The following is a 57,671-nucleotide window of genomic DNA, read 5'->3' on the forward strand; positions in this document are numbered from 1 at the left end:
AGGAGGGTTTGCGTTTTGCGATTCGTGAAGGTGGGCGTACTGTCGGCGCAGGCGTCGTCACCAAAATCCTAGACTAAAACCCTGGGTTAATCCTGGGATCTTAAAGTGCCCGGGGGAACGCACGGGCGTAGCTCAATTGGCAGAGCAGCGGTCTCCAAAACCGCAGGCTGCAGGTTCGAGTCCTGCCGCCCGTGCTACAGAAATGAAGGGCGAACGCGGCGTTCGCCCTTCTCGTTTGTCCAGTGCAAGCCAGCAGGCCGCGTTTTATGATGGCTAAAATTCGTGCATACCTGCAAGAAGTGGGTCGGGAAATGCAAAAGGTCAACTGGCCTACGCGTCAGGAACTGGTGAACAATACCGTCTTGACGCTTATTGCTTCTGTGCTGGTGGCCTTGTTCATTTTCTTGGCCGATCGGTTGATTGCTACAGTGCTAGAATTCATCTATTCCCTATAGGCGCAGCGCACGCAACAAGAGCTATGGCGGAAGAGAAACATCAAGACAGGGTGCGCAAGTGGTATGTGCTGCGCACGTTTTCTGGGCACGAAAAGAAAGTTAAACAGTACCTGGAGCGAGAAATTGAACGCTTGGGCCTAAAGGATCGGGTAGGCGAAATTCTGATTCCTACCGAAACTGTCTTTGAGCTTCGGGGAGGGAAAAAACGCACGCGGGAAAAAACCTTTTTCCCAGGTTACGTTCTCATTGAAGCCGCGCTTGACCAAGAGTTGCAAATGCTGATTTCCAATATGCCCTCGGTGGTGGGATTTTTGGGCGCGGGCAATCAGCCAACGCCATTACGGCCAGAGGAAGTGCGGCGCATTTTAGGTAAGGTGGACGAAGCGCGGGAGCTGGGAGAACAGCCCGAAATTCCCTTTAAGCCAGGTGACCCCGTGCGTATCATCGAGGGGCCATTTAACAATTTCACAGGCGTGGTTGAAGAAGTCTATCCCGACAAGCTCAAGCTTAAGGTCATGGTGTCGATTTTTGGGCGCAAGACGCCTCTGGAAGTCGACTACCTGCAGGTAGAACGCGAAGCGTAGCCTTTTGTGAAAAACAGACGCGTTCGTGCATTCTGCGAAACCTTCCCAATGCCATAAAATAGAAGCGACTTCCGTAACGACGGTATGGGTCAAGCGGGAGCCTGCTTCATCAGGCGATTGGACCGCAAGGAGGAACCATGGCGAAGAAGGTCGAAAAACAGATCAAATTGCAGATTAAGGGGGGACAAGCGACCCCAGCACCCCCCATTGGTCCAGCCTTGGGCCAAGCGGGTGTGAACATCATGGAGTTTTGTAAGCAGTTTAACGCTGCTACCCAAGATCGCATGGGGGTGGTGCTGCCTGTGGTCATTACGGTATATACCGATAAGTCCTTCACCTTTGTGGTTAAAAGCCCCCCAGCAGCTGAGTTGTTGAAACAAGTAGCTAAAATTGAAAAGGGCGCTGCGGATCCCTTGCGTCAGAAGGTGGGGAAGGTAACGTGGGAGGACTGCTTGGCGATTGCACGCCAGAAGATGGCCGACCTGAATGCCTACGACCTTGAAAAAGCTGCATCGATGATTGCAGGAACAGCCCGTTCGATGGGCATCGTGGTCGAAGGTAAACCAGAACACCTATAAAAATGCACCCGTTGCGGGAGCCTGCACCTGCAGGCGACACTACCGCTAAACCTCCTAAGAGGCTATGCCTAAGCGTGGAAAACGATATCTAAAGGCCCTTGAAATTGTGCAGCAAGCAGGGGGTGGGCCTTTTACGCTGGAAGAAGCTGCAGAACTGGTTAAAAAAACGGCCCTGGCTAAGTTTAACGAATCGGTTGATATGGACGTGCGGCTGGGGGTTGACCCTCGGCATGCCGACCAGATGGTGCGTGGCACTGTGGCTTTACCCCATGGTACGGGGAAACAAGTGCGCGTATTGGTATTGGCCGATGAGGGTCGTTGGAAAGAAGCGGAAGCTGCAGGCGCCGATTACGTGGGACTTGACCAGTACATCGAGCAGATTCAAAATGGCTGGCTGGAGTTTGATGTTGTGATTGCCACACCTCAGGTGATGAGTAAGATTGGTCGCCTGGGGCGCATCTTGGGTCCACGTGGACTGATGCCCAATCCAAAGAGCGGTACGGTAACCGAAGACGTGGCTGAAGCTGTACGACAGGTTAAGGCAGGACGCATCGATTTCCGCGTTGACAAGACTGGGAATCTCCACGTATCTATTGGCAAGGCTTCGTTCTCGAGCCAGCAGATTCGCGAGAATGCCGAGGCGTTTTTGCGCGAAGTGTTGCGCCTGCGACCACCCAGTGTCAAAGGCACCTATGTGCGCTCGATCACGCTCTCGACCACGATGGGGCCAGCAGTGCCTGTAGATCGTAGTGTGGTGCATACGCTGCGCTAAGCGAATTTAGATCTGGAGCTTGAAAAGCCATGCCACTGACAAAAGCACAAAAAGCGGCTGTTCTGGAAGAGCTCAGCGAAAAGCTGGCTGCAACGCCAGCCATTTACTTGACCTATTATAGCGGGTTGAATGTGGCGCAGCTTTCGAAACTGCGGCGCCGCTTTCGTGAGGAGGGGGTGGAATTTAAGGTGGTTAAAAACACGCTGTTGCGCATTGCAATGGAGCAGCGGGGGGGGTATGAGGCGCTTTTGCCGCTCCTGAATGGGCCAACAGCCGTTGCGTTTAGCCACGAGCCAGCAGCCCCAGCGCGCGTGCTGAAGAAATTTTTGGCGGAAGAAGGGGTTGAGCTACCGCGGCTAAAGGGTGCCTTTATCGATGGCGCAGTCTATGGGGCCGACGCGCTGGAAACGCTGGCTTCACTTAAGTCGAAAGATGAGTTGATTGCCGACATTATCGGGCTGGTGCTCTCGCCTGCCCGTAATGTGGTCGGTGCGCTTCAAGGCCCAGGCCAGCAACTGGCCGCCTTGGTAAAAGCCATTGCAGAAAAAGCGGAAGCATAATAACCATCCTTAATCAGCAGCGCAGCCTATAGAGGCGAAGACCGCTGCAGGAAACCTCGGAGGAACCATGGCAGACCTGAAAGCACTCGCAGAACAACTGGTTAACCTGACCATCAAAGAGGCCAACGAATTGGCCAAAATTCTGGAAGAAGAATACGGCATCAAGCCAGCAGCTGCTGCAGTGGCCGTGGCTGCTGCTGCACCGGCTGGAGGAGATGGGGCCGCAGCCGTAGAGGAAAAAACCGCGTTTGACGTCATTCTTAAGTCGGCCGGTGCCAACAAGATTGCGGTGATTAAAGAGGTGCGCGCCATTACGGGTCTTGGCCTAAAAGAAGCCAAAGATCTGGTCGATAGTGCACCCAAGCCAGTTAAGGAGGGGGTTAGCAAAGAAGAAGCAGAGCAGATTAAGGCAAAGCTGCAGGAAGCCGGAGCTGAAGTGGAAATTAAGTGATCGGGAACCTGCTGTTGATCTTTGCATTTTGTATCTTTAGCGCACACGACGGAGTGGTAAGCCGACATCCGCAATGGCGGGGTCGGCTTACCCTGCTTATACCTTCCTTAAAAGAAACCCTGTGTGTGCTCCTGCGTTAGCATGCATCAACCCACCTCTACAACGGTTAGCTGCACAAGCCATTCGGCTTTCGTGATCACGGCAACGCGTCACTCAACCATTGAAGTTACACGCGCTTATGTCTGAGCGTAACGGCCAGGTGGGCACGAACGAACGGATTTCGTTTGCCCGCACGCAGACAGTTTTGGACTACCCTGACCTGCTGGAAATCCAGCTTAAGTCGTTTAAGGAGTTTGTGCAAGACGACGTCCCTCCTGAAGAGCGGGAAGACATCGGCTTGCAGGCGGTCTTTAAGGAGCACTTTCCCATAACCGACAGCCGCGAGCGTTACATTCTGGAGTTTTTATACTATACGCTCGACACCCCTAAGCATTCGGTTGAAGAGTGTTTGGCCCAGGGGCTGACCTATTCGGTACCGCTGAAGGCCAAGCTGCGACTGTCAATCCTGGAAGACGAGGACGAAGAGGAAGCGAACGAGGCGATCGAGCAGGAGGTCTATTTGGGCAACCTGCCCTATATGACCGAGCGCGGCACGTTTATCGTGAATGGTGCCGAGCGCGTCATTGTCTCGCAGCTCCACCGGAGTCCGGGGGTCTTCTTTGGCCAGAGCATTCATCCCAATGGGACCGAACTTTACTCAGCCCGTGTCATTCCGCTGCGCGGCTCGTGGATCGAATTTTCCACCGATGTGGCCAACGTCATGTGGGCCTATATCGACCGGAAGAAAAAGCTTCCGGTCACTACGCTGCTGCGCGCACTGGGCTTTTCTTCAGACGAAGAGATCATTCGGCTTTTTGAGCTGGCCGATGAGGTGGACGTATCAAGCAAAGAGGCCTTTAGGCAGCACGTAGGCCGCAAGCTGGCTTCGTCCATTACGCTGGAGCGCATCATCGAAATTGTCGATGAAGATACGGGCGAGGTAGTTGAAGAAAAGCGCGAGCGCGAAGTGCTCTTTCCAGCCGACCACGAGTTGGAAGAAGCGGATTTTGAACGGCTGCAGGAAGCGGGGATTACCCGTATCTTTTTGCTGAAGCAAGAAGATATTGAAGAAGCGCTTAATAAAAGCACGCTGCTCAATACCCTCCGTCGGGATCCGACGCACTCAGAAACGGAAGCCTTGGAGTACCTGTATTTCCAGCTCCGGGGTACTGAGGCTCCTGATCTTGAAAGCGCCCGTGCATTGCTCGATCGGTTGTTTTTCAACGAAAAACGCTATGACCTGGGTGCTGTGGGCCGCTACCGGCTCAACAAGCGGTTGCGTATCGATGTGCCCATGGATGTCCTCACACTGACCAAAGAGGACATCGTGGCCATTATTCGCGAGCTTATCCTGCTGCAGAATGGCCAAAGCACCTTGGATGATATCGATCACCTGGGCAACCGCCGTGTCCGTACCGTCGGCGAACAGCTTGCGGCGCAGTTCTCCCTGGGCTTGGCCCGTATGGCGCGTACGATCAAAGAGCGGATGAATTTGCGGGATGCGGAAAGTTTTACGCCCCAAGATTTGGTCAATGCCCGGACCATTGCCAGTGTGATCAACACATTCTTTGGCACCAACCAGCTTAGCCAATTCATGGACCAAACCAACCCGTTGGCTGAGCTGACGCACAAGCGGCGGGTATCGGCGCTAGGTCCGGGCGGTCTAACGCGCGAGCGGGCGGGCTTTGAAGTACGCGACGTGCATTACACGCACTATGGTCGCCTGTGCCCCATCGAAACGCCCGAAGGGCCGAACATCGGGTTGATCTCTTCGCTAACGGTGCACGCCCGCATTAATGAGTTTGGCTTTATCGAAACGCCCTACCGGGTCGTGCGCAACGGCAAGGTAACCAACGAGATCGTCTATCTGACGGCCGAGGAAGAAGACAATGCGGTCATTGCACAGGCCAACGCGCCCATCGACGAGGAAGGCAACTTTCTCAACGAGTTCGTCAAATGTCGCTACCGGGGAGACTTCCCGCTCATGCGGCCGGAGCAGATCCAGTACATGGACGTGGCGCCTAACCAGATTGTCTCGCCTTCGGCGAGCTTGATTCCGTTCCTGGAGCATGACGATGCCAACCGTGCCCTCATGGGCTCAAACATGCAACGCCAGGCCGTACCCCTCTTGCGACCTGAAGCACCGATTGTCGGGACAGGCATGGAGGCGCGCATTGCGCGGGACTCCCGAGCCGTGCTGGTGGCTGAAGGTCCAGGTGTGGTTGAGTACGTCGATGCGGAACGCATTGTGATTCGCTACGACCAGGACCCCGAAGATGCTGAGGTGAGCTTTGAAGCACCTGTCAAGGAATACCGGCTCATCAAATTCCGCCGCACCAATCAGGACACGTGCATCAACATGCGGCCGATTGTCAAAGTCGGCCAGCGCGTGGAAAAGGGCACGGTCCTAAACGATGGCTTTTCTACCGAAAAAGGCGAGCTGGCCCTTGGCAAAAACGTGCTGGTCGCCTTTATGCCTTGGCGCGGCTATAACTTCGAAGACGCCATCGTGATTTCCGAGCGCCTGGTGGCGGAAGACGTCTTCACTTCGATCCATATCGAAGAGTTTGAGTGCCAGGTGCGGGATACCAAGCGCGGTCAAGAAGAGCTGACGCGGGAGATCCCCAACGTCTCTGAAGAAGCCACCAAAGACCTAGACGAGCGGGGCATCATCCGCGTGGGGGCCGAGGTGAAGGCCGGCGATATTCTGGTAGGTAAGGTAACCCCTAAAGGGGAGACCGAACCTACCCCTGAGGAAAAACTGCTGCGGGCGATTTTCGGGGATAAAGCGGGTGATGTCAAGGATGCCTCGCTGAAGGCGCCGCCAGGCATGAAGGGCGTCGTTATTGATACCAAGCTCTTTAGCCGGCGTAAGCTGGACGCAGCCTCGAAAAAGCGGGAGCAGCAGCGCCTCAACGAGATTGAGGAAAACCTGCAGCGCCAACTGGCAGAGCTGGACCGGAAGTTCTGGGAGAAGTTCTTCCACCTGGTCGAGGGCCAGCGCTCGGTTGGCGTAGAGACACGCGAAGGCAACCTGATTTTAGCCGAGGGCTTACCTTTTAGACGCGAAGCTTTTGAAAAGATTTCCCCCTTAAGCTTAAATCCCTCGTTGCCGTTTACGCCGGACGAAACGATCAACCGCAAGCTGCAAAAGCTGCTGCGCAACTACGAGGAAATGCACCGGCGCATTACAGGCGAGGCGAAGCGGCTTAAGCACCAGCTGCAAATGGGGGATGAGCTGCCACCTGGTGTCGTGCAGCTGGCGAAGGTCTACATTGCGCGCAAGCGCAAAATCCAGGTGGGCGATAAAATGGCCGGTCGGCACGGCAACAAAGGGGTTGTTGCTAAGATCGTTCCGGTCGAAGACATGCCTTTCCTGGAAGACGGTACGCCAGTTGACATTGTGCTGAACCCGCTGGGCGTTCCGTCGCGAATGAACCTGGGGCAGATTTATGAAACGCTGCTGGGTTGGGCAGGGAAGATCTTGGGCCGCAAGTTCGCTTCGCCGGTGTTTGACGGAGCTTCGCTTGAAGAGATCAAGGCGTTGCTGCGTGAGGCTGGGCTACCGGAAGATGGGCGGGTGCAGCTCTACGATGGCCGCACGGGTGAGCCGCTGGATCAGAAGACGACCGTGGGGTACATCTACATGATGAAGCTGAGCCACCTGGTTGAAGACAAGATCCACGCCCGCTCCATTGGACCCTACAGCCTCATTACCCAACAGCCGTTGGGAGGAAAGGCACACTTTGGCGGTCAGCGCCTGGGCGAAATGGAAGTATGGGCCCTCTACGCCTATGGCGCCGCCCATACGCTCCAGGAAATGCTGACCTACAAGTCGGACGATGTGCAGGGCCGCTCAAAGGCCTACGAAGCCATCGTCAAAGGGGAAAACATGCCCGAGCCTGGCATCCCAGAAAGCTTCAACGTTTTGGTTCGGGAGCTGCAGGGCTTGGGCCTAGAGGTGCGGCTCGACTAAAGCTGACCGTCGCCTGCACAGGATTTAAACCTTCGATGCACGCTATGCTTCAAGGGAAGACGCTAAAGATCAAGCGTGACTTCAACAGCATCACGCTTAGCCTGGCTTCTCCAGAAAGCATCCTCGAGCGTTCCTACGGCGAGGTGCTCAAGCCCGAAACGATCAACTACCGGTCGTTTAAGCCAGAGAAAGACGGGCTGTTTTGCGAAAAAATCTTCGGACCGGTCAAAGACTACGAATGCCATTGCGGCAAGTATAAGCGCATCCGCTACCGGGGTATCGTGTGCGACCGCTGCGGCGTAGAAGTCACCGAAAAGAAAGTGCGCCGCGAGCGGATGGGCCACATCACGCTGGCTGTCCCTGTAGTGCACATCTGGTACTTCAAGACCGTTCCGAACAAGATCGGCAACCTGCTTGGGCTGAAGTCCAAAGACCTGGAAAAGGTTATCTACTACGAAAACTACATTGTCATTCAGCCAGGATGCGCCGAAAAGCTGGGTGTTGAGAAAAACCAGCTGCTCACCGAAGAGGAGTACTACGAACTCCTCTACCAGATTCGGGAAGACAACAATCGCCTCGACGACGACAATCCTGAAAAGTTTATTGCCAAAATTGGTGGTGAAGCAATTGAGTTGATGCTCAAGCGGCTCGACTTGGACGAGCTTTCCAAGGAGCTGCGTTTCCAAATCAAGACCGAAACAAGTCAGCAGCGTAAAGAAGAGGCGCTCAAGCGGTTGCAAGTGGTCGAGGCCTTTCGCGAGGCTAACCGAAAGCTGGAAAACCGGCCCGAATGGATGGTGATGCGGGTCATTCCCGTTATTCCTCCTGAGCTGCGACCGCTGGTGCCGCTCGAAGGGGGGCGCTTTGCTACCAGCGACCTAAACGACCTCTACCGGCGCGTGATCATTCGGAATAATCGCCTTAAGCGGCTGATCGATATTCGCGCTCCTGAGGTCATCCTGCGCAATGAAAAGCGTATGCTGCAGGAGGCGGTCGACTCGCTGTTTGACAACTCGCGCAAAGCCAATGCCGTGCGCAGCGACTCGAACCGGGCGCTCAAGTCGCTGTCGGACATGCTTAAAGGTAAGCAGGGGCGCTTCCGCCAGAACCTGCTGGGTAAGCGGGTCGACTACTCGGGTCGCTCGGTCATTGTGGTGGGCCCTGAACTTGAGTTGCATCAGTGCGGCCTGCCCAAAGAAATGGCCGTTGAGCTCTTTAAGCCCTTCATTATTCGCAAGCTGATCGAACGGGGCATTGTGCGTACGGTCAAAAGCGCCAAGCGCGTAGTGGACCGCCGCACCGACGATGTATGGGACATCCTAGAAAAGGTTATTCAAGGGCGTCCCGTATTGCTCAACCGTGCACCTACGCTGCACCGCTTGGGCATTCAGGCTTTCCAACCGGTGCTGACGGAGGCAAAGGCAATTCAGCTGCATCCCCTGGTTTGCACGGCCTTTAACGCCGACTTCGACGGCGACCAGATGGCCGTGCATGTGCCCCTGTCGCACGAAGCCTGCTTGGAAAGCATGATTCTGATGCTTTCCAGCCATAACATTCTCAGCCCAGCCAATGGCGAGCCTATTGCGGTGCCTACGCAGGACATGGTGCTGGGGCTCTATTACATGACCAAGGCGAAAACGGGCGACAAAGGCGAGGGGATGCGCTTTGCCAGCACCGAAGAGGTGCGGCAGGCCTACGACCAAGGCGTGGTAGGTCTGCATGCGCGCATTAAAGTGCGCCTGAAAGATGGGCAGATGATCGACACGACGGTTGGGCGCGTGCTCTTTAACGAAGTGGTGCCCGACGAAGTGGGCTTCATCAACGAAGTGCTCACCAAAAAGAACCTGCGTACGATTATTGCGCGCGTGCTGAAGGCCACGGGTTATCCACGCGCTGCCCGCTTCCTGGACGACATCAAAAATCTGGGCTTTGAACAGGCCACAAAAGCAGGCTTGACGTTCTCGCTTGAAGACATCATCATCCCGGAAGCGAAAAAGACCTTGATTGCTGAGGCAGAGCAGGCTGTGGCTCGGGCGCGCCAGAACTATGAAATGGGCGTCATTACCGATAACGAGCGCTATAACCAGGTCATCGACATCTGGACGCGCACGAACAACCGGCTGTCGGAGATTCTTTTTGAGACGCTGAAAAACGACCAGGAAGGCTTCAACGCCATCTTCATGATGGCTGACTCTGGCGCGCGTGGTTCAAAGGAGCAGATCCGGCAGCTCGGTGGCATGCGTGGCTTGATGGCTAAGCCCCAAAAAAGCATGGTTGGCTCGGCGGGCGAAATTATCGAGAACCCAATCATCTCTAACTTCAAAGAAGGGCTCTCCGTGCTCGAATATTTCATTTCGACGCACGGTGCCCGTAAGGGTTTGGCCGATACGGCGCTTAAGACGGCCGACGCAGGGTACCTAACACGCCGTCTGGTAGATGTGGCGCAGGACGTGACCGTAACCATGTACGACTGCGGCACGCTGCGTGGCATCAAAATCGGAGCGCTTAAGGACAACGAAGAGATTGTTGAGCCGCTGGCCGATCGTATTCTGGGGCGCGTGTCGCTTTACGACGTCTATGATCCGCTCACGGGTGAGCTGATCGTGGCAGCCAATGAGCTCATCGACGAAGAAAAGGCGCAACGCATTGCCGAAACCTCAATCGAAGAGGTTGAGATTCGTTCGGTGCTGACCTGTGAGGCGCGGCGTGGCGTGTGCGCGTTGTGCTACGGCCGCAACCTGGCTACAGGACGCCTCGTAGAGGTCGGCGAAGCCGTGGGCGTAGTGGCAGCCCAGTCGATCGGTGAGCCAGGCACGCAGCTTACACTGCGAACCTTCCACGTTGGCGGTACGGCTGCACGCATCGAGGCGGAAAGCACCCTCAATGCCAAGTTTGCTGGCCGCGTCGCCTTTGAGAACCTGCGGGTGGTGACCTATGAAGCAGAGGAAGGCCCCAAAGAAGTGGTGCTTTCGCGCCAGGGCATGATCAAGATTCTCGACCCACAAGAAGAAGGACGGGAACTCTGGCGTGCCAATGTGCCCTATGGCGCAGAGCTTGTGGTGCAGGAAGGTGACTTGGTTGAAAAAGGCCAAGTGCTGGTCACGTGGGACCCCTACAATAGCGTCATTCTGACAGAAGTCGGCGGCACGGTCCGCTACCAAGACATCGTCGAAGGCGTCACGTATCGCGAGGAAGCCGACGAGCAGACCGGCTACCGTGAAAAAGTGATCATTGAAAGCCGTGACCGCTCGCTGACGCCAGCAATCCTGATTGAGCTGCCTGACGGGACGCTTCGCGAGTATGCCTTACCGGTGCGTTCCCGCATCCAAGTAGATGAAGGCGACACCGTGCAGCCAGGTCAGGTTTTGGCTAAGCTGCCACGCCAGACCGTCAAGACCCGTGACATTACAGGCGGTTTGCCGCGCGTCATCGAGCTGTTCGAGGCACGCACACCTTCGGATCCTGCCATCGTGTCGGAAATCGAAGGTTATGTAGAATACGGTGCCCGTAAGCGCGGCGCCCAAGAAGTGATTGTTACCAGCCCGGATGGCACCGAGTCGCGGAGCTACTTGATCCCGCTCAGCAAGTACATCCTGGTTCATCCTGGTGACTACGTGCAAGCGGGTCAGCAGCTCTCCGATGGACAAGTCGCCCCGCAGGACATTCTGCGTATCCTAGGTCCACGTAAGGTGCAGGAATACCTGGTCAATGAGATCCAGGAAGTCTATCGCCTGCAAGGCGTGTCGATCAACGACAAGCACATTGAGGTGATTGTGCGCCAAATGATGCAAAAGGTGCGCGTCACCGATCCAGGCGATACAAACCTGCTCGAAGGGGACCTGATCGACCGCGTCACGCTCGAGGAGCTCAACGAAAAACTCTACGACCGTTTTGTTGTGGTCGATCCTGGCGACTCGGGCCTCAAAGCAGGCGACATCATCGACCGGCGACGCCTGCGGGAACTGAACTCTGAGATGAAGCGGCGCGACCTGCGGCCTGTTGAGGTGCGGGAAGCCCAACCCGCGGTGACCGAACCAATCCTGCTGGGGATTACGCAGGCAGCGCTCTCGACCGAATCGTTTATCTCTGCTGCCTCTTTCCAAGAAACCACGAAAGTGCTCACCGACGCAGCCGTTGCGGCTAAGACCGACTACCTCTATGGCCTGAAAGAGAACGTCATCGTGGGCCATCTCATTCCGGCCGGTACCGGTCAGCGTCGCTTCCAGCACCTGGTGGTGGGGTCGCGCAAGGAACTCGAAGCGCTGCAGGCCGCAGTCAGCGAGACCGTAGCTGGCAACGGCGCCACCGAATCGGTCGAAGCCCCCTGAGCCTACACGGCTTGATTCCCCCAAGCAGCCCTGGTGGCCTTAGGTCATCAGGGCTGCTTTTTTTCAAAGCAGCAGGGCACAAACCGTCGCTTTGGGCTTATGCGTATCATCCATCCAACGTAATGCCTTAGCAGCGATGGCTAACCGGTTGCAATTTGCCAAAAGCCCCTACCTACTGCAGCACAAAGATAATCCCGTGGACTGGTGGCCTTGGTGCGAGGAAGCTTTCGCAAAAGCCCGTGCCGAAGATAAACCGGTGTTCCTTTCTATCGGTTATGCTGCCTGCCATTGGTGCCATGTGATGGCGCACGAGTCGTTCGAAGATCCCGAAGTAGCCCGACTGCTCAACGAAGCGTTTATTAACGTCAAGGTGGATCGGGAAGAGCGGCCAGATATCGACCAGCTTTACATGACGGTCTGCCAGATGGTCACGGGCCATGGCGGCTGGCCGCTTACCGTGATCCTGACGCCCGATAAAGAGCCCTTCTTTGCAGCCACGTATATCCCCAAAAAGGGACGCTACGGTCGCCCTGGATTGCTAGAGCTTATTCCGCGCATTCAGGAAGCCTGGAAGCACCATCGGGAGGAAATTCTGGCCTCTGCCAAGCGCCTCACGGGGCGACTGGAAAAAGTGATGACCTTCGAGGCGCCTGGACAGGTGATCGATGCGGAATGGTTGGAAATTGCCTATCGGCGGCTGGTTGATCTGTACGACGCGCGCTATGGCGGCTTTAGCCATGCTCCTAAATTTCCTACAGCCCACACACTCCTGTTTCTGCTGCGCTACTGGCATCGCAGCCGTGAGCCACATGCCTTAGCGATGGTCGAGCACACGCTCACACAAATGCGCCAGGGGGGCATCTACGACCAGGTAGGTTTTGGCTTTCACCGCTATGCCATCGACGAGCGCTGGGTGCTGCCCCATTTTGAAAAGATGCTTTATGACCAGGCGCTCCTGACACTGGCCTACCTCGAAGCCTATCAAGCCACGGGCAAGCCCTTGTACCTGCAAACGGCCCGCGAAGTGCTCGCCTATGTCCTGCGTGACCTCCGCGCTCCAGAAGGTGCTTTTTATGCTTCTGAAGATGCCGATAGCGAGGGCCTCGAAGGTCGATTCTACACCTGGACCGTCGAGGAAATCCGCGAAGCTATTGAAGATCCAGACTTAGCTGCGCTTGTGCTCGAGGCCTATAACGTGCAGCCTGAAGGCAACTATGAAGATGAAGCTACAGGGGAACGGACAGGAAAGAACATCTTGCACTGGGAGCGCTCACCAGAAGCATTGGCGGCTGCCCATGGGCTAACGCCGGAAGCGCTCGCCGCAAAGCTGGAACAGGCCCGGCAACGTTTGTTCCTTTACCGCGCGCAGCGCGTGCGACCAGGCCGAGATGAGAAAATCTTGACCGACTGGAATGGACTGATGATTGCTGCCTTGGCACGGGCTGCGCAAATAAGTGGCGAACCGGTTTATGCCCAAGCGGCGCAGCAAGCGATGGCCTTTATGGAACGCGCCCTATTTACCTCCGAAGGGCGGTTGCTGCACTGCTACCGCGAGGGCGAAGCTCGCATTCAGGGTTTCTTAGACGACTATGCCTATCTGACTTGGGGGTTGCTGGAACTTTATGAGGCTACGTTCAATGAGGCCTACCTTGAAAAAGCGCTCGCCCTGACAGATCTCATGCTTACCTACTTCTGGGATGAACGAGGCGCGTTCTACTTTACGGCCGAAGACAGCGAGCCGCTCATTGTGCGACCGCGCGAAGCCTTTGACAATGCTTTGCCTTCAGGCAACGCTGTTGCATTGATGAACCTGGTGCGCCTTTTCCACATGACCGGCCGCACAGACTATGCCGAGCGGGCCGAAGCGCTGATTCGCTTCTTTTCCGGCCCAGTAAAGCAGCAGCCCCCAATCTTTACCGGCATGCTGCTCGGCATTGATTTGTACTTTGGGCCAACCTATGCACTGGTGCTGGTCGGCGCACCAGAAGATCCACAGCTTCAGGCAATGCAGTGCGAGGTGCAGCGGCGCTATTTACCCCGCAAGGTCATGCTGCTTAAACGACCTGGTGAGGCTGGAGAACGCTTAGCTCGGCTTGCGCCGTTTGTGGCGACCCAAACGGCGCGCAACGGCCGTCCAACGGCTTATCTGTGCTATGATTACCAATGCGCCGAACCTGTGACAACGCCCGAGGCTTTGGCTCAGCAGCTTGATCAACTGGCCGTAGTTGCTTAGAACATTATGGCGTGGATACGCAACGGTTCGCTGAAAGGCAAAGTGCTCTTCATTACAGGAGCCTCGCGCGGCATTGGCCAAGCCATTGCGTTGCGTGCCGCACGTGACGGTGCCCGCATTGTTATTGCTGCCAAAACCACCGAGCCCCATCCGAAGCTGCCTGGCACCATCTACACAGCGGCCGAAGCCGTACGCGCTGCTGGAGGTGAAGCTTTGCCCCTTGCCGTTGACGTCCGCTTTGAGGACCAAATTCAACATGCCGTGGCCCAGGCTGTCGAGCACTTTGGCGGCATCGATATCCTGGTCTGTAATGCCAGCGCAATTTACCTAGCGGGCACGTTGGAAACGCCGATGAAGCGTTTTGACCTCATGCACCAAGTGAACGTTCGGGCGACATTTGCCTGCGCTCAGGCCTGCCTACCGCATCTGATGAAGGCAGCAAATCCACATATCCTGGTACTTTCTCCGCCGCTGAAGCTGGATCCGCACTGGTTGGCTCCACACCTGGCCTATACGCTTTCAAAGTACGGCATGTCGCTGTGTGTGCTGGGACTGGCCGAAGAGTTTCGAAAAGACAGCGTAGCTGTCAATGCCCTCTGGCCGCGCACTACGATTGCTACCGCAGCGGTGCAGAACCTACTCGGCGGCGAAGCAATGGTCCGCCGCTCCCGTAAGCCGGAAATTGTGGCCGATGCTGCACACGCCGTGCTCACCCAGCCCAGTCGCCAGTGCACCGGACAGTTCTTCATCGACGAAGAGGTGCTCCGCCAGATCGGGGTGACCGATTTTACGCACTATGCGGTAGACCCTTCGGTAGAGCTGGCATCTGATCTTTTTGTGTAAATCGTCGCCAGGAGGGTCTGAATAGGTTTGCATGAAGCTGAACAAGTGTTTATTTTATGGTGAAACCTGTGTAAAGGAATCGCTTTTTTGGGGCAGTTATGCGGATTTACCGTAGCCCATTCCCAGAAGTAACGATTCCGGCGTGCTCACTACCAGAACTGGTCTTTCAGCAGGTATTGCGCTATGCCGATAAGCCCGCTTTGATCGATGGGCCTACGGGGCGCAGCCTCACCTACGGGCAGCTTTATCGACAAGCCCATGCATTTGCCGCCGGTCTGGCAGCACGAGGCTTTCGCAAAGGCGATGTATTGGCCCTCTACAGCCCCAACTTACCAGAATATGCTGTCGTTTTTTATGGGGTGGCGCTGGCTGGTGGCATAACGACGACGGTAAATCCCTTATACACCGTCGACGAGCTAGCCTATCAGCTGGCCGACTCGGGCGCCCGCTTGCTGGTTACTGTGCCACCCTTGTTAGCAACGGCACAGGCCGCTGCCGCGCGCACGGGTGTGCAAGAAGTGATGGTTATTGGGCAGGGGGAAGGGGCTACGCCTTTGGCCGAGGTGCTTCAGTCGGAAGCTGAGCCCTACGTCGTGACAATTGATCCCTCCACCGATCTTGTGGCCTTACCCTATTCAAGTGGCACAACCGGCCGGCCAAAGGGCGTCATGCTAACCCATGCGAACTTAGTGGCCAATGTGGTGCAGACGTTGGCTGCCGAGCAGTTTGCGCCGGACGAAGTGCTTATTGGCATTTTACCATTTTATCACATCTATGGCATGACCGTCATTTTAAGCATGGCGCTTTATGCAGGCACGACCGTGGTCACCATGCCCCGCTTTGACTTAGAGCAATTTTTAACGTTGCTCGAACGGCATGCCATTACGACAGCTTTCTTGGTGCCGCCGATTATTCTGGCGTTGGCAAAGCATCCTTTGGTCGATCGCTACAACCTCTCTAAGCTACGCTACGTCAACTCAGGTGCAGCCCCGCTACCTGAGCCTGTAGCTCGGCAATGTGCCGATCGGCTTGGCGTTGTGGTGCGGCAAGGCTATGGGCTGACCGAAACCAGTCCGGTCACGCATTTTACTCCCCGAGGTTATGCCATTAAGCTGACCTCCGTGGGCGTGGCCGTGCCCAACACGGAGTTTCGCATTGTCGATGTAGCCACCCGAGAAGATGTGCCTGAGCAAGAAGCGGGGGAATTGTGGATCCGTGGGCCGCAGGTGATGAAAGGGTACTGGAAAAATCCACAGGCTACACGTGACGTGCTCGATGAAGAAGGTTGGTTGCACACAGGTGACGTGGCTCGTGTGGATGCCGAAGGGTATGTGTACATTGTCGATCGCGTTAAAGAGCTGATCAAGTACAAAGGCTATCAGGTGGCGCCGGCCGAGCTAGAAGAAATACTGCAGGGGCACCCGGCCGTTGCGGATGTAGCTGTCATCCCAAGTCCCGACGAAGAGGCCGGAGAAGTTCCAAAGGCTTTTGTGGTGCTTAAGCCCGGCATGCAAGCTTCAGCCGAAGAATTGATGGCTTATGTTGCAGCGCGCGTGGCACCGTATAAAAAAATTCGGCGCATAGCGTTTGTCGAGCAGATTCCCAAGACCCTTTCAGGCAAAATCTTGCGTCGAGAGCTCATTGCACGTGAGCGAGGTTCGGCCTGATCTGCTTTAGCCTCAAAAGCAAGGGTTGGTATTGAGATGAACACTGTTAACCTACTACGGCATACTCCTATGAAACACGTGCTGCTAAGCTTGGCCTTGCTGGCCGGAAGCGCTAGGGTTGCCGTAGCGCAGCCCAGCGCGGTGCTTTCTGGTCGCATTACCGACGCTGTAACGGGCGATCCATTGCCTGGGGCAAATGTCCTGCTGTTCCGTGCTGGAGAAACGACAGCATTTCGCGGGGCAGCTACCGACATCAACGGCGTCTATCGATTGGAAAACCTCCCTGGGGGTGCTTACCAGCTGGTAGTTCGTTTTGTGGGCTACGAAGACGCGCAAAGGTCGCTTACCCTGAGCGCGGGTACTGCCACTACTATAGACATTGCGCTAATGCCCACTGAACTGGGATTAAACCCCGTGGTGGTGACTGCTTCCCGGCGTCAGGAAAAAGCGCTGGAGTCGCCTGCTTCAATTTCGGTGATTGACGCACGGGCCTTAGAGCAAACCGCCACGCATGCTACGGCTGCAACGTTGCGCTACACGCCGGGGGTTGACGTTTCTCAGTCGAGCCTTAACCGCTTTCAAGTTTCGCTACGTGGGTTCAATACTGTTTTTGTGGCCAAAACCTATACCTTGGTAGACTACCGCCAGGCCACCACGCCTAGCTTGGCCATCAACGAGTTTTCGTCAATGCCTATTGCACCCATCGACCTGGCCCGCATTGAGGTTGTTCGTGGCCCGAATTCCGCGCTTTACGGGGCTGGGGTAGAGCAGGGGGTTATCCACTTTATTACCAAAGATCCACTGACGTATCCTGGTACAACCGTGATGCTTGGCGGTGGAGAGCGTTCCATCTTGCAAGGAGCCCTGCGTCATGCTGGTATAGTCAACAACCGTTTGGGCTACAAGGTGGTGGGGTACTATAGCCGTGGTGAAGACTGGCATATGAACCCCAACGATCCCCACGATCGCCAAATGCTGGATGCGATCCATCCGCAATGGGGTGGGCGTGATTATGAGACCTGGCAAGGCTACGTTTATAGTACACTACAGTACCGCTGGGGGCCGCAGACCATCCTGACGGCCAGTGGGGGCTACGCATCGATCAAGCAGATGGTGCTGGCCAATACCGGAGAAAACGCCGTAGATAATTTTGCCAACTACTATGCGCAGCTTCGACTGCAAGCGGGCGATTTTTTCGGGCAAGTGTTCTACACGCTCAATGATGCCGGCAATACGCATTTTGTGCGTACACCGGTTCGTGTGGTTGAAGACTCCTACCTGATGGCTGCTCAGGCGCAGTACAGCTTTGGCCTGCTGGAAGATCGCCAAAGCTTTATTGTGGGCGCCGACTATCGCCGCACCGTACCGCGCACTGGAGGGACCATTCATGGTCGCTTTGAGGGACGTGATGAAACAAACGAGATCGGGGCCTACGTGCAGTCGGAAACGCGCCTGGTGGAACCGCTCGACGTGGTGCTTGCCGGACGCTTAGACTACGACGACGTGATCGAAAAATTGCAGTTTTCGCCACGTGTGGCTTTGGTCTTTAAGCCTTCTCCTACCCATAGCTTCCGTACGACCTACAACCGGGCATTTACTACGCCACCGGGCGTAAACCTCTTTTTAGACCTGTTTATCGAAGACCGCGGACCGTTCGGCATCCGAGGCGTTGGGGCTGTTGATGGATGGACCTTCCCCACCCAGCCGCAAACGTCCAGCTTCATTCCGGGCATTCGCGCTTGGCCAGGGGTGGGGATTCCGTTAGGTGTTGCCTACCAGGCCGTTACTGCTGGACTGGCAGCGCAGGGCGTGTTCCCCGGGTCGTTCATCGCCTTCCTACAAAGCAAAGCCAGCCAAATTCAAGGCTTTTCGAATGGTTTGATGGTAAGCCCAGCTGGTCAAGTTCTGACGAGCCTAGAAAACGTGCCTGCTGCAAAACAAACCATCACCAATGCTTATGAACTGGGCTATAAGGGCCTGTTTGCCGACCAGCTGCTTGTTACCATTGACGTGTACTATACCCAGAAGAAAAACTTTATCAGCGAGCTGCAGCCGTTTACACCCCTAGTTGTGGCTCCTGGAGTAGCCAGCGATTTGGCCACGGCAGTGGCGCAGGCTTTTACCGATGAAGAGCTGGCTCCCTACGGACTTAACCGACAGACGCTGGCTGGCATCTATCAGCAGGCAGCTTCGCGTTTGGCCAGCAACCCCGTTGGACTCATTGAGCCGACGGAAAACTTTGACCCCAATCGCAAGCCCGAACTGCTGCTTTCCTACGTGAATTTTGGCAACGTAGACTACTATGGGGCGGATGTGGCTTTGCAATGGACACCCAACCCGCGCTGGGCAGCGTTCGCGAATTTCTCCTGGATAAGCGACAACTTCTTTGATGATGAAGAGCTTGGTGAGCCCGGGACGGGCCGCGAGATTGCGATGAACGCGCCGCGTTACAAAGCCGGGGGTGGCGCAGAATACAGAGATCCGTCTGGCTTTTCTATTAGCCTGTCCGGACGGTACGTCGATGGATTTGAGGTGCGCTCGGGGATTTTTACGGGTACCATCGACAGCTACTTCTTGCTTGATTTAGGGCTGGGCTATGACCTACGCCGCTTAATTCCCGGCCTGCGCATTGATGTGTTGGCCCAGAACGTGCTGAACAATCGTCACCGCGAGTACATCGGAGCGCCAAAAATGGGACGCTTGGTGACAACACGCTTGACGTATTCGGTGCGCTAAGCCACGATCGGGTTGCCGGCCCTTTTAAGGCCGGCAACCCGGCTTTTACTGAAAGAAACCCTAAAATCTTCCAAGAAAGAACTATGCCCAAGTATAACAGCATCCCTGAAGTGATCGCTTCTTACAAAGAGCGATTTTTGCCGGATCAAGCCGCCGGTATCGAGGGTGTCGTGCAGCTTAACCTCACGGGTGAGGGTGGCGGTGCCTACTACCTTGTAGTGAAAAACGGTACTTTAGAAATCCATGAAGGCACCCATGAAAATCCTACCGTCACCGTCACAACCTCGGCCGAGAATTGGCTTAAGCTTAATAACGGCGAAGCTAACCCCATGGCCCTCATGATGATGGGCAAACTGAAAGTAAGTGGGTCCCTCCCAATGGCCACCAAATTTCAGTCTATGTTCCGTATGGGCTAGCTTACGTTGCTGCCTTACGGGTCGAAATGCCTAGGGCACGGTAGAGCGGGCAAGTGCCTACAAAACCCGTGACAAGGAAAATCAGGGCAATAAGGCCTAAAATGAGGGCTGCAGCCCCGCTGATTTGTCCGGTTACGTAAAGCGCACCGATCACCAAAGCCAGAACAATACGGATCACACGATCCGCGGAATGCATGTTTTTACGCATAGCGTTGTTTCATTTTAGCCTGTAATAACAGCATGAATCAACCGGCATAGCTACAAAGGGTGCCGCTAGCAGAGAGGCCGTAACGTAAAAAAAACGTAACGATTAGCGTGGTAAATAAAATCTGGGAAGCTTTGCGTCTGAGAAGCGTTTCTTTGAGCTTAAAGAAGCCTGTGTGAAGCATGTTCATGCATAACGCAACGAGCGACAAGCTGGCTGTTCCGGTTTCCCAATTACGTCGGCAGACTACGGAAGGCATCAAAGCGCACCTGGCGGTAGGTCCGTTGTTACTTACGCAGCGGGGTAAAGTAGTGGCCGTACTCCTAGATCCAGCCCTGTGGTGCCGGCTGCTGCAGGCACGCGACGCCGCGTAGCTTTGGGCTACAGGTGCCGCTCGGCATGATAGGAAGAGCGCACGAGCGGTCCACTTTCGACGTGGCCGATGCCTTTGGCTTCGCCGACTTCTTTATACCAACGGAAAACCTCGGGGTGCACAAACTCCTCGACGGGGAGGTGTAGGCGTGTAGGCTGCAGATACTGGCCGATGGTCATCACGTCCAGCTGGATGCGGACGCAGTCGTCCATCACGGCTAGAACCTCTTCTTGGGTTTCGCCTAGGCCTACCATGATGCCTGTTTTGGTGCGAAGACCGGCTTGTTTGGCCCGCCAGAGGACCTCTAAGGAGCGTTCATAGCGTGCTTGCGGCCGCACGCGTCGATACAACCGGGGAACGGTTTCTAGGTTGTGGCTGAGGATTTCGGGCCGCTCGTCGAGCACCAGTTGCAGTGCATCCCAGTTGCCCTGAAAGTCTGGGATGAGTACCTCAATGGTTACGCCTGGATTGAGCGCGCGGATTTGACGAATGGTTTCGGCAAAGAGGGCTGCACCCCCATCTTTTTGGTCATCGCGGTCAACCGAAGTGACGACGGCATGTTGAATGCCCATAAGGCGCACGGCCTCTGCTACGCGGCGGGGTTCGTCGGGATCGATCGGGTCTGGGCGACCTGTCTTTACGGCGCAAAAGCCGCAAGAGCGCGTGCAAACGTTGCCTAGGATCATGAAGGTAGCCGTGCCGGCCGTCCAGCACTCCCCCATGTTGGGGCAGCGGGCGCTCTGGCAGACGGTGTGCAGCTGATGGGTTTCGACAATATCGAGCACACGGCGATAGGTGGGGCCATACGGCAATTTGGCACGTAGCCAAGCGGGCCTCCGACCGCGTTCGTTGGCAACAGGTGGTGGATCGATGACCGGAAGTTCAAAAAATCCTCCATCGCCTTCTGGAAACAGCGGTTCTTTGGGTACGCGCTGCAATTCAATTTCACCAGGACGAAACCGGCGCGTTGTGCTTGGATGGTGTTCAGCCATGGAAAATTCTACGTTGAACAGCAAGACATGGAGAACCACTGAAAAGACGCTACCTGATTCGGCCAGGAATGATCCCGCACTGTTTGCTTTTGCTGCGCTTTGCGGATCTTTCAAGGTTTTGTCGCGGGACGTTCCCGCCCGAAGTTAAAGGATTTTGTATCTTGAACTTTCCCGAAGTCGAAAGCTCAACGCTGGAAAAGCGCACATGATGACCTCGCTTACCGTGCAACAGGTTACGCCGGAAATGGTACGACCAATTCTGGCGCGCCATCTGCTGACCGATGGACTGCCAATTGTGCTTGACTTGGAGCGCAGCCAAGGGGTGCGCCTCTACGATCAGCTCACGGGCCGGGAGCTGATCGACTTTTTTGGCTTTTTTGCCTCGAGCGCTGTGGGTATGAACCATCCTAAAATGTTGAACGATGCTGCGTTTCGGAAGCGCTTGATGGAGGCCGCGCTCAACAAGGTGACCAATTCGGATATCTACACGGTGCACATGGCCCGATTTGTCCAGACCTTCGAGCGCGTCGGCATCCCGGAGTATTTGCCGTATGCCTTCTTTATTGACGGAGGTGCGTTGGCTGTTGAAAATGCCCTAAAGGCTGCCTTTGACTGGAAAGTCCGTAAAAACTTTCGTAAGGGCTACCGGCGTGAGGTGGGCCATCGGGTGCTGCACTTTGATCAGGCCTTTCACGGACGGACGGGCTATACGCTTTCGCTGACCAATACGTTTGATCCACGCAAGACGCAGTATTTTCCTAAGTTCGATTGGCCGCGCGTGATCAATCCGAAGTTAACCTTCCCCTTAACCGAAGAAAACCTAGAGCGCACGCAGCAGCTTGAGGCACTTGCCCTGCGCCAGGCGAAGCAATACTTCTACGAGTACAAAGACGACATTGCCTGCATCATCATCGAACCCATCCAGGCCGAAGGAGGCGACAATCACTTCCGGCCCGAGTTTCTGCAGGCGTTGCGAACGCTGGCCGACGAAAACGACGCGCTGCTCATTTTTGACGAAGTGCAGACTGGGGTGGGCATTACTGGTGCTTTTTGGGCGCACCAAGCGCTAGGCGTCCAGCCCGACTTGATAGCGTTTGGTAAGAAAACACAGGTGTGTGGCATCCTGGCCAGCCGCCGTCTTGACGAAGTGGAAGACAATGTGTTTCATGTCCCTAGTCGCCTGAACTCGACCTGGGGCGGCAATTTGGCCGACATGGTGCGTTTTGACCGCATTCTAGAAATTATAGAGGAAGATCACTTGGTAGCCCATGCTGCTCAGGTAGGGGCCTATTTGCTCCAGCGGCTTGAAGAGATGGCCCAAACGCTACCGTTCATGAGCAACGTGCGCGGCCGCGGCTTAATGTGCGCCTTCGATCTGCCTACGACGGCCTTTCGGGATGCTGTCCGGCAGCAGAGCCTGGAGGAAGGAGTGATTGTTTTAGGATGTGGTGAACGCTCGATTCGGTTCCGTCCGCCGCTGATCATCACTGAGGAAGAGATCGACGAAGGGCTCCGAAGGTTGCGGCGTGCATTGGAGCGCGTGGCGCACCTGCAGCCTTGGTCAAAGTAAGCCTTTGCCTATCCGAAGCCCACGCGCTGCCATGTTTGACCCGGAGCCCTTTGCTTCAACGCGGTTTGTGCTGCTGGCTGCAGTGATGCTGGCAGTGCTTTTTGGCGTGGCAGCATTGATGGGCGAGTTGGCCATCACAGGCCGGCTGCAGGTGACAGGCGACGTGGTACTGCTCAGCGTATTGGCTTTTGTAGGCGTTTTGGGGGTAGCAGCGCTGATGCGCAGGAAGTTGTAGCACAGGGTATAGCGACTTTGATGGCTGCACGTTATACTTCTTCTCAAGGTAAGCCCTTACATCCGAGCAAACCTGCCATGAGATCGATTTTTTGTCTGGTGTTACCCCTAAGTTTGTTTGCGTTTCTGGGATGTGTTGAGCATCCCGTACGTGAAGCCTCTAGGGTTCCTTCAGGGGTAGGTAAACCAGAGTGGATTGCTGATGCGGTAATCTACGAAGTTTTTGTGCCCGATTTCTCTCCAGAAGGGACGTTTCAGGGAGTGATCAAGCGGTTAGATTCGCTGCAGGCGCTGGGCGTTACCACACTTTGGCTCATGCCCATTCATCCGGTTGGGAAAAAGCGGGCAAAGACCGACATTGGGCCGCTGGGGTCGCCCTACGCTGTGCGCGACTACTATGCTGTTAACCCCGATTATGGGACGGCCGAGGATTTTCGGGCGCTGGTCGATTCGGTACATGCGCGCGGCATGTATATCATTATCGACCTGGTGGCCAACCATACGGCTTGGGATCATCCTTGGGTAACCGAGCATCCAGACTGGTACACGCCAGGCCCAATCGATGGTTTTACCTATCCCGTGCTTAATGGGGATACCACAGATTGGACCGACGTGGTCGACTTAAACTACGACAATCCTGCGCTTCGGCAGGCGATGATCGATGTGATGCAGTACTGGGTACGGGAGTTTGACATCGATGGCTATCGGTGCGACGTGGCGCATGGCGTGCCGCTGGATTTCTGGCGAGCAGCGATCGATTCGGTAGAAAAGATTAAGCCGGTTTTAATGCTTGCGGAGGCGGCCGAGCCTGAAATGCACCTGGCTGGGTTTGACCTAACGTACGCTTGGCCGTTTTATCATCAGCTAAAGGAAGTCTTTCGGGGCGCGCCGCTGCGCACGCTGGTGCGCCAGGTGGATTCAACACTGGCGTTGTTGCCGCCTGGAGCGCGCCGGTTACGTTTTACCACGAATCATGACGAAACCATGTGGGATGCGCCGCCACCCGTACTCTTTGGGGGGCAAGAAGGTGCTATGGCAGCCTTTGTCTTGGCCACATCGATGCCTGGTGTGCCGTTGCTTTACAACGGACAAGAGCTGGGCACCAGCACGCGCGTGTCGTTTTTTGCCCGCACGCCTTATCGCTGGGATGCGCCTGAAAGTCCAGCCACGTATGCTTTCTACCGGCGCTATGTACGCTTTTATCGGGAGAGTCAGGCCTTGCGGCGTGGGACGCTGACGGTGTTGAATCCAGAAGCCGATCATGTGCTGCTTTATCTGCGCGCTGCAGCAGGCGATACGTTACTGCTAGCCGTTAATGTGCGTAACCGGCCTGAAACGGTCACGTTGCCTGCGCGTATAGCTCGGCAGCGTTGGGTAGAGGTGTTTAGGTCCGATACGCTAGCGGCTGACCGGTTAGAGTTGCCGCCTTACGCGCATCGCATTTATCGACCTGTACACTGAGTCCATGCGTACTGTTGAAACTTCGCTTCGCCTAGAGGCTCGTGTAGAAGGACGCGTTCAAGGCGTGGGTTTTCGGCAGTTTGTGCGGCACCATGCCCGTCGCTTAGGTCTTACGGGATGGGTACGCAATGAGCCCGATGGCGCAGTCTATCTGGTAGCCGAAGGCCCCCGAGAAGCCCTAGAAACCCTTTTACACCTGTTGGCCCAAGGGCCCCCAGCCGCCCGGGTAGACCGGGTAGTGCCGCATTGGCTGCCAGCAGAAGGCAATCTTGAGGAATTTTCAATTCGGTGGTGGTAGTGAAAAAAGATAAACCGGTTGTTTTTGGTAGCGTAGCGTGCTACTTTAAAAGAGCTGCCAAGCTTCGGTACGTTCGTTCAACCAAAACCTAAGGCTGCCATGGAAAACAAACGCGTCACGCGTCGGGATTTCTTGGCGCGTATAGGGGCGCTAGGGCTGGTCGGACTTGGGGGCAGTGCCCTGCTGAGTGCCTGCGGCGGTCAGCAGCAGCAACCAGCACACCAGGGAATGTCTGGTGCTACAGCAGAGTTTTCTTGCACAGACGTGTCGGGCCTGACGCCTGAAGAGATCCAGATGCGGGAAAGCCTGCAGTACACAGACCGTTCGCCAGAGCCTGGAAAGTACTGCCATAACTGCCAGCTTTATGTGCCGGCACCAGGACCCAATCAATGTGGAGGGTGCCAGCTCATTAAAGGGCCCATTCATCCTGATGGCTACTGCACATCTTGGGTGCAGAAAGTGAGTTAAAAGACTGCCTTTGGCGATAAGCAAAAACAAAAAAAGCCCCTGCCTAGAGGGGCTTTTTTGTTGGCACGAGGTAGGCCCTATTGAGCAGCAGCTGCGGTTACGGTTGCTGGCATTGCGGCAGGTCGGTACATTTGCTCCACGTACTCCCGCACCATACGTACCGCGTTAAACTGTGCAGGAATGGTGCGCATGGCTTGGCGCATGCGCGTTAGCCATCGCAACGGTAGTCCTTCGCCGTTGCGATCGTAAAAAGCTGGGATCACCTCGTATTCGAGCACGCGATAGAGGGCTTCGCGATCTTCGACATCCTGCGTGATCGGATCTTCGTAGAGTCCCGTGGCCTCGCGACCAAAAGCCCAGCCGTTTTGTCCGTTATAGCCTTCAGGCCACCAGCCGTCAAACACCGACAGGTTTAGTCCCCCATGTATGGCTGTTTTCTGGCCGCTGGTTCCGCTAGCCTCAAGCGGTCGCCGAGGATTGTTTAGCCAAACGTCACATCCTGAAACCAACATGCGCGCAATGTGCATGTCGTAGTCTTCTACAAAGACGACTTTACCCCGGAACGCTGGGTGCTGCGTGATCTCATAAATCTGCTGAATGAACCGTTTGCCACCGTCGTCTGCAGGATGCGCCTTGCCCGCGTAAATCAGCTGAATGGGACGGTCTTGTCGGGAGAAAAGCTGAATCGCTCGCTCCATGTCCTCAAACAAAAGGGGGGCACGCTTGTAGGTGGCAAAGCGGCGGGCAAAGCCGATGGTTAGTACCTCAGGGCTGAGGTGCGCTTCTTGGGGGAGCGATTGGTGTTTGACGTATTCGTTGACAAACTCCACCAGCCGTCGGCGCAGCATGCAGCGGTACTGCCATAGTTCCGCGTCGGAGATGGAGTCGATTTTGCGCCAAAGATCTGGGTTAAAGCGACCTTCGAGCCAGTCGCCTAGATGCTGTGCTAAGAACGGGCGTGCGTGCGCAACGGTCCAGGTCGGCAAATGCACGCCATTGGTAATGTAGCCAATAGGTACTTCGTTCAAAGGGCGATCTGGGTACAAATGGTGCCATTGCCGGCGAGCCACCACACTGTTGATAGCCGACACGCCATTGGTTTTGCGCGAAAGCTTTAGGCCCAGCACTGTCATCGTAAAGGCCTCGGTGCTGTCGTTTGGATTGACACGGCCGTAGGCCAGCAGTTCGGTCTCTGAAAGCCCAAGCTGGTGCCGGAACGTTTCCATTTGTTCTAAGAACAGTTCCGGGCTAAAGCGGTCATGGCCTGCCATGACCGGTGTATGCGTGGTAAAGACGCAGTGATCACGGACCCAAGCTTCGGCGGCTTCGCGCGCTTCGCCAGCTGCCAAGCGCTCACGCAGCAGCTCTAGGGCAACAAAGGCACAGTGTCCTTCATTCAGATGGTACGTCTCGAAATCTAGATCTAAAGCACGCAAAAGCCGCACACCCCCAATGCCCAGGATGATTTCCTGCTGCAGTCGCAAGCGCCGATCGCCTTGGTAAAGGCGGCGCGTTAGGCTACGCAGGGGCTCTGGATTCGCATCGAAGGCTCCATCGAGTAAGTAAAGGGGCACGCGGCCTACGTCGAGTTTCCAAGCACGCAGATAAAAGGGTTGCCGGCCTAGATGCACCGTGATCACTAACGGATAGCCGTCGGGGCCGTGCACCAGCGTCATCGGATGGTCGGCAGGGTCCATGGCTGGATATTCCGCAATCTGCCAGCCGTTAGGCTCAAAGCGCTGGCGGAAGTAACCCTCGCGCAGAAACAGACCCACAGCCGTCATCGGAAGGCCCAGGTCTGAGGCCGCTTTGATGTGATCTCCCGCCAGCACACCTAGGCCGCCCGCATAGAAGGGCAAGCTTTCGTGCAGCCCATACTCCATGCAAAAGTAGGCCGTTCGGGGGGCATCTGTAATGCGGGGAGGAGCATTCAGATAGGCTGTAAAGGCCTCGTAAACTTTATCGACGGCTTTGATAAAAGGTCGATCTGTGAGCAAGGCTGGGTCGGCGGTGCGTAGCGCCGCCAGCGGATTGTGCTGCGAGGCTCGAAAAGCTTCAGGGTTAAGCTGCTCAAAAAGTGCTAAAGCTTCTGGATTCCAGCTCCACCACAGGTTAGCGGCAATGGCCTCCAGTTTGTCACGGCTTGTCATGCGTCTATCAAAGCAGGTTTACCAGAGAACTAACAAATGCCAAAGATAAGAAGGTAAGCGTTTACGCACCCCATCTAAAAGATTCGGTGGTCTAAAACAGCAGTTCAAGTGTCTTCTGCGCCTCCGAGCAGGCGTCGCGTGACGGCCAGGCGCATGCGTCGCGGAGCAAGTTGGCTTAGCCAGGCCGTTAGGGCATTGGGTGTGCCGCTGATGTGCAGCACTTCGCCCCGAAGTAGCGCGCGAAGGCCTGCAATAGCTACTTTTTCGGGACTTTCCATAAAGCGTCGCAGGCCTTTAACTGGCATGCCTGCCCGTTCTTGAAAAGCTGTAGCTGTAGGGCCAGGGCACAAGCAAGTAACCGTAATGCCTTTGTCGGCATACTCTGCATGTAAGGCTTCGGAAAAAGCGATCACAAAGCTTTTGGTGGCGGCATAGACCGCCATGTAGGGGATGCCCTGGAAGCCCGCTGTTGAAGCTACATTTAAAATTCCGGCATCGCCGCGTTTAAGCATGTGGGGGATGCAAAGGTGCGTGAGGGCTACAAGGTTTTCGAGGTTGAGCCGGAGCATCGCTAGCGTTTCTTCTAGGCTGATTGTATCAAAGCGGCCATACTTTCCAGCCCCCGCGTTGTTGATGAGTACGTCAACTCGGTAGCCGTCCTCGCTCAGGCGTCGGAACAGCTCCTCGGCAGCACCAGGCTTGGATAGGTCGGCCACGTAGGCTTGAGCCCAGGTGCCACGGGCTTCAAGGACGGCCACCATGGCTCGCAGTTTTTCTTCTGAGCGGCCTACCAGCACCAGCTTCACCGTAGGATCAATGAGCTGGTAGGTCATCGCTTCACCGATACCGCTGGAAGCGCCGGTAATCAGAATGGTTTTATGCTTAAAGGTTTTCATGCTTACGGAAAGCTGGTTTTGGAAGCAAAACCGCATGAAGACGGTTGATGCAACGGCGATCAGGCGTTCTAGGATGCCGACAATGAGCGTAGCAACGGTTACGCGACAGGAAATTTTGCAGCAGGCAATCCGGCAGCTGGAAGCGGCAGGAGTGCCCGATGCCCGTCGCAATGCCGAGTGGCTGCTCTGCGAGGTGCTGAGCTGCTCGCGCGCGCAGCTTTACGCCTATCCGGACGAGCCGGTAGGTGCAGCGCAGCAGGCCCAGCTTGCCGCGTTACTGGCTCGTCGGCTGCGCCGTGAACCGCTGCAATACGTGCTGGGATATGTAGAGTTCCTGGGCCTTCGGCTTGAGGTTGGACCTGGGGTGCTTATCCCACGCCCAGAGACCGAGTGGCTCACGGCGCGTCTTTTGGAAATCCTGCCTACACGTAAGCCTTTGCGTCTACTCGACGTGGGCACTGGAAGCGGCTGCATTGCATTAGCGATCAAACACCACCAGCCTGCAATGCAGGTATATGCCTGCGACATCAGTACCGACGCCTTAGCCATTGCCCAGCGTAATGCCGAGCGCCTTGGGCTTGACGTGGTCTGGCTGCAGGCCGACGTTTTGGCTGCGGATTTCCCAGCGCAGGTTCCTGGGCCCTTTGATGTGATCGTGTCCAACCCTCCTTATTTGGCCCTAGATGAAGCTGAAACGCTTCCTCCTGAAGTGCGTGATTACGAGCCGCCTGTGGCGCTTTATGCTGGTGCTGATCCACTTCGCTTTTACCGAGCGCTGGCGCATCATGGGCAGCAGCTCTTGGTTCCCGGTGGGCAACTGGTTTGCGAGGTGCATGCCTACCATGCTGGTGAAGTGATCCATGTATTGGCTACTAAAGGCTATAGCAATGTAACGCTGGAGCACGACCTGGCAGGTCTGCCCCGAATGGTCCGGGCTGTACTCCCAAAACCCGATGCAAGATGCGTGCAGATAGACTTGTGCTAGAGGCTTCGGGGTTATGCAAAGCCTATAGGGAAGGAGAAAAAGCGCACTTGGTATTGCAAGACGTGTCGCTTTCGCTCCGAGAGGGGGAACTGGCACTGCTGCTGGGCCGAAGTGGAGCGGGTAAAAGTACGTTACTCAACGTGCTGAGTGGTTTGGATCGGCCAGATGCTGGAGTCGTGCGTGTTGGGCAGATTACGCTTACGGCGCTGTCCGAACAAGAGCGAACGCGCTTTCGACGCCAGCATCTAGGGTTTATCTTTCAGGCATACAATCTTATTCCTACGCTGACCGTCGAGGAAAACGTGCGTCTACCGCTGGAATTGCTTGGACGCACGGATGCAGCTGCGCAGCAGCGCGTGCAGCTGTTACTTAGGGAGGTAGGACTGGCCGAGCGTGCCCGAAGCTTTCCAGATCGCCTCTCTGGTGGGGAGCAGCAGCGGGTGGCTATTGCCCGAGCGCTGGTGCACAACCCGATGTTGATTTTTGCGGACGAGCCTACAGGGAATCTAGATGACCAGACGGCCAAACAGGTGATGGCCTTGCTGGTTCGATTGGTGCGGCAAGAGCGGCGCACGCTGCTCGTGGCCACGCACGACCAAGCCTTTTTGCCGCTAGCTGACCGCATTTGGGAACTGCGTGAAGGCCGCCTGATCGAGCTGATGCCAGAACGCCTGCACATCTTCCGTCCTTAGGAGCCATGAGCCGCTTGCTTCGGCGTGCTGGACGACGTTACCTAGAGCGGCACCCCTGGCTGTTTGCCCTTTCAGTTGTGGGAGTTATGCTGGGTGTGGCTTTAGTGGTGGCGGTCGATTTGGCCAGGAACAGTGCCCAGCGCGCTTTTCACCAGTCTGTAGATGCGGTCACAGGTAAAGCAACGCATCAGATTGTAGCTCCAACCGGTGTGGCCGATACGCTCTATCGCTGGTTGCGTTGTGAGGTAGGGCTGCGGCAGATTGCACCGGTTGTGGAACGCTACGTGCAGCTAGGCGATCGCGTATTGCAGCTGCTGGGTATTGATCCCCTAGCAGAGGCCCCTTTCCGGCCATACATTCACCCTGGAAGTGGGCTTGATTTGGCTGCATTCCTAACCCAGCGCCACGCGGCCGTGCTGGCCCGCACAACGGCCGAGGCGCTTGCCCTCAGCGTAGGGGACACCTTTTCCGTACAGATCGACGGCCAGCGTCGCCTGCTGCGCCTAACAGGGCTACTGGAGCCGGTTGAGGCACGCACAGTCGAAGCGCTTGCTTCGCTGATTCTGGTTGACGTCAGCACGGCTCAAGAGCAATTCGGAATGCCTGGGCGCCTAAGTCGCATCGACGTAATCCTGTCGCCTTCCGAAGCTGCGCGTCTTCGGGCGCTTTTACCTTCAGGCACCGAGCTCCTCACGGTTCGCATGCGCACCGAGACGGCCGCCCAAATGACGCGCGCTTTTAGCCTCAACCTACAGGCCATGAGTTTGCTGGCGCTTATGGTGGCCATGTTTATGATCTACAACACGATGACGTTTGCGGTGCTCAAGCGGCGCGTTTTCATGGGACGCTTGCGGGCATTGGGCGTTACGCGTGGTGAAATCTTACGTGAGGTGCTCTTTGAGGCCGCGTGGATTGGGGGAATAGGAACGCTGCTAGGCTTGCTTGTGGGCTACGTGTTGGCTCAGGGTTTGGTCCGGCTCGTAACGCAAACGATCAACGACCTGTACTACGTTCTTGTTGTGCGTCGCGTAGTGCTTGAAGGCTGGACGTTGGCTAAGGGTATGGTTTTGGGTTTAGGAGCTAGCTTACTGGCCGCGCTAGCGCCAGCACATGAAGCTGCTCGCGTTTCCCCCCAGCTGGCCTTATTGGCCATGCCTGAAGCGGCTTTGCGCCCGATAAAAATATTGCGGTTAGTAGGGCTAGGACTGTTGTTAGGGGTGGGTAGCGTGGGGGTGCTGCTCATCTCCAGCCGAAGCCTGGTATTGGGATACCTAGGTTTGTTGGCTTTTATTGGGGCTATGGTGCTCGAGGCCCCTGTAGTCCTTACCATGGTGGCTGGGGGTGTGCGTTTTGCATTAGGACGTCTGCTGGGTGTGACCGGCCGCATGGCTGCGCGGGCGCTTGTGACCTATAGGCAGCGTACGGCTGTAGCCGTTGCTGCGCTATCGGTGGCGCTTTCAGCTACGATTGGGGTAGAGGTGATGGTGCAAAGCTTCCGAGCAACCCTTGTAGGGTGGCTGAACTATACCCTCCAGGCCGATGTGTACGTGCAGCCGCCATCGCCGGTCGCGCGTCGACCAGAGGCCACAATCGATCCAGAAGTGGTGCGCCGCATTCGGCAGATGCCTGGGGTGGCCGATGTCTATGCGATTCGCCGCTTAGCGGTTATGACGGAACACGGGGAGGCCGAGTTAGGCGCTTTTGAGGTGAGTCCTGTCACGCCCCGCACGTTCCGTTTTAAGGAAGGCAATCCCTCTGCTATTTGGGCTCAGTTTGGCCAAGCCCCCCACGTTATTGTATCGGAACCATTCAGTTATCGTTTTGGGGTGCATGCTGGGGATACGTTGCAGTTGCTTACACCGCGTGGCTGGCAGCCTTTTGCTGTTGTTGGTGTTTTTTACGACTATGGCTCTGATGTCGGCGTAGTGCTCATGGAACGATCGGTTTACCGGAAGTACTTTGATGATGCAGCGGTTACAGGATTGGCGCTTTATGCTGCGCCAGGCGTGTCGGTCGATACGCTTGTAGTGCAACTGGCGCAGGCTACCGCCGATCGCCAGGTGTTGCTGATTCGCGCAAATCGGGCGTTGCGTGCCGCCTCGCTGGAGGTGTTTGATCGCACGTTTCAGGTCACCACTGTGCTTCGCTTGGTGACCATCTTGGTGGCCTTTATAGGCATTGTGGCAGCGTTGATGGCCATAGCGCTGGAGCGTGGGCGGGAGCTGGCCGTATTGCGTGCCTTAGGACTCATGCCGCAAGAGCTGCGGCGTCACGTGGTCCTGCATACAGCGCTTATAGGCGTGAGCGCTGGCTTGCTTGCACTGCCCTTGGGGATTGGGCTAGCAGCCGGCTTAATTTACGTGATCAATTGGCGTTCTTTTGGCTGGACGCTTCAACTGTTGGTGCCAGTGGAAGTGCTGCTTGAGGCGCTTGCACTAGCGCTTGGGGCAGCGCTTCTGGCAGGTATCTATCCAGCCTGGAAGATGGCCCGCCTGCAACCTGCCGAAGCGTTGCGTTATGCGTAGTTACCTACTAACGCTTGGCTTGCTGCTGCTTTTGGGCACTGCAGCCTGGTGGCTCCGGCGCGATACCATGCCGACCGCGACGCGGCTGACGGTGGCCGAAGCACTGGCGGGAGATACGGTCGGCTATGCGCGGGCTCGAGCACCGCGCACGTTCCACTTTCCTGAGGACCACGGGCCACACCCTGAATTCAAAACCGAGTGGTGGTATCTGACCGGTCATCTGCGCACAGCGGAAGATCGCTCGTTCGGTTATCAGTTTACGCTATTTCGAATTGCTTTGGCCCCGCCCAGCGAGGCCGATACAATTGCTGCTTCTGCTTGGCGGACGCGCCAGCTGTACATGGCACACCTGGCGCTCAGCGATATTGCTGAGGGGCGCTTTTATGCCTTCGAGCGCTTAAGTCGAGGAGCGCTTGGGCTGGCTGGGGCTACAGCCCAGCCGTTTCGCGTCTGGCTCGAAAATTGGCAGCTGGCACAGGCTGGCCCTGAAGTGTTCCCCTGGCGTCTTGGAGCTTCCGAGGGAGCAGTAACCCTAGAGTTAACCCTGACGCCGCTGAAGCCTGTCGTGCTGCAGGGCAATCAAGGGTTAGATCCTAAAGGGCCAAAGCCGGGTAATGCCTCGTATTACTACTCAATTTCTCGGCTCGCAACAACAGGTATGCTGCGCATAGGCAGCCAAACGTATACCGTTGAAGGGTTAAGTTGGCTGGATCGCGAGTGGAGCACCAGTGCTTTAGGCGAGGATCAGGTCGGGTGGGATTGGTTTGCGTTGCAGCTCGACCATGGGTACGACCTGATGTGGTACCGGCTACGCCGCCGCGATGGCTCCGAAAGCCCCTGGTCGCGTGGAGCGCTGATTGATCCAGAGGGGCGGTCGCTCCCTCTGGAAAGTGGAGCTGTTCAGCTTGAAGTGCGCGATACCTGGACCAGTCCGCATAGCCAGCTTACCTATCCTTCAGCGTGGCACCTGCGCGTGCCTGCCCAAGAGCTGGAACTCTACATTAGGCCGCGCCTGAAGGACCAGGAGCTGAACGTGTCGGTGCGCTATTGGGAGGGAGCTGTAGCTGTTGAGGGACAGCATCGCGGGCAAAAAGTAAAAGGCTTAGGCTACGTCGAGCTGACCGGTTATGGCGAAGCTGCGCTGCCAGGTAGCCCTTAACGCTGAAGACCATGCTAGAGACGCTCAACTTTCCGCAGTATACTTTTTCCGTGCAATGGCGTAAAGGGCGCCCTTACCTATTTGATCCACTGCGGCAACGGTGGGTGCGTCTGACGCCCGAGGAGTGGGTTCGCCAGCATTTGGCGCAGCATTTGGTACAAGCGCTAGGCTACCCTGCTGCCCTCATTGCTTTTGAGGCGGCGCTCACTGACCAAAACCGAAGCCGGCGGGCTGATCTTATTGTGTATGATCGGCAGGGTCGGCCGCTGCTGCTGGCCGAGTGCAAAGCTCCCTCGGTGCCCATCACGCAGGCCGTGGTTGAGCAAGCAGGTCGCTACAATCGCATCGTAGGGGCGCCCTACCTTGTGGTCACGAACGGCCACGTGCACTATGCCTGGTATATTGATCCGACCAGCCCGTCCATTACGCCCCTTGCGCAGCTTCCGACATTTGCTGCTATGCTTCAAGGCGATTAGCAGCTTGTCGCTGGACGGCTACGCCGCGACCGCTTCATCTGCCTGCACTTCGGTGACCAGGCGCGTTACGTCGGCAATCGCATCCCCAGGTCTGAGTTGAATAAGACGCACGCCCTGCGTGTGCCGGCCCATACGGCTGATTTGTCCCACATGCAGTCGGATCATCTGGCCGTTTTGCGTAACGATCATCAGGTCGTCGTGGTCCTGTACGGCTTTGATTGCGATCAGGCAGCCTGTGCGTGGTGTGCGTTTCATTGTCCAGACACCCTGGCCACCACGGCGATGTACGGGATACTCTTCCAGCGGTGTGCGCTTGCCATAGCCATGAGCGCTTAGCGTGAGGATGCACAAAGGCGCTTGAGGGGGGACGGTGACCATGCCAACAAGAGTTTCCTCACCCTTAAGCGTGATGCCACGCACGCCGCGTGTATTGCGGCCTGTAGGCCGGACGTCCGATTCTTCAAAGCGCACCACGCGTCCACCTGAAGAAGCCAGCAGCACATGCGCTTGGCCGTCGGTAAGGCTGGCTTCGACCAGCTCGTCGCCTTCAGCAAAAGCGATGGCAATAATACCATCGGTACGCGGCCGGCTAAAGGCTTCCAATGCTGTCTTTTTCACCATGCCCTGCCGCGTTGCCATAAGCACGTAGTGCTTGCGAAGGAAGTTGGGGTCTTCAAAGTCCTCTTTGCGAATGTTCAAGACGGCCCGCACGCGGTCGTCGGGTGCAATCTGGATCAGATTGCGGATGGAACGGCCTAGACTGGTGCGACCGCCCTCTGGGATTTCGTAGACGCGCAGCCAGTAGCAGCGGCCGTGATCGGTGAAAAAGAGCAGATAGTCGTGGTTTTTGCAGGCAAACAGATGTTCGATATAGTCGTCTTCACGCATGCCGCTGGCCTTTAGGCCTATACCTCCACGTCCTTGCTGGCGGTAAACGTTTGCCGGCGTGCGTTTGATAAGGCCTTGGTGGGAGATCGTAACCACAACCTGCTCATCTTCGATCAGGTCCTCTAACGCAAAGTCGCCTTTGCCACCATAGTCGATTTCAGTGCGGCGCGGGTCCGCATACTTTTGTTTCAGGGCCAAAAGCTCTTCACGGATGATCTGCCAGCGGAGAGGCTCACTGGCCAAGATGCTGCGTAGGCGCTCGATTTCCTGAAGCAGTGCCCGATACTCTTCCTCGATTTTTTGACGTTCGAGGCCAGTGAGTCGGCTCAGGCGTAAGGCCAAAATGGCATTGGCCTGCGCTTCGGTAAGCGTAAAATGGGAAACTTGACCCAAAGGCAATCCCAGGCGTTCCCGCTCTTCAGGGGAGAGTCGTTCGGGCAAGACGCCCTCCATGAGCCGCTGGCGGGCTTCATCGGGATCGGCCGAATAGCGAATGATGTTGATGACAATGTCGAGGTGGTCTAAGGCAATCTTTAGCCCTTCAAGGATGTGGGCGCGTTCTTCGGCCTTGCGCAGCTCAAAGCGGGTGCGGCGCGTAACAACCTCATGGCGATGATCCAGATAGTGGCGCATCAGCTCGCGTAGCGTAAGCGTACGCGGCCTCCCCCCGACCAACGCCACCATGTTAACGCCAAAGGTTTGCTGGCATGGGGTAAACTTGTAGAGTTGATTTTGCACGACCAGCGGCGCAGCATCCTTCTTTAACTCCAGCACGATGCGCAACCCTTCGCGGTCACTCTCGTCCCGAATGTCGCTAATGCCCTCGATGCGTCGTTCCCGGACCAGCTGCGCAATTTTTTCGATCAGGTTGCTTTTGTTGACTTGGTAAGGGATTTCCGTGATCACCAAAGCGGGGCGTCCGGGCCGCACTTCTTCTTCGTGCATGCGGGCGCGAATCGTAATGCGCCCCCGACCTGTAGCATAGGCTTCCTGCACGCCTTGGTAGCCGTAGAGGATACCACCGGTTGGAAAGTCGGGCGCTGGTAGATAGCGCATCAACGCTTCAAGGGAAATGTCCGGATGGTCGATCATGGCTACCAAAGCGTCGACCGTCTCCCCTAAATTGTGCGGGGGAATTTTGGTGGCCATGCCTACGGCAATGCCGTCTGACCCATTAACGATCAGATTGGGTAGCGCCGAGGGGAGCACTACGGGCTCTTTCAGCGAACCGTCAAAATTGTCCTGGAAGTTGACGGTATCTTTCTCAATGTCGCGGAGCATTTCTTCGGCCAGCCGCGTCAGGCGAGCTTCGGTGTAGCGCATTGCCGCAGCGCTATCCCCATCGATAGAGCCAAAATTGCCCTGGCCGTCAACCAGTGGGTAGCGCATGGCAAAATCCTGGGCCATGCGTACCATGGTTTCGTAAACAGCTGCGTCGCCGTGCGGATGATACTTACCCAGCACCTCGCCAACAATGCGAGCGCTTTTTTTGTAGGGAGCGTTCGCCGTCAGGCCAAGCTCGTACATGCCGTAGAGCACGCGACGATGAACTGGCTTAAGACCGTCGCGTACGTCTGGCAATGCCCGGCTGACAATTACCGACATCGAATAGTCGATATAGGAGGATTTCATTTCCTCCTCAATATTGATAGGAATAATGCGAGGCTTTTCTGATTCCATTTATATCTTTTTTTATTGATTTTTGTGACGCATAAACTATTAGCTTGACATATGGCTATAGCGACTTCCAAAGTCGCGAGATTACTTTAAAATAAGGCAAATGTGCCTGAGAAGTGAGCGAAGGCGATGAAAAAAGTTCGAGCTTTTATGCAAAGAAGATTTTTTAAATTAAAGGGTTGAAGATAGAATGCATGCGGCCTATGCATGTTGAAATTCACGGGCATCGTGGTGCACGCGGGCTGCGGCCAGAGAACACGATGCCGGCCTTTCGTTTGGCACTGGCGTTGGGCGTGGATGCGCTAGAGATGGACGTGGTGCTTTCGGGAGATGGGCAGGTGGTGGTGTCTCATGAGCCGTGGTTTTCGGCTACGTTGTGCCGTGAGCCGTCTGGACAGCCGGTGCGATCTTACCGGCGAGGTAACCTTTACCGGATGGCGTATGCCGAGATCGCTCGGTTTGATTGTGGTAGTCGGCGTCATCCACGCTTTCCACATCAGCAGCCCATGCCGGCTGCCAAGCCACTGCTGCGTGACGTTCTATTGGCTTCGGAGGCCTATGTCCAGGCGCTGCAACGGCCGCCCGTGCGCTACAGCATTGAAATCAAATCGCGTCCTGATTGGGAAGGTCGGTATCATCCTGACCCAGAGACGTTTGTGCGGCATGTGATGGCTGTAGTTATGGAGGTGGGTGTGGCCAGCCGCACGATGCTGCTTTCGTTCGACCATCGGGTGCTCCAGGCAGCGCAGCGGTTATTCCCTGGGCAGGCGCTTATGCTGCTTGTAGAAGACCGAAAGCCTTTTGCAGCGCATCTAGCCGCATTAGGTTTTATCCCAGCAGCCTACGGTCCCCACTATCGACTTGTAGATGAAGCATTGGTAGCAACCGTGCGGGCGCAAGGCATGCGCTTGGTGCCCTGGACGGTAAACCACCCGCGTGAAATGCAGCGTTTGCTTCGCTTAGGAGTGGATGGACTGATTACAGACTATCCTGACCGGGCCCTCGCCCTTTTGCAGGCGCACTCCTAGATGCGTGCAACTCAAGTGGGACTTTCTTCGTCAAAACTGCCGATCTTTCGACGTTTCTACCTGGAATAATGCGGGTAGCATTAGGACTTTTCTTGCTTTTCTGGGCATTGCCAGTGCGATCGCAGCCAAATGCAGCCACGATAAGTGGCTTTGTGCGCGATGCCACAACTGGTGAAACGCTCATCTTGGCCAATGTGGTGCTTGAAGGCACGCGCTTTGGGGCTGCAACGAATACGGCAGGTTTTTATACCTTGACCAGCATCCCCCCGGGTACCTATACACTGGTGGCTTCCTATGTAGGCTACAGATCGTTTCGGCTGACGCTGACGCTTGCCCCCGGTGAAGCGCGACGCTTGGATATCGCCTTAGAACCCGTGCCGCTGACGGGCGAAACGGTTGTAGTTACGGCTGTACGCGAACGCGAAGAAGCCCGCAACTTGGGCGTAACGCAGGTCGAAACACGGCTGGTACAGGAACTGCCTGCTGCCTTTGAGCCCGATGTGTTCCGTACGCTGCAACTGCTACCCGGGGTGAAGGCGGCTTCGGACTATTCCAGCGGCCTTTATGTGCGCGGAGGCAGCCCAGATCAGACGCTCATCTTGCTAGACGGCACCACCGTCTACAACCCCACGCATGTTTTTGGCTTTTTTTCCACCTTCAATCCGGATGCCATCAAGGATGTACGGCTCTATAAAGGCGCCTTTCCCGCCGAATACGGTGGGCGACTGGGTTCGGTGCTCGACGTGTACAACAAAGACGGCAATCGTAACGAAACCCGGGGCAGTCTGAGTGTAGGCATGCTCGCCTCGCGCTTGATGCTAGAAGGGCCATATCCTTGGGGATCATGGATGATCGCTTTTCGACGATCTACAATTGAACCGCTTTTGGCCCTGCTGCGCAGCCAGAACGTCGAGGGTGCGCCCGACCGTTTTTACTTCTACGACCTCAATAGCAAGCTAAACGTTGATGCCTCGCCAAACGACCGCTTGTCTTTGGCGTTTTATGCGGGGACGGACGTACTCAAGCTGCCTTTTTTGGAAGACAGCCAGCTGCGCGTAGCCTATGGCAACCGAACGGCTACGGCAGGGTGGACGCACTTGTTTTCGGAGCGCCTGTTTTCCAGCTTTCGCCTCACGGGCTCGTACTATTTCAGTTTGCCAACGTTTGAGTTGGCTGGAACGCCTTTCGAGCGCACCAATACGGTAACCGACTGGTCGCTGCGTGGGGATTTTGAGTATTTCCCAAATGATCGACATGCGGTCAAGTTGGGCTATTGGGGCGGATGGTTTCGTTTTCGGTTACGGGACGTTTTTGATGAGCAGCCTGGAACGCGGGCTGCGATTGATGCGCTCTATGGGGCGCTTTATGCGCAGGAGACCTTTCGGCCTTCGGTGTTTTGGACGCTGCAGGGTGGGTTACGGCTGAGCTATTTCGGCCGCGGGCAATACTTTCGCCTGGAGCCGCGGCTTTCGGCCGAGTATCGCCCCCGTGCTAATGTGCGCTTGCAGGCAGGTTATGGGCGGTACTATCAATACCTGACGTTGATTACCAGTGAGTTCATCACAGCTTTCGATGTATGGCTTACGGTCGACCGGGGCGTGCGGCCTGCTTGGGGCGATCAGTTCAGCATGGGCGTCAAATGGGAACCGAGGTTGGGGTGGAATGCCGAGCTGGAGGCCTATTACCGCACGATGTGGGACCTTTTTGAGTTTGATCCGTTTTTGCCCGATGTGGACGGCCGGGCTTATCGTGAGTTGTTTCGCTTTGGCGACGGGTATGCCTACGGTGTGGAAATGCTGCTAGAGCGCTCTGTGGGGCGCTTGCGCGGCCTTTTGGGCTACACGTGGGGACGCACGCGGCGCCGCTTTCCTGGAATCAATCTGGATGCTCGGGGCCGTCCACAATACTACGCGCCTAAGTATGATCGCACGCACGACCTGAGTCTGGTGCTTAGCTATGACCTTTCGTCTCACTGGCGGCTTTCGACGGTTTTTACGTATGCGACTGGACAGGCCTATACCGAACCGTCCGGCCAGTATCGGTTGGTGCATGATCCCTTTGGGGCCGACACGCGTAACGTGGTGCTCACGCCGGGATATAACAATGCCCGCTTGTCCGCTTATCATCGGCTGGATATTGGCTTAACGCGGCGCGGGCGCTTTTTGGGGATTGGGGATTATGAGCTGCAGCTCCAGGTGCTGAACGCGTATGCGCGCCGCAACCTATGGTTTTACTTTTTTGAGTTTACGCGCGAGGGTACCGTAAAGCGGAATGAGATTCCCCAGATTCCGATTCCGCTACCTAACCTATCCCTAACTGTACGTTTTTGAAGCTATGCGTCGTCTGGGACTGTGGTGGCTCTGGGGGCTTTTGGGGTGGACCGCCTGCGACCTGGTAGCTCCTGCCCAGTTTACCCCCGAGTATGTGGTCGAGTCGTATCAGATCGCCAATGAGCCGTTGCAGCCGGTCTGGCTAAGCCGCACTTTGGCGATCGATGGCATCTACCGTGTGGATTCGCTGGCTGTTCGTGGGGCTCAGGTGCGTGTGCTGCTACTCGACGCGCAAGGACAGCCCGAAGAAGCCTATGATTTCGAAGAGCTCACGGATGTAGCGGGCTGCTATGTGCCGGCTTTAGCCTACCGCAACGTTTACGTTCAGCCTTTGCGCACCTACCGCCTGGAGGCCCGTATGCCCGATGGTGCGCTGCTTACCGCCGAGACATTGGTGCCCGACACGTTTCGCATTGTAGGGGCCAACTTGGATTCCGTACGCTACCAGAGCGAAGTTCGACTAGAGTTGCGCGTTACGCGTAGCTTTTATCCGGGTCGCCAAGCCGTCTACATCTTGACCACAGAAGCTTTGGAGCCTACAGAAGCAAACCTAACCCCAATAGGGCGGGCGCTCTACGAAGACAGCACCTTTACGCTGGAAGAGCTGCGCGTCAGTGGTTCTCCCATTCTCAACGAGGCAAACTACACCGAGCAGCCTGATGGCACCCTGCTGCTGCGTTTGCCTTGGCTGGCTATTGTCTTTTACGGCCCTACCCGGGTAACGCTTAGTGCGCTGGACAATAACCTGTACGACCTGATTCGCACGCAAAGCGTGCAGCAAGGGGGCTCAACGCTTTCTCCAGGCGAAATCCCCCCGGTTTTGGAACATGTCCGCGGTGGGCGGGGTGTTTTTGGCAGCTATGCCCGCGTGCAATACACTGTTGTCATTACCCGATAGACATAGGGCTTGGGACAAGCGGTTCACCAATGCTGAGAAACAGTGCGACTGATTGTAGCAGCCAATCGAGCTCCCCTGCGCTACACTGCTGATGAAGGTTGGCTGCCGGCTATTGGCGGACTAGCTACCGCACTGCTGCCTGTACTGCAAGCGCAAGGCGGTGCTTGGGTAGCGATGAAAGACCAAGCAGACCTTCCAGAGCTCCAGCCTTATCCTAAAGATAACCCTGATTTTGTTGTCCATTACGTGCCCTTAAGCACCCGCGAGCGGGAGCAGTACTACAATGGCATGGCCAACCGGATGCTATGGCCGCTGTGCCATTACATGGTTCATCATCTGCGGCTGCGGCGTTCCTATATGGAAGCTTACCGCGCAGTGAATCAGCGCTTTGCTACAACGGTGATCCAATCCTATCAGCCCGGAGATGTCATCTGGGTGCATGATTATCACCTCATGCTAGTGCCGGGGTTGGTGCGCCGTGCTGTGCCTGAGGCCGTTATTGCGCATTTTTGGCATATCCCGTGGCCGGCCATGGAAGTCTACCGCATTCTTCCTTGGTCGCGGGAGCTACTGCAAGGTATGCTAGCTTGCCAGGTGGTAGGATTTCACGTCGAAGAATACGTAGAAAACTTTCTAGAAAGTGCGCGCTACTTGCTGGGGGCGCGCATTGAAGGGAATCGGGTGTTGTGGGAAGGGCGGGAGGTGCGCGTTGAGGCCCATCCCTTAGGGGTAGACATCGCACATTTTGAACAAATGGCGCAAAGCGAGGCTGTCCAGCAAAAAGCCCAGCAGCTGCGTGAGGAAATTGGTACCGAGTGGCTGATGCTTGGCGTAGACCGGCTAGACTACACCAAGGGCATTCGTGCCCGACTTTTGGCCTTTGAGCGCTTTTTAGAGATGTATCCGGAATATCATGGCCGCGTCAGCTTTTACCAAGTTGCTACGCCAAGTCGGACGCAGGTAACCTCTTACCAGCAGCTTAAGCGCGAAGTCGACGAAGTGGTGGGACGCATTAACGGGCAATTTGGGCGGGTCGACTGGACGCCCGTGCATTATCGCTACCGCACCTATACCCAGGAAGAGTTATGTGTCTTTTACCGTGCAGCCGATGTGGCTTGCATTACCCCGCTTCGCGACGGGATGAACTTGGTGGCCCAGGAGTTTATCGCCGCTAGCCAGGGGGGCACTTTGATTCTTTCGGAGCTCACGGGGGCTTCGCATGTGCTTCGCGAAGCCGTGTTGGTAAATCCTTACGACGTAGACGGCTTGGCATCGGCTATGCGTATGGCCCTAGAAATGCCAATAGAAGAACGCATGGAGCGTTTTCGTTGTCTGAAGCGAAGTGTGCAAGCGTTAGATGTGCACCGCTGGGCTGCACGCTTTTTTGAAACCTTTACTGCTATGGCGCAAGGGTAACTTATGTGTCGTCCGCCACAGGTCGAAAAGCCATTATTTTTTCTAGACTACGACGGTACCTTAGCTCCTTTTTCTCCTGATCCCAAGTGGGCGTGGCCGCACCCGGTTGTGCCTGGATTGCTTACGCAGCTGGCCGAGCGATATCCGGTATGGATTGTCACTGGGCGACAACTTGAAGATTTAGATCGTTTGTTGCCCGTGGACCTGCCGGCAATCGGATTACATGGCTTGCAGGAGGGGCGTATTGGAGGGCCTAAGTCGTTCACAGTTTCGGATGCGCTGCGGCAACTGTTCAGCACGTTGCGGCAGCAGGTGCCCAAGGTTCCCGGACTTTGGGTTGAAGATAAGGGCCCTACCTTTGCGCTGCATTACCGGCAGGCGTCAGATGAAGCCGCGGTGCTTGCGGCACTCGAGCCCTGGCTGGCGATGGTGCCGGACACCCTAGCCATTATTCGGGGTAAGAAGGTGATAGAACTGCGTCCGCGTGCAGTCCATAAGGGTACCGCTGTGCTTTCGGTAGTCCGCAGTTTTCCCGATCATGTGCCGGTCTACCTCGGAGACGACGCGACCGATGAAGATGCATTTCGCGCCTTAGCCGAACGTGGCCTTACAATCAAGATAGGTGAGGGTCCGACGGCTGCGCAGTATCGCCTGCCAAGCATTGAGGCTGCAGTGGCGTATTTACAAAGCTATGTGTTTACCAGCCCTCGTGCAAACGCTGGATTTCCTGGAGGCGAAAAACCGCGTTAATTAGGCCTAAGTGGCTAAAGCCTTGGGGAAAGTTACCGAGCAGCTGCTGGGTTTCGGGGTGGACTTCTTCGGCGTAGAGCCCAAGGGGGGATTGCAAGCCAAGCAGGCGGTCTAAGGCGATGCGGGCTCGCTGCAGCTGGCCAGAGAGGGCAAGTACTTCCACAAGCCAAAACGAGGGCAGCAGAAAGGCGCCCTCAGGGCCTTCGATGCCATCGTCGTTCAGGTAGCGATAAAGCAAGGGGAAGGGACCTGCAGCCAGCCTTTCGAGGCAGCGTTGGAGTGTTTGCTGCACGCGCTCGTCGCTAGCAGGTAGAAATCCTACCAGCGGCATGATGAGTAGCGAGGCATCCAGGGCTTCGCTGCCGTAATACTGGGTAAAAGCACCGACTTTAGGATTCCAGGCCTTTGTGAGCACCTCTCGTCGTATTTTCGCGGCTTCGCGTTGCCATACGTCGACAGGGGCATCAGCAGCGCCTAAGCGGCGCGCCAGCTGCGTTGCGCGCGTTAGCGCAACCCAAGCCCAGACCTTGGAATAGGTATAATGAAACGCGCCGCTGCGGGCTTCCCAAATGCCAGAATCTGGCTCACGCCAGCGCTGCCGTACCTCTTCCGTCAAAGCTTGCAGCCGTTCCCATTCTATAATGGTAAGTGCACCGCCTTGTTGGTCGTAGCGCAGCGCGGCGTCGAGCAGACTGCCGTAAATGTCCAGCTGAAATTGCTCTACAGCCTCGTTACCAATGCGTACCGGTTGCGAGTCCAGATACCCACGCAAAGGGAGCGTGCGTTCAGGGAGATAACGCTCACCGCGAATGCCGTAGAGCACCTGGAGTGGCCCGCCTTCCAACACCTGTCCTAGCAGCCAATCGAGATAGGCCGTTCCTTCTTCAATGTAGCCTGCCTGAAACAATGCCCGCAAAATGAATGCAGAGTCGCGCACCCAAGAAAAGCGGTAATCCCAATTCCGTGGTCCGCCAGGCCATTCGGGCAGCGAGGTGGTGGGAGCTGCGATAATCGCTCCTGTAGGCTCATAGATCAACAACTTCAGCGTTAGTAAACTGCGCTCTACAGCATCCCGATAGCGTCCGTGATAGCTAAGGCGATCGATCCAGTTACGCCAGAAGGTACGTACTTGCCATAGCCGTCGGTCTCCTTGATAGATGGCCACCGGGTGAACCTGCGTTGCGCCCCAATCAGCCACAAGGTACGTGTCTTGTCCTTCTTCTAAGCAGACCTGTCCAATGGCGTAGTCATCCCAAATTTCTAAAGGTACTTCGGTAGAGAGGGCTATCGTCTCTTTTTCTGTGCTGGCCAATACGCCGTATGGTGAGGATGTGAGGGATGGAATTTGCGAGCCGTAGTCGAAGCGGGGAGCAAAGTAGATTGTAAGTTCTACGCGGCCTGCGACGCCTTCAAGGCGCCGGTAGATCTCTGCTGTGGGCGTTTTGCGGCGGGGAATGAAGGGCATAAAGTCCCGCACGCGTACGGTACCCTTCGGTGTTGTGAATTCCGTCACCAGTACATTAGTGCCTCGCTCGTAGCGCTGCGTTGCCTGAAAGGGTTCTGTAGGGCAAACGGCAAAGCAGCCAGCCCGAGGATCGAGCAAGGCTGCAAATTGGGCTGGGCTGTCAAAGTCCGGAAGGCAAGCCCAGTCGATAGCGCCATCGGCGCCAACCAGAACGGCTGTGCGACTGTCGCCAATCAGACCATAGGCTTCTAAGGGCTTAAATGTAGGAAGCTTCTGAGGATCAAAAGAAAACGTGCTCATGCACAGCCATGGCTATGAACTTTTGGAGAAAGCCTTTAGTTACTATAGACAATTCGAGGGTGTTCAACATAGAAAATTTTGCAATCAACGATGCCTGCCTATGCGCATCCTGAAGTGCTGGTCTCAACCGATTGGGTAGCTGAGCACCTCCAGGATACCGAAAACATCCGTATCGTGGAGTCAGACGAAGACGTGTTGCTCTATGAGACGGGCCATATCCCCAATGCGGTAAAGATTGACTGGCTGCAGGACTTACAGGATCCGGTTATTCGAGACTTCGTCAGCAAGGAGCGGTTTGAAGCGCTGTGTGCTTCGCGGGGCATTGCCAACGACACTACGGTTGTCTTTTATGGAGACAAAAACAACTGGTGGGCTTGCTATGCATTCTGGGTATTTAAGCTTTTTGGGCACGAAAAATGTCTGATCATGGATGGAGGGCGCCAGAAGTGGCTTGCCGAAGGCCGACCGTTGACGCGTCAGGTGCCCGTGTTTCCACGCACGACTTATCAGGCTAAGGATCCTGACCTTTCGATTCGCGCATTTCGCAACGAAGTGCTGACCCATGTACAGGCAGGCAAACCGCTGATCGACGTGCGTTCGCCGGCAGAATATCGTGGCGAGCTGACGCATGCACCGGACTACCCTCAGGAAGGGGCATTGCGTGCAGGCCACATTCCCGGTGCCAAGAACGTTCCCTGGAGCTTGGCTGTGCAAGAAGATGGCACGTTCAAGCCTCGTAAAGCCCTAGAGCGTATTTATCTTAAGGAAAAAGGCCTTAAGCCTAGCGACGAAGTCATTGCCTATTGCCGCATTGGTGAGCGTTCGAGCCACACCTGGTTTGTGCTAAAATACCTGCTTGGCTTTGAGCGGGTCAAAAACTACGATGGTTCGTGGACCGAGTGGGGCAACCTTGTGGGCGTGCCTATTGAGCAAGGCGATCCGGAAGCGCGTAAATGACCAAGCTGGAAAGCATCCTAGCGTTGTTCCAGGAGGCCGATCCGGAAATGCGGCTGGCGCTGCTGTTGGAGTTTGCGGAACGGCTACCTCCGTTACCAGCAGCCTATGTGCCGCTTCGGGATGCTGGACTGGGCATGGTGCACGAGTGCCAGTCTCCGGTATTTTTGCTGGTTGAACTCCAGGAGGGGTGCGTGCGCATTTATGCTGACGCTCCGCGTGAGGCGCCCACCCCGCGTGGATTTATAGCGTTGCTTATGGAAGCTTTTGATGGCGCTTTGCCAGAGCAGGTCTTAGCCGCACCGGAAGACCTCTTGTATCGTTTAGGTATTGCTCCGCTGCTGGGCATGCAGCGGTTGCGAGGGCTGACGGGAATCTATCAAAAGCTACGACGCGAGGTGGCCGAAAAGGCGACTAGGGGGTCAGGACAGCAAATCAGGGTTTAGAAAAGTTCGATGGCTGATCTCCTGTCGGAGCCGCTGCAAGGTAATGAGTTGTTGCATGATTTCGCGCAGGCGCGCTTCATCGTGTTGCGACCGCAACTGTTCTTGTTGGAGCTGGTGGATAACCGTGTCGATGCGTTGCAGCTTTAGCCGCACGATAGCGTCGGCAGCAATTTCAAAGGCTTGGTCAGAAATACGGGGTACGAGAATGCCGCGCCGCTTCCAGCCCTCGGAAGGCTCATAAGGATCCATCATGACATCGGTGGCTACTTGTTGCAGTTCCGCACCGTAGCGTCCCTCAAGAAAAGGGCGGGCGTCGATAGGCTCCCCGGCCTCATACTGTTCTAGCAGGCGGGCTGCCAACTGTCGCGGAGGGCCTTCGGTAAACTCCGCGAGCGCCATATGACCCAAGACAAAAGCCACCATAGAGCGTCCTTCCTGGAGCATCAGGCGCAACAGCAATTTTTCTGAAGGCAGTAAGGACTGTGATGGCTGGGGAGGGGAAGTCGGTGCAGAAGGTATGCGAGGGGGGGAGGAAGAAGGTAGGCTAGTGGACGAAAGCACACGCAAAAGTTCAAACAAACGCACTTCAGGGAGGCGAAGCACTTCGGAAGCGCGCCGAAGATAGGTTTCCCGCAAGAGAGGATCAGGGAAGCGGGCAATAGATTGCACGATTTCCCGGGCGAGTTGGGCTTCGCCTTCTGGCGTGTCCAGCATGCCCTGGCGTCGGGCCAGTTGGTGGCGAAACGAAATAAAATCGAGACGATAGCGCTCAAGGTATTCTTGGAGGGCTTCGCTGCTGTTTTGGTGTACAAACGAGTCAGGGTCTTCACCGGCAGGCAGCACCACCACATAGACGGGTAGGCCCTGCGCTAAACATAGATCGATGCTGCGTAGTGCAGCTTGCTCACCGGCCGGATCGGCATCGTAAAGCAGCAGTATGCGCTTGGCGTAGCGTGCTAAAAGCCGGACCTGCTCTAAGGTGAGTGCGGTGCCACTGGTGGCAACGGTGTGTTCAATACCCGCTTGATGGAGGGCAATTACGTCTGTGTAGCCTTCGACCAGAATGGCTTCTTCCAGCTTGCGAATAGCATGGCGTGCTTGATAAAGGCCGTAGAGTACCCGTCCTTTTTGGTAGACTGGCGTTTCAGGAGAATTAATGTATTTAGGCTGTTCAGGATCAGGCTCTAGAAGGCGCCCAGCAAATCCCACCACCTTGCCCACGTGCGAAAAGATCGGAAACATCAGTCGATGTCGGAAGCGGTCGTAGAATCCGCCGCGTTCGCGCCGGGGGAGCACTAGGCCTGCCTGCTCAAAGACCTCCAGGCGAAAGCCAGATGCGACCGCTGCTGTGGCTAAAGCATCCCAAGCTTTGGGGGCATAGCCTAATCCAAAACGCTGCGCGGTAGCTGGACGAACGCCTCGGCTTTTGAGATAAGCGCGGGCAAGCTTGCCCGATGTTTCGTGCGTCAGCTGGGTAAAATAAAAGCGTGCTGCAAAGCGCAATGCCTGAAACAGCGGTTCGCGTTCATCTTCGCCCGCTTCTTCACTCTGGGGCAGCGGAATGCCAGCACGTTCCGCTAAGAGGCGCACAGCCTCTACAAAGCTCACCCCTTCGATTTGCTGGATAAAAGCAAATACATCCCCTCCTGCGCCACACCCAAAGCACTTGAAGATCCCTAGTTTGGGATTTACACTAAAAGAGGGGGTTTTTTCCTGATGGAAAGGGCACAACCCAAAATAATTTGATCCCCGCTGCTTGAGCGGAACGTACGCGCCAACAACCTCAACGATGTCAAGGCTGGCGCGGATGGCTGCAAGCGTTTCATCCGGGATGCGCATGAAGCCAGACCAAAAAACTGAGCCACAGCAAAGTTAAACCATGTACGCCTGCAACAGTCCCTCGATCCGTGCTGAACCAATGCCGCATCAGGACGTTTGGCACAGCCGTAGTTTCAAACGATCGCTATGATGTCAACCCAAAGCCCTAAGCTAGCCGCGCTGCGACGGCTTTTTCCGCACACGCAAGCGCAAATTTACCTCAACCACGCGGCAACCGGTCCGCTCAGTCGACCCGTAGTGCGTGCTGTTCAGCGTTATCTCTGGCAACGCCATCAAGGCCCGATCGACAACTATGCTGAGCTAGAGGCTATTGTGCAGGAAACCCGAAGGTTGGTAGCGCAGCTGCTGGGCACCTCGCCCGATCGCATCGCTTTTGCCCCCAGCACGTCGGCTGCTTTAGGACTGCTTGCACAGGGGTTGGATTGGAAGCCAGGAGACCGGATTGCTATCCCTGCCTGCGAATTTCCAGCAAATGTATTTCCGTTTCTCAATTTGCAACGCAAAGGCGTTGTGGTCGATTTTATTCCTCATCGCAACGGTACGTTTACGGTTGAGGATGTTGCCCGTGTGTTAACACCCCGAACACGTCTGGTTACGCTAAGTTGGGTGCAGTTTCTGTCGGGGTTCTGTGCAGACCTTTCGGCTATTGCAGCGCTTTGCCACGAACGGGGCATCTGGCTTAGTGTCGATGCCATTCAGGGCTTGGGCGCACTGCCCTTAAACGTGGAGGTATCGGGGGTCGATTTTCTGGCCAGTGGCACGCATAAGTGGCTTATGGGATTGCAAGGGCTAGCTCTTTGCTACGTGCGGCCCGAGTTGCAAGCCGTGTTACATCCGCCCGCGGGCTGGTTGCACGGTCCTGTTGATTGGGAGCACCTAACGGACTATCGGCTTATCTTTTATCCAGATGCGCGTCGCTACGAAACCGGCACACTAAATCAAACTGCCCTGGTTGCGCTACATGCTGCTTTGCGACTACACCTAGCTGCGGGACCTGCGTGGTGTGCGCGGCGCGTGCTCGCATTGCAGCAGCGCTTAGGTGAAGGACTGGAGCAATTGGGTTTGACCCGCTACGGTAGTGCTGATCCTGCGCACGCTTCTGGGATCATTAGCGTGCAGCATCCACAGGCCCAGGCATTAGCGCTTGCGCTGCAACGCCGGCATATTGTGGTTTCAGTACGCAATGGCATGCTTCGCTTTTCTCCTACCTACTACAACAGCATGCAAGAAATCGATCTTACGCTTGAGGCCGTAGCAGACTTTTTGGGCAAACGCAAACGGTCGCGTAATGCAAAATAAAAAGGCTCCTCCATTTTCAGAGGAGCCTATGAGAACCAGTAAAGGTGAGCAGCCGGACCTATAGCGCCTTTACTGTCCCATGAACACGCCTTCGATATCCTCTGGGCGATTGTTTTCCCCGTTTTCCATCTGGCGTCGCTGCGAACGCCGGTTGCCCTGATGACCGAAGTTGTACGTAAAGGTCAGAAACACCTGCTGGGCGTTCCAGCTCCGCGTAAAGCGCTGGTAAAAGAGTGCGTCTTCCCGCACGCCTTCAAAGCGCATCGTGTTGAACAGATCGCTAATGCGTACGCTAAGGCTAGCTTGGTTGTTGAGGAATTGCTGACGTAGCGCTAGGTCGGCCATGGAGCGGCCAGAGATGCGGCCGCGTTCTACATCGAGCGGCGAGCTGTAGAAGTAGGAGAACTGCAGTGCTAGGCCAGGCATCAGCGTCATGGTGGTGTTGAGCCGCGTGCTCCATCCAATGGCATCGCTGCCCAGGTCTGTGTCGACGTTGCTTCCATCGGTAGTAACGCGGAAAACGTTGAGGCTAGCAAAAGCATTCAGTCGATTGCCTAAACGGAACGTGCCTACGGTTTCAACCCCCCAGTCGTCCCGAGAAGCCAAGTTTTTGAACGTTACAATGGAAACGCCGCTCGACGGATCTAGTGTTTCGTACCACCGGATGACGTCCACGGTGTAGCGATAGTAGGGGGTGAGCGTGAGCGTCAAGGCAGGCGAGATCCACGAGTAGCTCAGCTCAAAAGCATGGGTGTATTCTGGATCAAGATAAGGGTTACCTTGGCGCCGGAATAAGGGATCGTCGTAATCGCTCAGTGGATTGAGCTGCCAGGTATTGGGACGGTTGATCCGCTTACTGTAGCTTAGGCGAAACTGATGCGTTTGCACTGGGCGGAAGCTCAGAAAAACGCTTGGGAAGAGGCTGAAATAATCTTTTTGGTAGGTTTCCCCCAATGTTTTCTGCACAAACTCGGTGCGTGCCTGCTCGGCCCGTAGACCTAGCTGTACGCCAAAGACCCCGGCATCGTAATTCACGATGCCATAGGCGGCGTGCTGTTCCAAGGTATAGCGAAAGTTATTGGCAAGACGACGCGGGTTGTTCGAGAAGATCTCATAGCTTTGCGCGTAGTCATTTTGGTTTAGGCTGCCTTTATAGCCAGCTTCTAAGCGCAGCCGATCGCTGAGCGGGCGCATATAGTCGATCTGCAGCGAAAGCGTAGATTCGCGTTCGTCCTGCTCGTTGCGTTCCCGCTGGAGCAGTTGGGTTGGATCTCCTTCGAGCGACAGGGCCTGCTGCACGTAGTGCTCGAGCTCGTCGTCGCGTTCGCGCTCGAAGCGCAGCTCTGCGTTAAGTTCATGTTTGGAAGGGTCGACGACGCGCCGGAAAAAGAGGCGGTAGTCCATGTTGAAGTCGTTGCGGCGGCCGTCTACACGCCGTTCATATTGGGATAGCAGGTTTTGGGAGGCGTCCAAGTTTTGGTAAAGCGCGCGACTATCTTGGCTGCCGCCGCGAAAACTAAGCAGTGCGGAAGCGCCTAGCGTGCTGATACGGTTTAGGCTGTATTCTAGCGTGGCGTTGAGGTTGTGGGCGTAACGGTTAAACGTGCCCCGGTCGAGCTGTTCTAAATAGGTGAGTGGGTCCTCGTAGCGGTTTTCACGAAAACGTTCGCCTTCAACAGGGCGATTGCCCGTGCGAAAGCCGTAGTTTGTGGTTAGGTTAATCCGGTTACGCTGGTAGGTAAGCGTTCCAGAAGCGTTGTAGGTATCTTGCGTACCTGCCCCCAGGGTAAGGTTGCCACCTAAGCCTAAGTCTTGATTTTGCCGCAGTACAATGTTGATCAGTCCGGCCATGCCGTCTGGTTCGTACTTGGCCGAGGGGTTGGGGATGATTTCCACACGCTCGATCGCATCCGCAGGGAGTCCTTCCAGAAAGCGGGTTAAGGTTTCGCCCTGAAGGGCAGAAGGCCGACCGTTAATCAGGATGGCCACGTTTTGATTCCCGCGTAGGCTAATGCGGCCTTCGACATCGATCTCTACCGAAGGAATGTTACGCAGCACGTCGACGGCTGCACCCCCAACGCTGACCAGTTGCTCCCGGGTATTGTAGACGATACGATCGATGCCGATCTCCACTGCTTCGCGCTCAGCGGTAACCTGCACTTCCTGCAGTAAAGCGGTATCAGGTGTCAGACGAATTACCCCTAAATCAACCTGCAAGGCCGCAGGTGGCCGCAAGGTGACGTCCGAGATCACCTGCCGCTGATAGCCTACAAAGCTGATGGTTACATAATAGCGGCCAGGGCGTAGCCCTTCGATAGCAAAACGTCCCTGCGCATCGGTTACCGCACCTGTAACCAATGTGGAATCGCTGCTTCGCCACACGGCAATGGTGGCCGTTTCAACCGGTTTGTTGGTCGAGGCATCCAGCACCTGCCCAGAAAGACGCGCCAAAATTGGGGGACCAGCTGTACGATCCTGAGCCTGTGCCGCTCCGGTCAGCCAGGCCCCCAAAAGCAATCCCCAAAGTGCAGCCCGCGTCCACATAGCGTTTTCTCCTGAAAATTTGCGTCGTTGACCACAGCGTTATACTGAAAGGGGCGGTGTTCGGATACGCTATGGTGCATGAGCCGCACAGACCTGTTATGAGTTGCACGAACGCGCTGTGGACGGGAGAACTCACCGGCTGACGATAACTGGGAAGGTGCGGGTAACGTTTGGCAATTGTAAGCGGACAAGGTAAAGCCCTGCGGCTACTCGACGGCCATAAGCATCTTGGCCTTTCCAGAGATAGGTAAAATGCCCGGCTGGCAGCTCAGGTGTCGATTCCATGTAAAGCTGGCGTCCTAATAGATCAAAAACCCCTACCGTGAGCGAAGCTGGGGCCGGAAGACGGCCAGAAAACACCACGGCTTGGTGATGTTCTGGAAAGAACGGTTGGGGATAAGGGGGCAAAAAGAGCACTTGCTGGGGAAGCTCAAGCGGCATCTCCTCAGGTGGGGATGTGCGGACCTGGGTGGGGAGGTAACGTTCTTCAGGGGAGACCGCAATCCAACGCAAAGGAGATCGCGTGTCGGCGTCTGTACCATGCAGTAACCCTAAAGCATAACTTCCGGCGGGGAAAGGTTGACCATCTAGGCGGTACAGTACAAGCGTAATTCGGCCTTCCGGCTGGCCTAGCTGCAAGGAGGCATGAGCAGGAAGCCGGATGGTAGTCGAATCGTATCGAAGCGATGCCGCTCGGGGCAGTGTAAGTTGCAAAGCTCCAAACGCTACGGTGGATTCAACCTGCAAGCGTAGCTGATCTGGTCCGTCAGCCAGCAGGTATAGTACTATGGGGGTATCGTTTTTCCCAGGTTCTTGGGGCAGTGTCGGCGGAGGTACGGGTAGAGGATGCCCATCAGGCCAGGTGTCGCGGGCGATCGCTTGGGCAAGCAATACGATGTCTTCCAGGTGTAGCTGCCCATCGCCTTGAGGAAATGGCGCCACGTCCAGCACAAGCCGGTCTTGGCCGTCTGGTCTAGTGAGTCCAAGCACATAGCGAATGCTGCGCTGGAGGTCGGCAACATCGACGCGCCCATCTTCAGTCGGATCTCCTAAGCCCCCGGTGCCCAGTGCCTCGACAACGACTAAGCTATCGCCCTCGGTAGCGTTATGCCGCAGGCGCAGCGTTGTCGTCCGCCAGCCAAAATCCCGAAGTGTGGGATGGAACGTGAGCATGAGGGCAGCGGTGTCGTTGGGTGCTAAGTCGAGCGAATCAGGTAACAGACGTAAGGTAGGATCTAGGGGCTGCCTTGCCCAAAGGCGTACTGACCGCAAACCTCCAGGATTGACTATCCGAAGGGCAGTCGTGCGGCTGCTGCCCACGGCCGTGGGACCTAAACGTAACGTGTCGGCAAGGATCCGAATGTAGGCCAAGCGGGGCCGAATTGTGAGCCTCTGAGCTCTAGGATAGCGAGCTAGCGTAATGAGCGTGGCTTCTGGTGTGGCTGCTGTGGCCCGGAGCTCTTTGAGGATAACTTTCCCGGAAACTTGGGTGCCAACGTCGGCCGCTACAAGCTGCAGGCGCAAGAGCTCGGGATAGTCGTTGGGCGCTAGTCCAGCGCCGACGTTGTCAAGCATGAGCAACGTGACATTGCGGCCTTGCTGTGCCAGCTGCAGGGTCCAGTTGCTAGCGTTAGGTAGGGAGGCGCCTGGGCGTATGCTGATGTTCAGCCAGGGAATAGCTGGCAACTCCAACTGCAGCTGCAAACCTTGCATGGGTAGCAAGGGAGCGTCCCAACGCAAGCGCAGCGCAAGCGTTAAGGTGTCGAGCGCCAGGGCAGTGGTACGGACGGGGAGTAAACCAAGATAGCTGTTAGGCAGCTCAGCTGTAGCGCTCAAGTGCACGATGTAGGTAAAAGCTCCTGTACGCAGCGCCCAAGCATCAAACCAAGACCCTTCAGCGGAAGGGGCTACCGCGAGCTGCAGCGTGTCGGTGCTGCCAGCTGTAAGGTGGCGGGTGTTTGGCTGTCCTAGCCAAGGCGTAGGAAGCGGCGGTAGGGCGATGGTGAGTGCCGAGTCGGTCTGATTGCGCAGGATGAGTTGGATGCTTACTGTGTCGCCTGGGGCAACAAAGCCGGCGTGTACTGCTGGTGGTAATGCCACAAATGGCGGGCGCGAAAGCGTTCCTGTGCCGTAGAGCGTGATATCGTCCAGCTGCAGGCGCGCGCTGCTGCTTTGTCCGCCCAAAGCATCAAAGCAGAGCTGCAAAGCTGCTCTGCCGGAAAGGGTGTTCGGTAGGGCAAAACTGAACCTGACCCAACTGCCATCGGTTTGGGGAAGCGCCTGTCCAGCGGGTGCAATGACGTAAGGAAAGGTTTGGCCTCCATCGATCGAAGCGCGCACAACAAGATGTAAGGAGGGGTATGAAGCTGTTCGGCGTGCCCAGTAGGTCAGTTGTGTTAAAGCCGCTTGCGTGACATCTAGTACTGGTGAGCAAAGGCGATCCCCCTCTTGACCTTGCAGGGCAAAGCTGTTACCGCCAGATCCTGACGAAGGCGTTTGTGTCGTGACTGTCCAGCGCGTAGCTTGCCAGCCTGGAGGAAAGGGCAAGAGCGTTGTTACGGTTTCTTGAAAAAGAACGTTTTGGGCATACAGGGGGCTTAAAGGCAACAAGCATAGCAGCCAAAGGTGCCGTATCATGGTGTTGAAACGCTTGGCTTAAGGCGAAAGGACCTTGAGGCCGGCACAGAGCGGCAGGGCATCCGACCTTTCTTTCGAAAGAAAAAGGGTACATTGAGGAATAACGCAGCCCTGTGTTTAGAATCCGTGAAATTGTGTTGGTGAAATCCTCTCCGTGCGGTTCATATATTGCAGCGTGCAGTTCATTACGCTAGGAGGTGACCTTAAGCGCTGCAAAGCGTTCTATTTACATCTTCCGAAAAGCAAACAGATTATGGTGCAAATGCGGCAGGGATGGTGGCGCAGCTGGTGGGGCACAGCCGTTGTGATTTGGCTGTTTTGGACGTTTTTGGCGGTGCTGGTAGCTACCGGCAAGCTCCTGGACCCACGTCTGGCGGCGCATAGTGCTGCCTTGGTGCAGCGGCAGGTGTTGCATGTTTTCTCTGAGTTTTATAGTTGGGCTTTGCTAACCCCGTTTATTTTTTGGATCAGCCGTCGGTTGACGTTCGACCGACCGCATTGGGGAAGGCGGTTGCTAATGCATGGGGCAATTGGGGTGGGTGTGGCTTTGCTGATGGAGATTTGGGTGGATTTCTTGTATTTCTATGTGTATCAGCTGCCTTGGCGACGTGGGCCATTTGACTTGTTTGCGGGCATTCGGCACTTTTGGTTCATTAACGAGCTAGTGACCTATTTTGCGGTGCTCGCTGCTGGTTTTGCCCGGGATTATTTTATTCGTTACCAGCAGCGTCAAGAAGAGACAATTCGGCTTCGGGCGCAAGCTGCCGACTTGCAAGCGCGCCTGACCGAAGCCCGGCTCCAAGCCTTGCGGATGCAACTAAACCCGCATTTTTTGTTTAACACGCTGCATGCCATCTCGGCGTTGGTTGAGCGGGATCCTCGAGGGGTACGGCACATGATTGCGCGTTTGAGTGAACTGCTGCGCTACGCTCTGGATGAAAGTGCCACGCAAGAGGTTCCTTTGTCTCAAGAATTGCGCTTCTTAGAAGGGTATCTCGAAATTCAGCAAATCCGTTTTCAGGGCCGCTTAGCGGTGCAAAAAGAAATTGCGTCGGATGTGCTGGAAGCCCTAGTGCCTACGCTCATTTTGCAGCCATTGGTCGAAAATGCGGTCAAGCATGGCGTTGGGCAGCTAGAAGGTCCAGGCCAGATTACACTGAAAGCTTGGCGTGAAAAGGATTATTTATGCCTCAGCGTTCGCGACAATGGTCCCGGTTTTGCAGGAAATGGGCGGTGGCGGGAGGGGTTGGGGCTGCGCAATACGCGAGCGCGGCTTGAGGGGCTCTACGGTGAGGCTTATCAGATGGTGTTGCGTGAAGCCCTCGAGGGGGGGCTGGAAGTCTGCATCCGGCTACCGTATCATACCCAGGCTGATTTGCGCGTAGTCGCTCATGCCGATGTCTGAACGCCTGATGCGTGTGCTCATTGTCGATGATGAGCCACTGGCCCGTCAGCGCCTGGTAGATCTGTTGCAGGACCGCAGTGGGGTAGTGCTGGTAGGGGAAGCAGCTAGCGGTCCTGAGGCCCTTGAAGCCATCCAGGAGCTGCAGCCTGATCTGGTTTTTCTCGATGTTCAGATGCCGGGTATGACCGGTCTTGATGTTGTGCGCCAGCTGGGTCCGGAGCATATGCCGCTAACAATTTTTGTGACGGCCTATGATCAGTATGCGCTGAAGGCTTTTGAGGTGGCTGCTGTGGATTATCTACTGAAGCCCTTTGATGATGAGCGCTTTGAGCAGGCCTTTGAACGCGCCCGCCGGCTTTGGCGACTTCAAGAGGTAGAGACGCTTCGAGAGCGTTTACTGACACTTTTGCAAAACGAACAGCCAGAGCCACCTAAACCTCCAGCTTCGCCTTACCTAGAGCGTATTGCGGTGGAAATGCGCGGGCAGGTGCGTGTCATTCCAGTGCAGCAGATCGAGTATATTATTGCCAGTGGTCCCTATGCAGAGTTGCACGTGGGCACTCAGGTCTATGTGATTCGGGAGCAAATGCAGACGTTGGAAGAGCGGCTCAACCCGGAGCAGTTTATTCGGATTCACCGCTCGGCGATTGTACGCATCGACCTGATCGACGTGTTGCTACGTGGAGCTGGTGGGCGTTACGCGGTACGTCTGAAAAACGGTGTTCGCCTTAAAGTTAGCCGAAGCCGTCGAGAAGCGCTTGAACGTCGACTTGGATTAATACCTAAAGCTTAAAAATGGTCGTTTTGTTTCGAAATCGCTGGTTCTGGCTGGGGCTTGGCCTCATGCTGGTGCTTTGGGCTGGGTGGCAAACCGTAGGTGCACAGCGCCGGTTAGGTCAGCGGGTGACCCATCATTCCGGTGGGCCGCTGCTGCCTGAGCAAGCTGCGTACAACATTTCATTTTATGATCTGCAGCTTAAGGTAGATCCAGAAGCCCGTCGTATCGATGGGGTGATGGAAGCGCAGGCGCAGGTGGTGCATCCCTTGATTTGGTTTGTGCTGGATCTAGACACAGCGCTAGCCATACGTCAGATTGAAGCGCGCGAAGCCGACCAATGGACTGCAAAACCTTTTGAGCACCGGTCGGATGGTCGGATCTGGATCCACTTAGGGCGCACCTATCAGCCTGGGGAACGCCTTGCTGTGCGCGTACACTATGGAGGCAAGCCCCGCCAAGCGCCTGCTCCTCCCTGGATCGGCGGCTTTACCTGGGCGCACACAGCCGACGGCTTGCCCTGGATTGCAACCTCGAACCAAGGGGAAGGGGCCGATTTGTGGTGGCCTTGTAAAGATCACCCTTCGGATGAACCCGACTCGATGCTGCTCCGCATCACAGTCCCTGAGCCGCTTGTAGTAGCGAGTAACGGCCGTCTGCAGCGTGTCGAATCTCATGCCGACGGTACCCGCACCTACCATTGGTTTGTCTCTACACCAATCAACAACTACGGCGTAGCACTCCATATTGCGCCTTATCGGACCGTTGACACAACCTATCTCAGCATTGCCGGCGACACGGTCCCGGTCACTTTTTGGGTACTGCCCGAACGCGAAGC

45 protein-coding genes and 1 tRNA gene (1 of these 46 running past the window's edge) are annotated in these 57,671 nt (G+C 56.0%); 37 read left to right on the forward strand and 9 right to left on the reverse strand.

All coding sequences use genetic code 11. From position 1 onward, the window contains the following. From J8E65_RS03715 to J8E65_RS03785, 15 genes are all read left to right on the forward strand, one after another. Positions 1-77: EF-Tu C-terminal domain-related protein (locus J8E65_RS03715; protein ID WP_210374899.1), on the forward strand; the 77-nt coding region annotated here is incomplete at its 5' end. 44 nt (positions 78-121) lie between these two features. Then, positions 122-194 (forward strand) — tRNA-Trp (locus tag J8E65_RS03720). Between the two features lie 72 nt (positions 195-266). Further along, positions 267-455, forward strand: a complete 189-nt coding sequence (gene secE, locus J8E65_RS03725; RefSeq protein WP_210374077.1) for a preprotein translocase subunit SecE — start codon at positions 267-269, stop codon at positions 453-455. 23 nt (positions 456-478) lie between these two features. Then, positions 479-1,039 carry a transcription termination/antitermination protein NusG gene (nusG, locus tag J8E65_RS03730; protein WP_210374078.1) on the forward strand — a complete coding sequence of 187 codons (561 nt, stop codon included), beginning with the start codon at positions 479-481 and terminating at the stop codon, positions 1,037-1,039. Positions 1,040-1,176: 137 nt separating this feature from the next. Further along, a complete protein-coding gene (rplK, locus tag J8E65_RS03735; RefSeq protein WP_210374079.1) occupies positions 1,177-1,617 on the forward strand; it encodes a 50S ribosomal protein L11 in 441 nt (146 codons plus the stop codon). Between the two features lie 64 nt (positions 1,618-1,681). After that, positions 1,682-2,389, forward strand: coding sequence for a 50S ribosomal protein L1 (gene rplA, locus J8E65_RS03740; protein ID WP_210374080.1), 708 nt, complete (start codon positions 1,682-1,684; stop codon positions 2,387-2,389). Positions 2,390-2,418: 29 nt separating this feature from the next. Beyond that, positions 2,419-2,949, forward strand: coding sequence for a 50S ribosomal protein L10 (gene rplJ / locus J8E65_RS03745; RefSeq protein ID WP_210374081.1), 531 nt, complete (start codon positions 2,419-2,421; stop codon positions 2,947-2,949). Positions 2,950-3,016: 67 nt separating this feature from the next. Continuing rightward, a complete protein-coding gene (gene rplL / locus J8E65_RS03750; RefSeq protein ID WP_210374082.1) occupies positions 3,017-3,400 on the forward strand; it encodes a 50S ribosomal protein L7/L12 in 384 nt (127 codons plus the stop codon). A 238-nt stretch (positions 3,401-3,638) separates the two neighbouring features. Further along, entirely contained in the window at positions 3,639-7,475 is a 3,837-nt protein-coding gene (gene rpoB, locus J8E65_RS03755; protein WP_210374083.1) for a DNA-directed RNA polymerase subunit beta, read from the forward strand. 44 nt (positions 7,476-7,519) lie between these two features. Beyond that, positions 7,520-11,803: a DNA-directed RNA polymerase subunit beta' gene (gene rpoC / locus J8E65_RS03760; protein ID WP_210374900.1), complete on the forward strand. Its 4,284-nt coding sequence runs from the start codon at positions 7,520-7,522 to the stop codon at positions 11,801-11,803. Between the two features lie 136 nt (positions 11,804-11,939). After that, positions 11,940-14,036: a thioredoxin domain-containing protein gene (locus J8E65_RS03765; protein WP_210374084.1), complete on the forward strand. Its 2,097-nt coding sequence runs from the start codon at positions 11,940-11,942 to the stop codon at positions 14,034-14,036. A 6-nt stretch (positions 14,037-14,042) separates the two neighbouring features. Beyond that, positions 14,043-14,879, forward strand: coding sequence for an SDR family oxidoreductase (locus J8E65_RS03770; protein ID WP_210374085.1), 837 nt, complete (start codon positions 14,043-14,045; stop codon positions 14,877-14,879). A 98-nt stretch (positions 14,880-14,977) separates the two neighbouring features. Further along, complete coding sequence (locus tag J8E65_RS03775) at positions 14,978-16,546, forward strand: AMP-binding protein (protein WP_210374086.1); 1,569 nt, start codon at positions 14,978-14,980, stop codon at positions 16,544-16,546. Between the two features lie 69 nt (positions 16,547-16,615). After that, positions 16,616-19,282 carry a TonB-dependent receptor gene (locus J8E65_RS03780; protein ID WP_210374087.1) on the forward strand — a complete coding sequence of 889 codons (2,667 nt, stop codon included), beginning with the start codon at positions 16,616-16,618 and terminating at the stop codon, positions 19,280-19,282. 83 nt (positions 19,283-19,365) lie between these two features. Next, positions 19,366-19,698, forward strand: a complete 333-nt coding sequence (locus J8E65_RS03785) for an SCP2 sterol-binding domain-containing protein (RefSeq protein WP_210374088.1) — start codon at positions 19,366-19,368, stop codon at positions 19,696-19,698. 1 nt (position 19,699) lies between these two features. Here the strand turns inward: J8E65_RS03785 and J8E65_RS03790 are convergent, their stop codons facing one another. Next, a complete protein-coding gene (locus J8E65_RS03790) occupies positions 19,700-19,894 on the reverse strand; it encodes a YgaP family membrane protein (RefSeq protein WP_237181632.1) in 195 nt (64 codons plus the stop codon). A gap of 197 nt (positions 19,895-20,091) precedes the next feature. On the opposite strand from J8E65_RS03790, the gene J8E65_RS03795 reads away from it, so the two are divergent. Beyond that, entirely contained in the window at positions 20,092-20,277 is a 186-nt protein-coding gene (locus J8E65_RS03795) for a type II toxin-antitoxin system Phd/YefM family antitoxin (RefSeq protein WP_210374090.1), read from the forward strand. A gap of 7 nt (positions 20,278-20,284) precedes the next feature. On the opposite strand, the gene lipA is transcribed toward J8E65_RS03795, so the two are convergent. Next, the gene (gene lipA / locus J8E65_RS03800) at positions 20,285-21,268 is read right to left on the reverse strand and encodes a lipoyl synthase (RefSeq protein WP_210374091.1); all 984 of its coding nucleotides are present in this window, start codon (positions 21,266-21,268) and stop codon (positions 20,285-20,287) included. Positions 21,269-21,476: 208 nt separating this feature from the next. Between lipA and lat the strand changes: the two genes are divergently transcribed. The 5 genes from lat to J8E65_RS03825 all read left to right on the forward strand — a co-directional run bounded on the left by lat (position 21,477) and on the right by J8E65_RS03825 (position 25,299). Continuing rightward, positions 21,477-22,838, forward strand: coding sequence for an L-lysine 6-transaminase (gene lat / locus J8E65_RS03805; protein WP_210374901.1), 1,362 nt, complete (start codon positions 21,477-21,479; stop codon positions 22,836-22,838). Positions 22,839-22,869: 31 nt separating this feature from the next. Next, the gene (locus J8E65_RS03810; RefSeq protein WP_210374092.1) at positions 22,870-23,073 is read left to right on the forward strand and encodes a hypothetical protein; all 204 of its coding nucleotides are present in this window, start codon (positions 22,870-22,872) and stop codon (positions 23,071-23,073) included. Positions 23,074-23,150: 77 nt separating this feature from the next. Beyond that, complete coding sequence (locus J8E65_RS03815; RefSeq protein WP_210374093.1) at positions 23,151-24,533, forward strand: alpha-amylase family glycosyl hydrolase; 1,383 nt, start codon at positions 23,151-23,153, stop codon at positions 24,531-24,533. Between the two features lie 4 nt (positions 24,534-24,537). Beyond that, the gene (locus J8E65_RS03820; protein WP_210374094.1) at positions 24,538-24,831 is read left to right on the forward strand and encodes an acylphosphatase; all 294 of its coding nucleotides are present in this window, start codon (positions 24,538-24,540) and stop codon (positions 24,829-24,831) included. A gap of 99 nt (positions 24,832-24,930) precedes the next feature. Then, positions 24,931-25,299 (forward strand): high-potential iron-sulfur protein, encoded by a 369-nt coding sequence (locus tag J8E65_RS03825; protein WP_210374095.1) that lies wholly within the window; start codon positions 24,931-24,933, stop codon positions 25,297-25,299. A 77-nt stretch (positions 25,300-25,376) separates the two neighbouring features. Here J8E65_RS03825 and glgP read toward each other — a convergent pair whose 3' ends face one another. Both glgP and J8E65_RS03835 read right to left on the reverse strand, forming a co-directional pair. After that, positions 25,377-27,449 carry an alpha-glucan family phosphorylase gene (gene glgP, locus J8E65_RS03830; RefSeq protein WP_210374096.1) on the reverse strand — a complete coding sequence of 691 codons (2,073 nt, stop codon included), beginning with the start codon at positions 27,447-27,449 and terminating at the stop codon, positions 25,377-25,379. Positions 27,450-27,553: 104 nt separating this feature from the next. After that, on the reverse strand, positions 27,554-28,345 hold the full coding sequence (locus tag J8E65_RS03835) for an SDR family NAD(P)-dependent oxidoreductase (RefSeq protein WP_210374097.1): 792 nt from the start codon (positions 28,343-28,345) through the stop codon (positions 27,554-27,556). Positions 28,346-28,418: 73 nt separating this feature from the next. Here J8E65_RS03835 and prmC point away from each other — a divergent pair, with 73 nt between their 5' ends. The 5 genes from prmC to J8E65_RS03860 are packed head-to-tail and all read left to right on the forward strand — an operon-like array spanning position 28,419 to position 34,182. Continuing rightward, positions 28,419-29,330, forward strand: coding sequence for a peptide chain release factor N(5)-glutamine methyltransferase (prmC, locus tag J8E65_RS03840; protein WP_210374098.1), 912 nt, complete (start codon positions 28,419-28,421; stop codon positions 29,328-29,330). Then, positions 29,306-30,022 (forward strand): ABC transporter ATP-binding protein, encoded by a 717-nt coding sequence (locus tag J8E65_RS03845; RefSeq protein ID WP_210374099.1) that lies wholly within the window; start codon positions 29,306-29,308, stop codon positions 30,020-30,022. Before prmC ends, J8E65_RS03845 begins: the two co-directional genes overlap by 25 nt. Before the next feature lie 5 nt (positions 30,023-30,027). Further along, a complete protein-coding gene (locus J8E65_RS03850) occupies positions 30,028-32,547 on the forward strand; it encodes an ABC transporter permease (RefSeq protein ID WP_210374100.1) in 2,520 nt (839 codons plus the stop codon). Beyond that, the gene (locus tag J8E65_RS03855) at positions 32,540-33,706 is read left to right on the forward strand and encodes a lipocalin-like domain-containing protein (RefSeq protein ID WP_210374101.1); all 1,167 of its coding nucleotides are present in this window, start codon (positions 32,540-32,542) and stop codon (positions 33,704-33,706) included. Before J8E65_RS03850 ends, J8E65_RS03855 begins: the two co-directional genes overlap by 8 nt. Positions 33,707-33,717: 11 nt before the next feature. Beyond that, entirely contained in the window at positions 33,718-34,182 is a 465-nt protein-coding gene (locus J8E65_RS03860; protein ID WP_210374102.1) for a type I restriction enzyme HsdR N-terminal domain-containing protein, read from the forward strand. An 18-nt stretch (positions 34,183-34,200) separates the two neighbouring features. On the opposite strand, the gene gyrA is transcribed toward J8E65_RS03860, so the two are convergent. Continuing rightward, on the reverse strand, positions 34,201-36,750 hold the full coding sequence (gyrA, locus tag J8E65_RS03865; RefSeq protein WP_210374103.1) for a DNA gyrase subunit A: 2,550 nt from the start codon (positions 36,748-36,750) through the stop codon (positions 34,201-34,203). Between the two features lie 191 nt (positions 36,751-36,941). Here gyrA and J8E65_RS03870 point away from each other — a divergent pair, with 191 nt between their 5' ends. The 5 genes from J8E65_RS03870 (at position 36,942) to otsB (ending at position 43,169) form a co-directional block, all read left to right on the forward strand. Then, a complete protein-coding gene (locus tag J8E65_RS03870) occupies positions 36,942-37,775 on the forward strand; it encodes a glycerophosphodiester phosphodiesterase family protein (RefSeq protein WP_210374104.1) in 834 nt (277 codons plus the stop codon). A gap of 68 nt (positions 37,776-37,843) precedes the next feature. Then, positions 37,844-40,105: a TonB-dependent receptor gene (locus J8E65_RS03875; RefSeq protein WP_210374105.1), complete on the forward strand. Its 2,262-nt coding sequence runs from the start codon at positions 37,844-37,846 to the stop codon at positions 40,103-40,105. A gap of 4 nt (positions 40,106-40,109) precedes the next feature. Beyond that, complete coding sequence (locus J8E65_RS03880; protein ID WP_210374106.1) at positions 40,110-41,003, forward strand: DUF4249 family protein; 894 nt, start codon at positions 40,110-40,112, stop codon at positions 41,001-41,003. A gap of 42 nt (positions 41,004-41,045) precedes the next feature. Continuing rightward, positions 41,046-42,419, forward strand: coding sequence for an alpha,alpha-trehalose-phosphate synthase (UDP-forming) (locus J8E65_RS03885; protein WP_341481738.1), 1,374 nt, complete (start codon positions 41,046-41,048; stop codon positions 42,417-42,419). Positions 42,420-42,422: 3 nt separating this feature from the next. Beyond that, on the forward strand, positions 42,423-43,169 hold the full coding sequence (otsB, locus tag J8E65_RS03890) for a trehalose-phosphatase (protein ID WP_210374107.1): 747 nt from the start codon (positions 42,423-42,425) through the stop codon (positions 43,167-43,169). Here the strand turns inward: otsB and J8E65_RS03895 are convergent. Then, positions 43,117-44,934 (reverse strand): glycoside hydrolase family 15 protein, encoded by a 1,818-nt coding sequence (locus J8E65_RS03895; protein WP_210374108.1) that lies wholly within the window; start codon positions 44,932-44,934, stop codon positions 43,117-43,119. The genes otsB and J8E65_RS03895 overlap by 53 nt on opposite strands. A gap of 90 nt (positions 44,935-45,024) precedes the next feature. Between J8E65_RS03895 and J8E65_RS03900 the strand changes: the two genes are divergently transcribed. After that, positions 45,025-45,891, forward strand: coding sequence for a sulfurtransferase (locus J8E65_RS03900; protein WP_210374109.1), 867 nt, complete (start codon positions 45,025-45,027; stop codon positions 45,889-45,891). Then, positions 45,888-46,334: a SufE family protein gene (locus tag J8E65_RS03905; protein WP_210374110.1), complete on the forward strand. Its 447-nt coding sequence runs from the start codon at positions 45,888-45,890 to the stop codon at positions 46,332-46,334. Before J8E65_RS03900 ends, J8E65_RS03905 begins: the two co-directional genes overlap by 4 nt. Here J8E65_RS03905 and dnaG read toward each other — a convergent pair. Next, positions 46,311-48,173, reverse strand: a complete 1,863-nt coding sequence (dnaG, locus tag J8E65_RS03910) for a DNA primase (protein WP_210374111.1) — start codon at positions 48,171-48,173, stop codon at positions 46,311-46,313. The genes J8E65_RS03905 and dnaG overlap by 24 nt on opposite strands. Before the next feature lie 126 nt (positions 48,174-48,299). On the opposite strand from dnaG, the gene J8E65_RS03915 reads away from it, so the two are divergent. After that, a complete protein-coding gene (locus J8E65_RS03915; protein WP_237181635.1) occupies positions 48,300-49,472 on the forward strand; it encodes an aminotransferase class V-fold PLP-dependent enzyme in 1,173 nt (390 codons plus the stop codon). A gap of 69 nt (positions 49,473-49,541) precedes the next feature. Here J8E65_RS03915 and J8E65_RS03920 read toward each other — a convergent pair whose 3' ends face one another. Continuing rightward, on the reverse strand, positions 49,542-52,016 hold the full coding sequence (locus tag J8E65_RS03920; protein WP_210374112.1) for a TonB-dependent receptor: 2,475 nt from the start codon (positions 52,014-52,016) through the stop codon (positions 49,542-49,544). Between the two features lie 132 nt (positions 52,017-52,148). Continuing rightward, on the reverse strand, positions 52,149-54,653 hold the full coding sequence (locus J8E65_RS03925; protein ID WP_210374113.1) for a hypothetical protein: 2,505 nt from the start codon (positions 54,651-54,653) through the stop codon (positions 52,149-52,151). 253 nt (positions 54,654-54,906) lie between these two features. Here J8E65_RS03925 and J8E65_RS03930 point away from each other — a divergent pair, with 253 nt between their 5' ends. The 3 genes in view from J8E65_RS03930 to J8E65_RS03940 are tightly spaced (at most 2 nt apart) and all read left to right on the forward strand, a layout consistent with a single transcriptional unit that may run on beyond the window. Further along, on the forward strand, positions 54,907-56,058 hold the full coding sequence (locus J8E65_RS03930) for a sensor histidine kinase (RefSeq protein ID WP_210374114.1): 1,152 nt from the start codon (positions 54,907-54,909) through the stop codon (positions 56,056-56,058). Continuing rightward, positions 56,045-56,851, forward strand: a complete 807-nt coding sequence (locus tag J8E65_RS03935; protein ID WP_210374115.1) for a LytR/AlgR family response regulator transcription factor — start codon at positions 56,045-56,047, stop codon at positions 56,849-56,851. Before J8E65_RS03930 ends, J8E65_RS03935 begins: the two co-directional genes overlap by 14 nt. A 2-nt stretch (positions 56,852-56,853) precedes the next feature. Beyond that, a protein-coding gene (locus J8E65_RS03940) for a M1 family metallopeptidase (protein WP_210374116.1) crosses the window boundary here: on the forward strand, positions 56,854-57,671 show its beginning. 889 nt of this gene lie beyond the right edge of the window; only the first 818 of its 1,707 coding nucleotides appear in the window; it begins with the start codon at positions 56,854-56,856; its stop codon lies beyond the right edge, outside the window.

The sequence above is a fragment of the Rhodothermus bifroesti genome (assembly GCF_017908595.1).
GTDB classification, from domain to species: Bacteria; Bacteroidota; Rhodothermia; order Rhodothermales; family Rhodothermaceae; genus Rhodothermus; species Rhodothermus bifroesti.

Coding starts and splice junctions, on each gene's coding strand:
- secE (WP_210374077.1), top strand. CDS start 267: ATGATGGCTAAAATTCGTGCATACCTGCAAGAAGTGGGTCGGGAAATG.
- nusG (WP_210374078.1), top strand. CDS start 479: ATGGCGGAAGAGAAACATCAAGACAGGGTGCGCAAGTGGTATGTGCTG.
- rplK (WP_210374079.1), top strand. CDS start 1,177: ATGGCGAAGAAGGTCGAAAAACAGATCAAATTGCAGATTAAGGGGGGA.
- rplA (WP_210374080.1), top strand. CDS start 1,682: ATGCCTAAGCGTGGAAAACGATATCTAAAGGCCCTTGAAATTGTGCAG.
- rplJ (WP_210374081.1), top strand. CDS start 2,419: ATGCCACTGACAAAAGCACAAAAAGCGGCTGTTCTGGAAGAGCTCAGC.
- rplL (WP_210374082.1), top strand. CDS start 3,017: ATGGCAGACCTGAAAGCACTCGCAGAACAACTGGTTAACCTGACCATC.
- rpoB (WP_210374083.1), top strand. CDS start 3,639: ATGTCTGAGCGTAACGGCCAGGTGGGCACGAACGAACGGATTTCGTTT.
- rpoC (WP_210374900.1), top strand. CDS start 7,520: ATGCTTCAAGGGAAGACGCTAAAGATCAAGCGTGACTTCAACAGCATC.
- J8E65_RS03765 (WP_210374084.1), top strand. CDS start 11,940: ATGGCTAACCGGTTGCAATTTGCCAAAAGCCCCTACCTACTGCAGCAC.
- J8E65_RS03770 (WP_210374085.1), top strand. CDS start 14,043: ATGGCGTGGATACGCAACGGTTCGCTGAAAGGCAAAGTGCTCTTCATT.
- J8E65_RS03775 (WP_210374086.1), top strand. CDS start 14,978: ATGCGGATTTACCGTAGCCCATTCCCAGAAGTAACGATTCCGGCGTGC.
- J8E65_RS03780 (WP_210374087.1), top strand. CDS start 16,616: ATGAAACACGTGCTGCTAAGCTTGGCCTTGCTGGCCGGAAGCGCTAGG.
- J8E65_RS03785 (WP_210374088.1), top strand. CDS start 19,366: ATGCCCAAGTATAACAGCATCCCTGAAGTGATCGCTTCTTACAAAGAG.
- J8E65_RS03790 (WP_237181632.1), bottom strand. CDS start 19,894: ATGCATTCCGCGGATCGTGTGATCCGTATTGTTCTGGCTTTGGTGATC.
- J8E65_RS03795 (WP_210374090.1), top strand. CDS start 20,092: ATGCATAACGCAACGAGCGACAAGCTGGCTGTTCCGGTTTCCCAATTA.
- lipA (WP_210374091.1), bottom strand. CDS start 21,268: ATGGCTGAACACCATCCAAGCACAACGCGCCGGTTTCGTCCTGGTGAA.
- lat (WP_210374901.1), top strand. CDS start 21,477: ATGACCTCGCTTACCGTGCAACAGGTTACGCCGGAAATGGTACGACCA.
- J8E65_RS03810 (WP_210374092.1), top strand. CDS start 22,870: ATGTTTGACCCGGAGCCCTTTGCTTCAACGCGGTTTGTGCTGCTGGCT.
- J8E65_RS03815 (WP_210374093.1), top strand. CDS start 23,151: ATGAGATCGATTTTTTGTCTGGTGTTACCCCTAAGTTTGTTTGCGTTT.
- J8E65_RS03820 (WP_210374094.1), top strand. CDS start 24,538: ATGCGTACTGTTGAAACTTCGCTTCGCCTAGAGGCTCGTGTAGAAGGA.
- J8E65_RS03825 (WP_210374095.1), top strand. CDS start 24,931: ATGGAAAACAAACGCGTCACGCGTCGGGATTTCTTGGCGCGTATAGGG.
- glgP (WP_210374096.1), bottom strand. CDS start 27,449: ATGACAAGCCGTGACAAACTGGAGGCCATTGCCGCTAACCTGTGGTGG.
- J8E65_RS03835 (WP_210374097.1), bottom strand. CDS start 28,345: ATGAAAACCTTTAAGCATAAAACCATTCTGATTACCGGCGCTTCCAGC.
- prmC (WP_210374098.1), top strand. CDS start 28,419: ATGCCGACAATGAGCGTAGCAACGGTTACGCGACAGGAAATTTTGCAG.
- J8E65_RS03845 (WP_210374099.1), top strand. CDS start 29,306: ATGCGTGCAGATAGACTTGTGCTAGAGGCTTCGGGGTTATGCAAAGCC.
- J8E65_RS03850 (WP_210374100.1), top strand. CDS start 30,028: ATGAGCCGCTTGCTTCGGCGTGCTGGACGACGTTACCTAGAGCGGCAC.
- J8E65_RS03855 (WP_210374101.1), top strand. CDS start 32,540: ATGCGTAGTTACCTACTAACGCTTGGCTTGCTGCTGCTTTTGGGCACT.
- J8E65_RS03860 (WP_210374102.1), top strand. CDS start 33,718: ATGCTAGAGACGCTCAACTTTCCGCAGTATACTTTTTCCGTGCAATGG.
- gyrA (WP_210374103.1), bottom strand. CDS start 36,750: ATGGAATCAGAAAAGCCTCGCATTATTCCTATCAATATTGAGGAGGAA.
- J8E65_RS03870 (WP_210374104.1), top strand. CDS start 36,942: ATGCGGCCTATGCATGTTGAAATTCACGGGCATCGTGGTGCACGCGGG.
- J8E65_RS03875 (WP_210374105.1), top strand. CDS start 37,844: ATGCGGGTAGCATTAGGACTTTTCTTGCTTTTCTGGGCATTGCCAGTG.
- J8E65_RS03880 (WP_210374106.1), top strand. CDS start 40,110: ATGCGTCGTCTGGGACTGTGGTGGCTCTGGGGGCTTTTGGGGTGGACC.
- otsB (WP_210374107.1), top strand. CDS start 42,423: ATGTGTCGTCCGCCACAGGTCGAAAAGCCATTATTTTTTCTAGACTAC.
- J8E65_RS03895 (WP_210374108.1), bottom strand. CDS start 44,934: ATGAGCACGTTTTCTTTTGATCCTCAGAAGCTTCCTACATTTAAGCCC.
- J8E65_RS03900 (WP_210374109.1), top strand. CDS start 45,025: ATGCCTGCCTATGCGCATCCTGAAGTGCTGGTCTCAACCGATTGGGTA.
- J8E65_RS03905 (WP_210374110.1), top strand. CDS start 45,888: ATGACCAAGCTGGAAAGCATCCTAGCGTTGTTCCAGGAGGCCGATCCG.
- dnaG (WP_210374111.1), bottom strand. CDS start 48,173: ATGCGCATCCCGGATGAAACGCTTGCAGCCATCCGCGCCAGCCTTGAC.
- J8E65_RS03915 (WP_237181635.1), top strand. CDS start 48,300: ATGATGTCAACCCAAAGCCCTAAGCTAGCCGCGCTGCGACGGCTTTTT.
- J8E65_RS03920 (WP_210374112.1), bottom strand. CDS start 52,016: ATGTGGACGCGGGCTGCACTTTGGGGATTGCTTTTGGGGGCCTGGCTG.
- J8E65_RS03925 (WP_210374113.1), bottom strand. CDS start 54,653: ATGATACGGCACCTTTGGCTGCTATGCTTGTTGCCTTTAAGCCCCCTG.
- J8E65_RS03930 (WP_210374114.1), top strand. CDS start 54,907: ATGGTGCAAATGCGGCAGGGATGGTGGCGCAGCTGGTGGGGCACAGCC.
- J8E65_RS03935 (WP_210374115.1), top strand. CDS start 56,045: ATGCCGATGTCTGAACGCCTGATGCGTGTGCTCATTGTCGATGATGAG.